Consider the following 57,671-nt stretch of genomic DNA (forward strand, 5'->3'; position numbering starts at 1 on the left):
AAAAGGATCAACAATGCAAGAAAGTCGTAGAGATTTTTTAAAAGCCAGTGCAGCGACTGCTGCAGCTACTGCCGTAGGTATGGTTTTACCGAGTGAGGTTGAAGCTGCGTCCAAAGCAGGTGAATCAGGATGGCGCTGGGACAAAGCGGTATGCCGTTTCTGCGGAACAGGTTGTGGTGTTATGGTCGCAACCCAAAATGATAAAATTATCGCCGTCAAAGGGGATCCGGCAGCTCCGGTGAATAAAGGGCTAAATTGTATCAAAGGATATTTCCTCGCGAAAATCATGTACGGAGCAGACCGTTTGACTCAGCCATTGTTACGTGTTGGAGCCAATGGAGAGTTTAGCAAACAAGGGAAATTTCAACCGGTGAGTTGGGAAAGAGCCTTTGATGTCATGGCGGATAAGTTCAAAGAAACGTATGCTAAAAACGGTCCTACATCAGTAGGGGTATTCGGTTCGGGTCAATATACGATTCATGAAGGTTACGCTGCACTCAAACTGATGAAAGCAGGTTTTCGATCTAATAATATTGACCCTAATGCTCGTCACTGTATGGCCTCTGCGGTTACAGGATTTATGCAAACGTTCGGTATCGATGAACCGGCAGGCTGTTACGATGATATCGAGCTAACCGATACGATTATTACGTGGGGTGCGAATATGGCAGAGATGCACCCGATCCTTTGGTCACGCGTATCCGATCGTAAACTCACCAACAAAGCAAAAGTAAAAGTAGTTAATCTCTCTACCTATACACAACGTACTTCGGATTTGGCTGATATCGAGATTATTTTCAGACCAAGTACCGATTTGGCGATTTGGAACTACATTGCACGTGAGTTAGTTTACAATGCTCCTGAATCCATCGACTGGAAATACGTCAAAGAAAACTGTGTATTTGCCACAAGCTGGGTGGATACCGGATATGGAATGCGTAACAACGCTAACCATCCAAAATTCCGTGAATCGGAAAAAGATACGGTAGCTAAAGAGGTTGCGAAAAAAGTGGGCGCGTTAGAGGGTCCTGCACTCAAACCGTTCGGGTATGAGACAGGTGAGACCATGAAAATGACTCACAATGCAACTGCTGCTGAAAACTGGGTTATTACGTTTGAAGAATTTAAACGTGGTTTAGCACCGTATACTCTCGATTATGTTGCGAGTGTTGCTAAAGGAAATCCGGATGAGGATATCGAAGCGTTCAAGAAAAAACTCAAAGCGCTTGCCGATCTCTATATCGAAAAAGGGCGTAAAGTCGTCAGTTTCTGGACAATGGGCTTCAATCAGCATACACGTGGTACATGGGTAAATTCTCAATCGTACATGGTGCATATGTTACTCGGAAAACAAGCTAAACCGGGTTCAGGTGCATTCTCTCTTACCGGTCAGCCATCGGCGTGTGGAACAGCGCGTGAAGTAGGAACATTTAGCCACCGTCTCCCTGCGGATATGGTCGTTATGAATCCTAAACACCGTGAACACTCTGAACACATCTGGAAAGTACCGGCAGGAACAATTAACCCGGTTCCAGGCAGTCACTATGTACAGATTATGCGTGATTTAGAAGATGGTAAAGTGAAATGGGCATGGGTTCAGGTTAATAACCCATGGCAAGATACCGCCAATGCCAACCACTGGATTAAAGCAGCACGTGAGATGGATAACTTCATCGTCTGTTCGGATGCTTATCCGGGTATTTCAGCAAAAGTAGCCGATTTGATCCTCCCATCGGCGATGATTTATGAGAAATGGGGTGGATACGGTAACGCCGAACGCCGTACACAACAATGGAAACAGCAAGTTACTCCAGTCGGTCAAGCGATGGGTGATTTGTGGCAAACGGCAGAATTTGCCAAACGGTTCACCCTTGCCGAAGTGTGGAAAGAATGGAAAATCAACGATAAAGTGACGATCCCAAGTGTACTAGGTGAAGCTCAAAAAATGGGATACAAACCGAGCGATACATTGTTCGATGTCTTGTTTGCGAATAAAGAGGCGAAAAGCTATAAATGGCCTGATCCGATCGGGAAAGGGTTTGATAACACCGAAGCTGGCGGTGATAAACGTAATGTCCTCGGAAGCGATGGTAAGCCATTTAAAGGATACGGTTTCTTTATCCATAAATATATTTGGGAAGAGTATCGTAAATTCGGTCTTGGTCATGGACATGACTTGGCTGATTTCGATACCTACCACCGTGTGCGCGGATTGAAATGGCCGGTTGTTAATGGCAAAGAGACACAATGGCGTTTTAACGCGAAATACGATCCGTATGCGAAGAAAACAGGACGTGAATTTGCCTTCTACGGTGAATTTAGCAAAGTGATCCAACAAGGAACTCTTGCCGGACCGGATGCATCCAAACCAAAAGTGGATTTGAGCAATAAAGCGAAAATTTTCATGCACCCTTATATGGAACCGCCTGAAACTCCGAGTAAAGAGTATCCATTGTGGCTCTGTACGGGACGTGTACTCGAACATTGGCACTCTGGAACGATGACCATGCGTGTACCTGAACTCTATCGAGCAGTTCCTGAGGCTCTTTGTTATATGCATCCTCAAACGGCTAAAGATATGGGGGCAAAAGACGGTGAACTGGTATGGGTTGAATCACGTCGCGGTAAAGTAAAAGCCCGTGTTGAAACACGAGGACGTAATCGACCTCCTAAATCATTGGTATTTGTTCCATGGTTCGATGAAAAAGTGTATATCAACAAAGTATGTTTAGATGCAACCTGTCCAATCTCTAAACAAACCGACTACAAAAAATGTGCGGTCAAGGTCTATAAGGCTTAACCATGGCAACGGAAAAACAGCCCCCGATGAGTGAACGTCGCCGATTTTTATTGCAAGCATTGCAAGGGATTGGATTAGCGACACTTGGGGCATTGACATGGAGTGCATACATCGATGAAGCGAGTGCCGCTTCTCTCGTACTGCGACCTCCGGGAGCACTGAGCGAAGAAGACTTTTTATCGCATTGTATTCGCTGCGGGTTGTGTGTCGAAGCGTGTCCATATGATACGCTCAAACTTGCCCGTGCCGGAGATAATGTGCCGGTAGGGACACCGTATTTTATCGCGCGGGAAATTCCGTGTTATATGTGTAAAGACATTCCCTGTGTCCCACCGTGTCCTACGGGTGCGTTGGAGGAGTCATTGGTCATGAAAATGGCGAAAGACGGTCATAAAGTTTTCGATATCGGCATGGCGAAAATGGGGATAGCGGTGATCGATTCGGATCAATGCGTCGCCTTTTGGGGTGTTCAGTGTGACGCTTGTTATCGAGCTTGTCCATTGATCAATCAGGCGATTGTCATCGATCAGAGTCGAAATGAGCGTACAGGGAAACATGCCCTAATGGTTCCTCGTGTTATCGGTGATGTGTGTACCGGATGTGGAATGTGCGAAAAAGCGTGTGTGACTGAGAAAGCCTCTATTTTTGTCTTGCCTCTGGAAGTTGCTAAAGGGAAAGCCGGAAGCAATTACATCAAAGGATGGGATGAAAAAGATGAAAAACGTTTGGAAACCCAAACAGGGGGCGGTGAAACGACTGTAACCCCGACCAGTTCTCAAAAGCCGGTCGATTATTTAAATGATGAGGAGTTTTAAATGGAGTGGCTTAAAAAACACCGATTTTTAATTCTTCGCCGTTTGATACAAATTTCCATGATTGTGCTCTACTTTGCGGCACACGCATGGGGATGGAAAGTTCTTGAAGGTAATCTGGGGAGCTCATTGGTTGTGGGAACGATCCCTTTAGCTGATCCGTTTGCAGTGATTCAAATGTCTGCAGCGGGTGCGTTGCTGGGGCTGGATGTACTCATCGGAGCTGCCATCATAACGCTGTTCTACGCCATCATCGGCGGAAGAGCTTTTTGCAGCTGGGTGTGTCCGATCAATATGGTGAGTGATGCAGCCAATGGATTGCGCCGTATATTACGGATTAACGAAGTAGAGCGTAGAGTCGTTATAAGTCGACATCTTCGTTATTGGGTATTAGCACTCTCTATCGCCCTTTCAGCGATTTTTGGAGTAGCGGCATTTGAATTTATCAGTCCTATCGGGATGCTGAATCGTGGCCTTATTTTTGGTATAGGATTTGGTGGAGCTGTAGTGGCAGGTGTTTTTCTCTTCGATTTGTTTGGAGTGAAAAACGGGTTTTGCGGTCATCTGTGTCCGTTGGGCGGATTTTATTCGCTCATTGGCCGATTCAGTCTGATCCGCGTAAAACACAATCAGGAAAAATGTACATTGTGTATGAAATGTACCGCGATTTGTCCTGAAAAACCGGTCTTACATATGATCGGTAAACGAAGTGAATTTGTCGCCATGGGTGAGTGTACTAACTGTGCTCGCTGTATCGAAGTGTGTGATGATGACGCTTTAAATTTTGATATTCGCTTATTTAAACAACAGGATAAGGAGTAAACACATGAAACGTAATGTGATTAGTATCGTAACCGCAGCTTTAGTATTAGGCAGTGTAGTGCTCTTGGGAGCAGGGAAAGAGGTTCAGATTGCTGACGAGTCGTTAGGACTTTCAAAAGTAAGTGTTGATGCAGATAGCGGTTTGGTTGAAAAACCTTTTGTCTATAAAGGAACGGCTCCGGGTGCAGGAAACAAACGTATTCCTCGTACATATGATAATCAACCGCCTATGATTCCGCATGATATCAGCGAATTGCCGATCATCACACAGGAAGAAAACGCATGTACTTCATGTCATATGCCGGATGTTGCTCCAAGTGTCGGAGCAATTCCTATCCCAAAATCGCATTTGACAAATTTGCGTAAAATGGAAGATCTAAAAGGAGAATTGTATCAAGGCCGCTGGAATTGTACACAATGTCATGCACCTCAGGCTGTACTCGATCCTGCAGTGATGAACAAATTCAAAGGGGCATACCATAAAAAAATCGGTGGAGAGTACAAAACAAATCTGATGAAAACGCTTCGAGAAGGGGTGTTGGAAGATCCATCCGGCTCATTTGATCTCAATAAAGATTTGGTAGCAGATTAATATGGACTCACGTCGCGGATTTTTTACCTCATTGGTTGCACTTGCTACAGGTGGAGGAAAAGAAAAGAAACCTTTTCATCCTCTTCTGCCCGGTTTTATCACAGAAAAACGCGATAACTGCCTGAGCTGTACTACTTCTGCATGTAAAAATATTTGTGAAGAAGGGATTGTGATTCATACAGAGTCTACAGTTCCCTATCTTGATTTTTCACGTCGAGGGTGCACATTCTGCGGAGAGTGTATCACTGCCTGTGAAAGCGATTGTTTTATTGCAGAGCCAATAACCAAGATTAAAGCGGAAGTACGGATCGGTATTTTGGGCTGTTTGGCATGGAATAAAACAATCTGTCGCAGTTGTGCTGATGTTTGTAACGATAAAGCGATACAATTTAACGGACTCTTTAATCCTGAAATTGATACACAGAAATGTACAGCCTGCGGTTTTTGTGTCGGGGTATGCCCAGCTTATACTATAAGTATCTATTCGCCAAAGGTGAGCACATGAACTTTTTATTTTTCGTACTATTTTCCTCATTGACACTCTATGCTGGAGTTATCTCTCCAAAAGTCAGTGTTAAAACCTCTTCACCGGTTTTGGATTTTGTGGTGAGAGGGAATGATGTTTGGGCAGGAACCGCGAACGGGGAAGCTTTGCAAATCACCGTAAAAGGTAAAATCATTTCCAAAACAGTGCTTCCGGCTATCGAAGATTCATGGGGTGAAAAAATAAAGCAGAAAATCATGAGTATTGATCTCTCATCGGATGCTAAAACGTTGATCGTAGCAGGAGAAGATGGTTGTTTATATACGATTCGTGAGGGGAAAATTACTAAAACTGCTTATTCTACAAAAACTGTCGTGAAAAAAATTGCCTTTATTTCGGATACGAAAGTGATGTTGGCATTGTTGAGTAATGAGGTGGTGTTTTTTGATCTTAAAAGCAATCGGATAGTGAAAACTCTCAGCGGCGGAACCTCGCCGCTCAGTGATATGGCGTTATCTACAGATAAAAAAATAGCGGTTATTGCCGGAGAGGCAGGAGTTGTTTCGGTTATCGATACGGCTGCTATGAAAATCACGCGTCGTATTCAAGGTGGAAATGTCGATAATGTTTATAAAGTGGATATTCAAAACAATCATGTTCTCACCGCAGGCCAAGATCGCAGAGCGATACTCTATACCCTCGATGGAAAAAGTTATGTTCGCTTTGAGGGTTCTTTTTTAATCTATACTGCAGCTCTTTCACCGAGTGCAGGAGTGATGGCAGCCGCGATGGATGAAGAGAACCTGATCAGTGTTTTCGACACCCACAAACGTAAAAAAGTTGCTACGGCAAAAGGGCACAGTGCGACGCTGAATCGTATATCGTTTATCAATGAAAAACGGTTCGTATCGTGTGCCGATGAAAATAAAATTCTATTTTGGGAGTTACCATGAATATATCAAGTGTTGTCGTTAAATGTGCGCCGGAGTATATAGCATTTGTGCTAGAACAATTACAAGCAAGTAATCAGTGTGAGGTTTACGCTCACGATGAGTTAGGTCGAATCATAATCATTTTAGAGGGTGAAACGACAGAAGAAGAGTCTGAAAAACTTCGTATTATTCAAGAAATCCCCCATATTCTCTCCGCAGAAATGGCAATGGCCTACAGCGAAAGTGAATTCTCTGATGAAGAGGGGAAATTAGAGCGTGTTGATGAGCAGCTTATGGAACGTTTAAACGCAGATGATGTGGATGCCAAAGACATCGTTTATCATGGACACCTAAAGGATAAATGATGAAAACCCTCTGTATCGAAACAGAAGTTCCGAGCGATGAACTGATTGTATCGCATACGAATCTTTACGGGATTATTACCTATGCCAATGAAACCTTCGCCGATATTAGTGGATATGAGATGGATGAACTGATCGGACAGCCGCATAATATCGTTCGTCATCCCGATATGCCCTCATCGTTGTTTGCTAATCTATGGGAAACACTGGGTGAGGGTAAAATGTGGTCTGGTTATGTGAAAAACCTTCGTAAAGACGGAGGATTTTACTGGGTATACGCACAAGTCTCAGGATTATTGGATAAAAATGGAAATTTGATCGGGTACAAATCGCTTCGCGCACCGGTAGAGAGTGCCAAGCGCCATGAGCTGGAAGCCAATTATGCCAGACTCAAAGAGATGGAAGAGAATGTGGTGAAACTTAGCGAGTGGATTGATCACGAAACGTTCAATCAACTTGAAACTCTTTCTAATCAGAAAAATTGTTCTATTCGTGAAATTCTTAAAGAGATAATAGGTCAATAATAGAATGGATTTTAACCAAGCGGCTAAAAAACTCTCTTTGTTTCAAGGACTCTCTTCACGTGATCTGGAATTGATTGCAGCGCAATCATCTATACGATCATTTGAGAAAGGAGAGCTCCTTTTTTATGAGGGAGATGATCTGCCGTATTGGTATTTTGTGGTCGATGGAATCTTACGCTCCTATAAACTTTCTCATGATGAACATGAAATTTCAATCTGTTATAACGAATCCTCGATGGCACTGAGTGACATCCGTTTCGAGAACAATCGCTACATTACTAGAACCTTCGGTACCATCGAAGCGCAAAGCAAAGGGACATTGATCGGGATAAAAACCTCGGCTTTATCACTATTATTTACGCAAAGCCCTGAATTTGCTCTACGTTGTTTTCACAGTGTTTTGGTGAGTGTGGAGAACTATCAGCGGACGTTTTTTAACAATATGGTACTCGATGCAATGGGAAAAGTAGCCTTTATGCTTGCCCATGAACTGGATAAATTTAACCGGCTCAAAAAACAGGAAATTGCAACATTGCTTAACATACAGCCGGAAACTCTGTCGCGTTTACTGGGAAAACTCGTTCGTAAAGAGATCATTGCTATTGATGGATCAGTGAGTATCTTAGATGCTAATGCACTTAAATCACTGTATAATTAGAGGAAAAAAATCATGAAAAAAATAACCTCTCGAATAAAAATTATCAGTTTTATTCTTTCATTATTACTTGTCAGTTTGATCGCCATTACCGTTTACATGAACGAGCAAAGCAAACATGATGGCTACGTCATCCACATTGTCGGTAAAGAGCGGATGTTAACCCAAAAAATGGCAAAAGAGCTTTTTTTAAATCTTCACCGTACGTCGGCTGAATTTTTAGCTTTTGATGAAGCAAAAAACGAGTTTATGCTTAACCTCAGATCATTGCTTAGCGGCACACAAGATGGAAAAATTACCCGACCTCCAACTGATGAGATTGCACTACGTCTTGAAAAAATAGGCAGCCTAAGCGATCGATTTTTTATATTAGCTGAAACGATCAAAGTCAAAATAGAATTGAATTCAATCCCGAGCGAGGCAGAGATATCGGAGCTCTATGAAGTGAACAATCTTCTTTTAAATGAGATTGATACTACCGTACATGCCTATACGGCTGCTTCTGAAGAGAAAATAGAGCGACTCCAGTGGATTCAGTACATCGGAGCGTTTGCAACACTCATCGCAGTTATCGGCAGTATCCTGCTGAGTAAAAAGATTGACGAGGAGTTCGACCGCTTTTTGAGCAATGCCAAAGAGGTTTCACAAATTCGTTGTGATGATCTTCATACAGAGCCTCGCATCTCTACAGAGTCACAAAGCGAGCTGATGCAAGCCGAATCGGATATGAAAACCTTTTTATTGCATGTTGAAAAAGTGGTCCATCGAGCGCAAAGTGCGTTGATTGAATCACAAAACACATTGGTACAAATCGAAGACGCGGCAAGAACGATGGAACAGCAGCTTTCACAAACATCACTCAGTGATCCATCTAAAGCAGAAATCGAAGACTATATCGATATAAGTGAAAATCTAACGATCAACTCTCTCGAAAAAATAGCGAACACACAGCAAATGCTCGATAAATTCCAAGGGATGTTAGATAAAATCGTGGTCAAAATGGAGCAGAACGATTCACATTCTTGACCTAAGTCAAGAAAACTTTTTATATTTTCAGCGATACTCTTGTTATTAAAAACAAGGGTTGAGTATGTTGGTTGATCGATTCAAACGTCATGTGACCTATCTTCGGGTTTCAGTTACCGAGCGGTGCAATTTTCGCTGCCGCTACTGTATGGCAGAAAAACCCTTTAGTTGGGTGCCTAAAGAAAATTTACTAAGTTATGAAGAACTTTTTGCATTTATTAAAATTGGCATCGACAACGGAATACAGAAAATTCGTCTTACCGGAGGAGAACCGACGACACGTGAGAATCTCGATGAGCTGATCGCAATGATCCACTCATATGCACCCGATGTAGATATCGGGTTAACCACCAACGGGTATTTGCTACCATCTCTCGCCCATAAACTTAAAAAAGCCGGATTACGCCGAGTCAATATTTCTCTCGATTCATTGGATCGTAACACTCTCCATTATATCGCCCAAAAAGATGTTCTTCCCGAAATTCTTCAGGGAATAGAAGCCGCGGTAGAGGCGGGTTTATCCGTGAAAATCAACAGTGTCATTTTACGAAACATCAATGAAAATGAAGTCGTATCCTTGTTTAACTACGCGCAATCCATCCATGCACAGATTCGTTATATCGAATACATGGAAAATTCACATGCCACCAATACACTTCAAGGATTAAGAAGTGATGAAATTATCGATATTTTAGGGAAGAGCATCCCTTTTATACCCATCGAAAAAGAACTTGGCGGACCGGCGAATCTATACGAAACCGCAGATGGTTACCGTTTTGGAACGATTGAGCCGCATCGTCACGATTTTTGCAGTACATGTGATCGTCTACGCCTGAGTGCTGAGGGAGATTTGATTGGATGTCTCTATTTTGAAGGTGCAAAAAGTATCAAAGAAGCCATTCGAGAGGGCAATGATGCAGAAACCAAAGCTATTTTGAACGACGTCGTCTACAACAAACCTGAAAAAAATATGTGGGGAGTTGAGAACTTCGAAGTCTCATCTCGTGCATTCTATCGAACTGGCGGATAATTCGAGTGTCATATCATATAGAGGAAAAACCATGTTAACCCCCCATTTTTTAAATCTGTCGCAGAGATAACGCTCTATGATCCTCTTGCTGAAGTACTCGGTGCTGCAAATGAGGGGATTTTAACGTATAGCTATGAAGAAACCGTAAAGTTGGCAGGACATTCATGCCCTACCGTTGCAGGAGCGTATCTGATGGCTCGAAAAGGATTGAGCCTTTTGTACCCAGATACAATGCCGATACGAGGAAATATACGCGTATTGATGCAGGGACGTTTAGGTGATGGTGTGGTTGGAGTTATGGCTAACATAGCCTCATTTATTACCGGTGCTACGGACACAGGTGGCTTTCATGGATTGGGCGGAAAATATGACCGTCGAGGATTACTGAAATTTGAAGCGGATATCCAAGGCGAGATGGCAATAGAACGACTCGATACGGGTGATCGGGTGACTCTTTCTTATAATCCTAAAATTGTCGCAGGTGATCCGAGAATGCAAGAGTGGCGGGGGATAATATTGGCCGAAAAAGCAAATTTTGAGATCGAAAAATTGTTTCAAAACAGTTGGCAAGATCGTGTTAAATCGATACTTATAGATTATGCTGAACATCCCGGATTAGTGATGTACACCTTTGAGGAGAAGAAATGAAAACTAATAGCATTTGGCACCATAGCACTTGCAGCTGATGGATACAGTGTTTATCAAAAGCATTGTATGCAATGCCATGTTGAAATGATGGAAAAAAAAGTGGTGTTAAAAGTACTGCATACATTAAAAGCTCCCCCTATGATTGAGGTATGGCTATTTCTCAACAAACAGGGTAAAAGTCCCATGGTTCTTAGAAATAGCTTAATTAGTGATTTCTAGCACTCTCTTGGCAAAATCTCTTAGCTCCCCATTCGGTCCAATATATTTATAAAGAGTAGGCCTTGTAATCCCCAACTCAGCACAAAGTTCTTTTACACTGGTATCTCTATTTTTCATACTTGCTTCCGCTAATCTTACTTGTGACTTGGTAAGGTTAAACTTTCTTCCACCTTTTCTTCCTCTTGCTCTTGCAGCTTGAAGTCCGGCTATTGTTCTTTCTCTGATTAAGTCTCTCTCAAATTCTGCAAAAGCACCAAAAATTGAGAACATCATTTTTCCGGCAGAAGTGGTTGTATCAATATTAACACCTTGTCCGCTTAAAACTTTAAATCCTATATTTCTTTTGTTTAAATCATCAATAGTATTGATAAGATGCTTGAGATTTCTGCCAAGACGGTCAAGCTTCCAGACAACTAAAATATCTTCTTCTCGTAAAGCTTTCAAGCAATTTTCCAAGCCGGGTCTTTCGTCTTTGATCCCTGAAATTTTATCGGTGTAAATACTTTCTTGATTTACACCCGCTTGGAGAAGTGCATCGATTTGTAAATCTAAAACTTGAGAGTCATCAGATTTTGAAACTCTTGCATAACCGATAAGCATTCCACTCCCTTTGTGATGTAAATTAAACCTTCGTTTGCATTACACTCTGAAATTTATCCATAAACTATCTGATAAGTGTAAACTTAAGTATAAATCAAACAAAGTATAGCAAACAGTATATATAATCAGAATAAATTACACAAAAAAGGAAAAAAGTGACAACTTTACAAATTTTATCAAAAGAGGAAGAAAAAGCATTCAATCAAAAACCAATATTTAATTTTAACCAGCAAAAATTTTATTTTTCAATCCCAAAGAATTTACTCGAAAAAATAGAAATCGATTTTAATCAAATTTATTTTGTGCTGCTGTATGGCTATTTCAAAGCAACAAATAAATTCTTCACAGATTTAAATGATGATAAAAATTTAGATTATATTGCCTCCGATATTTTAAAAATATCAATCGATACAGATGCTGTAAGTTTAACAAAAAGTACACTTTATAGATATCAGCAGATCATTAAGCAGCACCTGCGAATTAACGAATACACCTATGAGATAAAAGATATCCTTGTAAAAGAAGCTATCACGTTGGCGAATAATTTTACCCATCGTAAAAAAATCTTTTATGCTCTTGTTGAGTTTTCTAAAAAGCTATCAATCGAAGTGCCGAGTTACACGGAGTTATATCGCATTATCACAGTCGCCATCAATTCTCAAAAAAGAGATATTCTAGAGAGATTAACGCCATTCATTAAAGATCAAAAACTGAATATACTAGATGAATTTTTACAAAAAGATGGAGACTATAAAAACAGATGGAGTCTCACGCACTATAAGATACTGGAGCACTCTACTAAAAAAGCTGCCATGATGGTAAGTCTTCAAAAATTTAAAACGATACAATCAAAATTCAATATCTTGGAGAGTATCTTTATATCGGGAGGAATCACCCCTAAAATAGCCCAGTATCATGCTAAATGGATTGAAAAAAGCCAAGTTTTTCAAGTAAAGCGAAAGAAAGATGTAGAATCTAACTTCTTACTTCTATCATTTGTATATTATCAGTACTTGATCCGTAACGATAATCTCATAGATAGATTTATATCAACGGTGCAGACGGCTAAAAACTCCTCACTTCGTTCCCAAAAAGAGTATAGTTTTGAACAAGAACCTCATAAAAATCGGGTCATACAGTCACTTGAGAATGCAAATCTTTCAACACTAAATGATATTGAAGCTATTGTCAAAGACAGCGATTTAAGTGCTGTTCAAAAAGTAGCTACAATAGAGAAACTTCTTCAGCAAAAGACACTGGCACTCAATGAGATTCTTACAGAGAAAAAAGTTTTCGACACTGTTGTTGAATGCAAGTATGATTTTATAGAGAGCAAGTCAGTATCGCTGCAAGGCAAGCTTTCGGGGATTTTAAAAGCGATTGAGTTTGATGAAAAAGCATCGAATAAAAATCTTATTGAAGCCATTAACTATTTCAAAAACAATCCCACTCTCACCAATAAAGTACCTAAAGCATTTTTAGATGAAGAAGAGCGTATCGCTGTATTTGATGGCGATAAATTTAAAGTCTCACTCTATAAAATATTACTCTTCTTTCATGTAAGCGATGCCATTAAAAATGGAACTCTTAATTTGAAATACTCTTACAGATACAAAAACTTTGATGACTATATGATTGATAAAGATGATTGGATTAAAAATAAAGATCTACTTCTAACGAAGCATGAAATGGAGTATTTAAAACCGTTTGATACCTTTATGAACACCGTCAAAGACAAAGTTGAAGCAAGCTACAAAGAAACAAATCATAATATTTTAAATGGTACAAACACCTATTTTACGGCATCAGACGACTCTTACATCCTCAAAACTCCTAAGCTGGAAAAGGATGAAGATGAAGAAAAAAATCCTCTCGCAAAATATTCCCAACGGAAGAGTACCTATCCGTGATTGATGTTCTCAATTCAATTGATAAGGAAACAGATTTTTTATCATCATTTCAACACTACTCTCAAAGTCGCATTAAAAGCAATCACAATCTATTACTTGCATCCATACTTGGATATGGATGCAACCTAAGCCTTTCACGGATGGGGAAAATATCAAAAGGCATCAACGAAAACCAGCTTGATAATACCAAAATATGGTACTTTTCAGAGGATAATACGACCGAAGCAAATGACAAAATTGTGGCATATATGGAGAAATTGGAGCTTGTAAAAATAGTAAGACATCACACCGATATCAATCATACTTCAAGTGATGGGCAAAAATACTCCATTGCTTCAAATATCGATTCTACTAATGCAGGACACTCAAACAAATACTTTGGTGCCGACAAAGGAGTTGTCACCTATACTTTTATTGACGAATCAAATCGCCTGTTTCATTCCACTGTTATCAATGTCAGTGAAAGAGAATCGGGGTATGTTATTGATGGACTGTTGCACAATGAGACAGTCAAGAGCGATTTACATTCCGGGGATAGCCACAGCTATACAGAGCTAATATTTGGTTTAACAAATATTCTTGGATTCAATTTTGGTCCAAGAATTAAAAATTTCAAAGATCAACAGCTTTACGGCTTTTTTACACCAAAACACTATCATAATTTAGGTTATAAATTGGCACCTAAAAGAAAAATCAATACTCAAATAATCAAAGAGAGTTGGGATGATATTTTACGGTTTGCCGTAACAATTAAAGAGAGAAAAACAACGGCTACACAGCTCTTAAAAAGGCTCACTTCCTATTCACGACAGCACAAACTATACACTGCGTTGAAAGAATTTGGAAAGATTATAAAATCCGATTTTTTGCTCAATTATATCGATGATGTAAAGCTTCGCCAACGGATAGAAAAGCAGCTCAATAAGATAGAAGCCTCTAATCGATTTTCAAAAGCGGTATTTTTTGGAAACAATCAAGAGTTTACGGTTGCAACTACCGAAGAGCAAAACGTTGCAAATAACTCAAAACGACTTATTCAAAATGCTATAATCCTTTGGAATTATCTTTATCTTACCAAAAAATTACAACATTCTAAAAATAGCACCGAGAAAGATGAAATCCTCACAGCACTTAAAAACAGTTCAATTATTCACTGGAGTCATATTAATTTTTATGGGATTTATGATTTTACCAACTATTCAAAGAGAGTTTACAATTTAATTGCGATTGATAAAGAAAAAGAGTTTATGCAGCCTTTAGGTCTCGGAAATTAATTTCGTGGCTTGTAGAGGAGATATGAGGGCTGGTTTTTAGCGAAAAGACCATTTTTAAGCTATTTCTAAGAACCATGGGACTTTTACCCTGTTTGTTGAGAAATAGCCTATAACTTGTCTCCGCCATCTGCTCTGTGAGCTTTTTGGTTTTCAAAAAGATCAAGTAAGAAACATAGATTCCAACTGGCGAATGAACGAGGAACATGATCAACTGCTCATGAAGTATTGCATCGAATGAAGATTCTCTCAGTGATCTAAGCTCGGGATTGAAGATTGATTTAAAAAACAATCCAACAAATTTCAAATAAAAATCAACTGATAACTTTGTATCCCACAAGCCGATATGAGTCGAGATAAATTCTGCAACGAATGTCGCAATGAGCCCCGCGATAAAAATGAGACTCATCGACTTGAACATCATTTGGTATTGGTTGTTTGTATTCTCAAACCAAACATACCAGCCTAGTTTTGTTTTATGTATGTTTTGATTTTCAGCCATAGACTACCCTTTAATATGCGCTGCGATTTTTTGAAGTGCAGCACTCACGTTTGCACGAAATGAATCATGCGGCTCAAGCGAATTAGCGATGATCTCTTTCGCCTCATCAAGTTTTTGCGTAGAGATTTTTTGTTGCGCATTCAACACCGCAAGCATTCGTTCTTCTACATGATCAAGTTTCTCAGTGAACGCATTCGCAATCTCTGCGCGAATTGCTTTTTGATTTTTCAAAAGCATTTCGTCGATCTGCAAGACACGATCGTTTTCGAGTTTGCAGGCGACCGCTTCTTGCAGAAATTCATACACTGACTTACCCGATGTCTCTATCCGAGCGATCGTGGCTTCATCGAGACGAGTCTCAACTTTTCGCATTTATAAGCTCCTTGTTTTTTGACAGGAAAAGCAAAAATTGCATTTTCTCTACATATATTCAAAATTTCACCCGTGTCGGGTAATTTTGCATATAGTGTCGGGTATTGAAAAAACGGGATTATTTGGCTAAGATACCCGACGGATATACAGGGCATTTTGTTTCAAAGACCGCACGGATTGGGCGTGAGGTCTATATCTATAAAGCGCTTCCCCCTCTAGGGGGAGAATTTCAGCCTAGGGGCTGAAATGAGGGGGCAGAAATTAGCACTGAAATAATCAGCAAGGAGATTATCCGAAGCGCAATTATCAGAGATAATTTCCATGGATAGCTACAAATTTGCAACACCTTTGCAACGTTAAAAACATAGAATTAATTAAATCATTATCAGTTAAAGGTTTGAACATGTCGATGAAAAAAGTAATGAGTTATCTACTTTGTATTGCAATTACATCATCAAGCGTCCTTGCAAATCAAGATGCAGATACATGTAAATCACTAAAAGGTGATTGGGTATGGAATGGAACGTTAAATCAATGGCAATGCGAAGATCTTTCAGACGCGGATAAAGATACATATGCGAAATATATAATTGAAAAAGGCACATCCGAAGGTAATATCACAGCTGTACATGCACAACCGCATAATAATGAAACAAGCGGTATATCGGCGAAAGATGTTTTGGTCGCTGCGGCAACCCCAGTTGTTATAGCCGGTGCGATTGTCGCAGCTGTAGTAGTATCGCCTATTTGGATCATCAAAAAAATTACAGGGAATGACTAATTTTAAATCACTTCGGCAAAAATGGTGCGACGTTAAGCTGTTGCTTCTGTGAGCGACTCATGCCGGAAGATCCTGTCTGAGTCAGGGAAGCATCTCGTGAAGATGACTGCGAAGATTCGCGTGCAACTTCACGACCATCGGTGTCGGTTTCGGAAAGCGAAACACGGAATGACGAAGCAACTCCATATAAAGCACCTGCACCGGCAATTGCGGTTCCCGCATTCTTTACAGAATTATCAACAAATGAAAAAGTGAGTGTGCCACATTGCACCGAATCTCTACCCATGTTTGGCACAAAACGACACGGTTGTTTTAATGATTCGTGTGCCTGCACCAACTGCATTCGAATTGACGGATCGGTGATATCATCCACCTGTGAGAACTCGGCCAAAGAGGCTTTGGCGATTTGACGTGCGCTGAACGCGTGGGTCCCCAATTTACCTTGAAGATTTAAACTGGCTTGTGCCATTCGAGCAGATTCATTGACGATGCAAGCGATATATTTTTTCAGATCGCCTTCGCGAGCTCCGGCGATCTGTGAGACACGCATCGCGTTAGCCGATGCATTATCGATGTATGCTTTTCTGTTCAGATCAATGATCCCTTCGTCGTTATCAATGACAGCCGTCAAACCAAAATCAGCAGCAACGGCAATCGATTGAACACATTGATTTGCTTTGAGCTTATAAATCGGCATTGGATCAAATACAATATCGGCTGCGTAACTTTTTGAATCGGCGTTGGTGTCAAAATTGCGGTTGCTTGTTTTTTTCTCACTCCCCTTTTTGACACTCATCGATTTGTCTTTTTTTATCGACTGATCTCTTGACGTATCATACGATATATCCAGTGCGAAAGCTGCGTTCGCCATAATAGCGAACGCAGCTCCTATTGCAATTCGTCTTTTCATTTTTTATCTCCATAACCAATTTGTTTGACATACTCTTTGAAGCGATCAGCAGCCTCTAATCCTCTGCCTCGCCACTGAATATTAATATCAGGCGAGATAGTTCGTACGAGGGAATAAACAAAATCCTCGCTGACCACTACACCGTTTACTGTAATTCTTCCTTCCGTCCCAAAAATAATGTTTGCACCACTACCCCCTCCGCGATCGAACGATTCGCTTCTTTTTTTCGACTCGACCAAAGCTGCTTCAAGTTCGCGAACTCGACCTTGAAGATCATTAATTCTCTGAGTGTCTTCTACTTCAACGGTCTTGGTCACAACTTTTGTTTCAACCTTTGAAGCAGTTGGTGTAGCAATTATTTTTTCTACAACCTTTGGCTTTGAAGTATTTTTGAGAAGAACAATTTGACCTTTCAATGCCTCAATTGTCGCATTGAGCTTTTGGATCTCATCTTTACCGGGACCGTCAAAACGAGCGGCCACAACTAAAATGACAAACAGAACAAGCAGAACATCGACAAATGGTGCAATATTAATAGGATTAGATCTGATCTTCGGAGCCATCAAGCACCTCTTCATTTTCGACTAATTTATCTTTGCAGATCAGCCCCACTTTCGTTTGAGCAGCATGACCGTGTACTACATCCCATTTCATCCGAACTACATCAATTTCGTTTTGTAGCGCGTTAAAAAAGAAAGTTCCGATGATCGCAACGACTAGCGAGGCGGCTGTTGAGATAAGTGGCAGCGATAGCGCAGCAATAAGCCCGGATTGATTCGCCGAACCGATCTGAGAAAGAGTGACCATCACCCCAAGCACTGTGCCAAGCAAACCAATATACACTGCGTTTGAACTAATTGAATAGATCAGCGTCATTTTTCGATTGAGCTCGATTTCCAGTTCAGTCTTATTGCCAAACTTCATGAGCTGACCGACGATGAATCTGAAATTCGAAAATCTGTCGATCGAAAGATAAATGATTGCACCGAGTGACGCCAGAAGAATCGTCATTACGCCGTACTCAATGAGAGCTTTGATTTCGTTAGGATTTGCCATTTATTTTGTCCTTTTGAATTGTATGTCCGAATCGTTCTTTCGAACGAAAAACTTTTTTCTACATGTATATTCAAAAATTCAAAGAATCCCTTCCCTTTTTAACATTTCCAAAAATTTCTCTTTGCGTTTCATACCATCAAATGCACGATTTGTATGTTGAATATCGCGACCCAATCCCCCAAGCATGATATCCCTAATGATGACCGTTGTTTCCACTGCCTCCGCCGGAATCTTTACATATACAAACGCTGTCAACATGTCATTCGCACCGAGCTTATCCATGTTATCTCCGCAATTGTCAAACATGAGACCAGACTGTGGTCGCAACGCGATTGTAGAAGTACTATTCTCTATAAAATGAAAACCATCGGACGCTGCATATGCCCTCAAAAATGCATTGCGGCGAATAACCTCTGCTTTGATTTGTACGTCAGTCATTTTTTTATCGATCAGGTCAACTCCGCTGAGGAATAGGTATGTATCAACATATGAATTGCGAATCCCTTCTTCCCTGCGTTCACGTTCATAACTTGTAAAAAAGAAATGTCCGTACTCTCTATTTTTGGATAACAAAATCTTGTTGATATAAGCAAGAGCTTTTGCCCTCGCCTCTTTTTCTTTGAGTGATTTTTGATATCCTTTTATTTTATTTTTCATGATACCGACGATCATTTGATCTACCTGTTCTAGCGGCATTGGCGCAGTCTGAAGTTGTTGTTGGAATAGTACATTGGCTACGCCTTTAGTACGATGCAGTTCTGTCACATAAACGTAGCTATACAAATCAAATACCATCCGCTGCCAATCCTTAGACACGGGCCATTTACCCGGTTGCAGCTGATCAAGTGGTATCTCTTGACATAAATCTTGATCCTTCATTGAGGAATGATTATATTGTGCATTTGGATTTTTTTGAGCAATAATCGAATCAATCAAATTATTGAGTTGAGTATCTGCCATCAAACCGGTAGAAAGGATTGCCGCTGCGATTGTTGTTGAGATAATCTTTTTCATGTGCGTCCTTTTTTTGTCAAATTGGCGGCATACGGCTGTAGGGAATTGTGCCTATCGGTGCATCATATTCGCTTGCTTTTTTAACAACGTGAGGATTACCATTTTTCATGTAAATAGCCGATCTACCTAAAAACTGTGGCAGAACACTGGCCTCAGCCGCTTCATCTATCATCAATACCACGTTTTCCGCACCATCTCTTCCTCTACAGCGCCCTGCAAATTGAGAAACAATCTGAGCCCTTGATCCAAGTGGAGCAAGGAGATAGTTTATATCTTGATCGGCTGTCGCAGATGAACCTATCTTTTTCGCAAGGCTAATAACAAACGATGTCCAGTTGACATTCATTGAACTTGTTCCGGCTTCAGTTCCAACGTTGACAGGAATTGATTGAAGCATCCCATACACAGACTCCAATCGCTGAATATTTGGTTTCAGAGTACCATTAAAAAACATTGCGGCAGTCAATGCAGACCCTCCGGCATTCGCTGCCAACGAAGTGTCAGACGAAACAAACGATGTCATGACAGTTCCACATCCTCCGGCATAAGCCGAAGAAGCAAGACCAAGACTGATTGCCAAAACAGCTATTCCGCGCATCATCGGACAATCTGCTTAAAGAAGTTTTTAACATTCTGTACCATACCCCGCTCATAATCACGGAATGTGTCTGGCGCATATTGTTTTAGTGTGGACAACAGACATTTATCGTCATCTGGAAATAGAATTGCCGGACGATTTATTTCATTAGGATATTGCTGTTTAAATTTGCGGTATGGCGAATCAAACTGTGCTACATCTTTGACATCTCCAGATGGGATCAATTTTGCTTTTTGAAATTCAGCGACTTTTTTGAGGTATTCGAAGCCGTCCGGAATAATTCTTCCATCATATTTAACATATGTAACATCCTCTCGCACGAGGGGATCCATAGTTGTGATCCCACCCATTTTTTGAACCAACGTCGCTTTTAAAAGGTATGGCTTCTGCGCATCGAGTACACCATAACATTCTCCGAGTGGATGATCTGTCCCAGATGTATTTGTGTGAGACTTATTGAACGCCACAACCGCATCTTCAATCTCTGCATCTGACATCTTTGCAAGAGATTCAAGACGGTCGATAATCTTCATCTCAACATTAAATTTCCGAGCCGCTTGAAAAATAGTAAGGAGCTCGGATGAGAAACTATCCATCTGCACGCCAACAATTGGAATATTGACCGATTCCTTTGCTACTGCCCCCATATTCTCTCTGGACTGATACTCAGCCGCGGATATGTCACCGTATCGAACCGGTAAACTAAGTTTGTCCTTTCCGCCCGCCCAAATTTTCCCTTTTGCAGCATCAATCGCATTTTTGCGCAATAACGTAGAATACGTGTTCAATGTAGCGCCTGAAGCGTTTAAATCTGCCTCAACAATCGGTATCACCATATAGTCAATTGAGTTTGATATCCGTGTGTAGAATATCTTTGCTTTTCCCGGCTGAACCATTCGACGATGGAATCCCTGTATTGCCTTGAAAATTCGATCTGTAAGTACATGTCGTTGTTCCTTGTCTGTATCCATCTCACGATCGAATGCATCTGCAATCCCCATCATAAAAGTCTTATTTTCATATGTTTGCATATATACGTTCTCTGGAACCCGCCAAACCGAGTTTTCAAGTTCATACCCATAAGTATTAAATGAGAGCGCGACTAGAGCGGCCATTACTATTGTTTTTTTCATGTGTATTGTCCTAAAAAGAATAAATAAGAAGATTGACAATGTGGCGAACCATATATTCAGGACTTGTTGTCATCGTCTCAATAAATGATTTGACTGAATCTATTGATAAACCATTCGTATTGATTAAATAACCAATCATTGCCATCATAATAATGCTTCTATACATTGCTTTCTCTCCTTATCTGTATTTTCTGAATCGCTCTATCGAGCGAAAAACTTTTTTCCTACATATATTCAAAATTTCATTCATCGCCGTCGTCGCAAAAGTCGTATCCGCTATCGCTACTCCAACACTCATTTGAAAAGTCATCATTGTCATAATCATGAAGACAATCATGTGGCCCACATCCGCCTGTCGGTGGTGTGTTCCCGGAACTGCTTGACCGGCCAAAAAATAGCCAGCTAAAAAACATTATTGAAAGGATTATTTCCCAGTTCATTTATTTACCCGAAGATTACGTCTGCTGATCCCATCGCTGCCTCCTTTAAGATTTGTATTGACTTTGAAAAAAAACTTTCTCTTGAGGATTCTCGCCTGATTCCCCTTCCCAAAACCTCTTTGTAGCTTTTGAGAAGAAGGATCTGCACCCTTTAAAGTCTTTCTCCCGAGTCATCCTGCGCCTTGACTGTGCTATGTCATCACCCTATTAGAGAAGTGTGTCAAGGGTTGAGACGCGAAGAGTCGAAAAGGGGAATACCGGAGCCATAGCGAGGATAAGAGCCCCGTCCCTTGATACGCGAGCGGGGTGTGGCATAGTGTTAAGGAGAGAGCAGGTTTGACACGGGTTAAGACTTTAAAGTTTCAGAGGGATCTATCTTCTCAAAAAATAGCGGAAAAGAGGTTTTGGGAAATGATTAAATGATTTTAAATGCGGACTCGTAGAGGATCGCCCCCTGCTCTGTTACGACCATAGGAGCGAACAGAGCCACGTGCCCGGAGGGGACGCTAGTAGGTATTTTTACTCTTATTAATGTTAAATAACTTATTTATCTTTTTTAACTCTTTCAAATTCGTCAACAAAAATCTTTTTAGCGTATGCCGTCACATCTTTGCAGCCGTTAGAGAAAGCAATCGGTGTCAGAGTGTCGATCATCTCTTGTGAGATATAGAACTGGCAGCGCTTGTCTTGCTTTTTGTATTCATCAACAACGGGGCGACCGAATGTACCGGGTCCAGTTTTTTCGGCCGTTTTTGCAACTTCCTCAAAATGATTAACCTGTGCAGCTTCATCTGACTTCTTAAAGCCCTTAAATTTACCCATGATTCATTTCCTCACTTATATGACTTAATTAACTCTATTAACTTATTAAAGTCATCGTTAATCTTACGATAATTAAAGCCATTTAATCCACCCTCTGCTTGCATTGCTGAGATCGTCTTGTGATCAATAAAGATATTCTGCAATGCCGTTGACGTGCGAAGAGGACTAATTGGTAATTTGTCAAATCCAAATTCTTGCAATGTCTCAAGCATGACTGCATAATCCTTATCATCTTCTTTGATCTTATTAGGCACTAGGATTATATTATCGTTTAGGGCAACAACACTATTGATCGCTTCAATAGTTACTTCGACATTTGCCTGTTCTACAATAAACGGAATAATGACAACTTTTGAACGTTTTAGAACTGTAGCCATATGAGGTGTAATCCCACCTCCAAAATCATAAATTACATCATCAAACTCATCGGTAATTTGTCCGGTTGCAATCAGTAGATGATCTTCATCCAAATGATTTTTAAGCACTGTATAGCTTTCATTCGCCACGACACCATAATCAAGTGTGTACGCGAGATTTAAAGCGATAGTAGTTTTACCCTGCCCGCCTTTGAAATTCATAATTGAGATTTCCATATCTGCCCCTAAGCATTAATAAGTTAGATATGTTATTATAGTTAAATAAGTTATTTAAGTCAATAAAATCAAATAACTTATTTTAGTTAAATCCTCATTTTGAATGAGGTAAAATAAACTGCAAGGAGTTCCCATGTTTGACATCTTCAATAAATGGTTTGGAATCGCTGGAGTTGATTGCGCCGACACAGTGAAGCGCGAAATATATTGTTCCAGTGCCACGGAGTCTTCAACGAGTATGTTTTCGAACGATCCGGTAGGATGCGGGATTGATCTCAACGGAAATGGAATTTGTGATTTTTTGGAAAGTGATTCGTTTTCCTCTTCGGATAGCTTCAGCACGTTTGATAGTGGTGGATGAAATACGAGGCAAATATTGTGAGAGCGAAGTGAGATAATGGATTGTGTGGTGCGTCAAGCAGGACTTGAGCCTGCAACAATGCCGTTATGAGCGGCGGGCTCTAACCATTGAACTAATGTTTATTTCGCATCAGCGATAGTAGCAACACTAATAAACATCGGGAGAATATTTGTTACTGCGTCAGGTTCTTGAATCCCCACAAATCCCCTATTCCGATAAAAATCATGCTTACCATCCTCGGCATCCAAATAAAGACCCGCAATACCTGTTTCAGCTGCAAGTCTATGAGTCAATTCAAGACTATGCTTTAAAAGCTTGCTTCCTAGCCCCTCTCCGGCGTAAGCAGCATCCACGCCAAGCATTACTAATCTCAAAACTGGTATCTGGGGTCGTTTCAGGAAACGGAATATATAGCACGTTAAGAGAATTTTACCACTCATAAATCATTTTCTACAGAATTCGGAAAAAATAGCACGCTAAGAAGATTTACAATAACTCTATCGAAGCATTTTGCAATAACTCTATCGAAGCATTTTGCAATAATATTGCTGCTTAGGATCCTCTCTGTTGCCAATCCAGAACTCCATCCCTTTTAGGTAAAGCACTATATTGTTAAAGGCTATCATCCCATCTATTTCAGCTACCATTTTATTTTTCAAATCTACAATGGTTCCGCTTGGGAGATCTATTTTAAACACGGTTTGTTTGAATATCAGCGAATCATCCTGTTCTTTTGTGATGTGTAGACATTCAATAAAACTTTCATTCCCTTGATTTTCCTTCATCCAATTCAAATAACGATCAAATAGTACGGCATTCATATGCAAAAGTACCTGTTCGTCAATATCCCATACTTTTACGATGCTGATTTTGATATTGATTAGATCATCACCGTACTCGTATATATTGATATCTGCACATGAATCGTTCATATGTGTATTATCTGTCATAATAATTATTCAATTGTTATTTTTAATTGTCTGCCAAGAGCAGATACAGCTTTCTCAAGCGTTATCAAGGTCACAGATGTGTTATCTAAATCCAGTAGCCGATTGATTACCATACGACTAGTTCCCATCCGTTTGGCCAACTCGGTTCTGGTCATGTTTTGTTCTTTAATTGCCATCTCTAGTTGTTCGGCAATGACCTGCTTGCAAGGGCTAGAAGAATCATGCATCTTTCTTGCCTCGTAAAAATCCGATTGATTCGACTTCTTTGGCAGTTCCGATATCAGATACCACTTCTTGTAGTTCATCGAATGACTCTTCAATCATAATGATCGCATCCGCAACGGCTGAGAGGCGTTCTTTGCTCCATTGTTTATGATCTTGTAAATCTTGTCTAAGTGCATGAATTTCTTTGGCTAAATCAGCATGCTCAAGAGCATAACGACGTATACGTGCAAAGGTACGCATGATCGAGATGGTCACTTCCGCTGCACGTTGGCTTTTGAGAACAGTCGCGAGCATATAGACACCTTGCTCACTGAAGGCTTTAGGGGCTTGTCGTCGCCCTCCCCAACTTGAGGTCACATTTTGTGATCTCAAGATTGCAAATTCTTCTTCACTTAATTGGAAGAAAAAATCATCTGGAAATCGATCACTGTTTCTTGAGACAGCCTGATTAATCTGACGGGTTTCAACCCCATAGAGTTCAGCTAGATCTGAATCGAGCATTACTTCGCTATTGCGGATGGCGTGTATTTTATCTTTGATGGGTGCAGAGGGTAAAACTTCCAAAAAATCTCCAAATAGTATAATAATACTATTGTATCTTTTTAGATACGATATGTAAATCTATTTTTACATTTTTATAGAAGGAATTGATATGCCGCGTCGATCGATCTTATCCGCTTCCGAAAAAGAGAGCCTAATCGCCATTCTTGCATCTGAAGAAGAATTGATCCGGCATTACACCCTGAGCGAAACTGATCTATCCATTATTCGTCAGCATAGAGGTGCGGCCAATCGGCTTGGCTTCGCTGTACAGCTTTGTTATCTTCGCTATCCCGGAATTCTATTAGGCCCTAAGGAGGCTCCAAACAATGCGGTTGTAGAGATCGTGTCCCAACAGCTGAAAGTATCTGCTGGTCTATGGGATCAATTTGGAATAAGGGAGCAGACAAGGCGTGAATACCTGCTGGAGCTGCAAAATATTTTTGGATATGAGCTCTTCACAATGAGCCATTATCAATCGGAAGTTCAAGCACTAGGCACTATTGCGCTTCAAACTGACAAAGGGATTGTGCTAGCAACAGAGTTAGTAGAACATTTACGCCGTAAGTTAATAATCCTACCCTCAATCAACGTGATCGAAAGAATGTGTGCGGAAGCACTTACTGTTGCAACCAGACACATTTATTCCACACTCTGCGATCCGTTGAGTAAACAGCAGTATCAACAATTAGACGCATTACTTTTACGAAAGCCCGAAGGAAAAATGACATGGCTTGGCTGGCTACGTCTTTCCCCTGCAAAACAAGACTCCAAATATATGCTTGAACATATTGAACGTCTAAAAATGCTTCAAGAGATCAAATTAGTTGCAGGGATAGAGCGAACCCTTCATCAAAACCGTTTATTGAAAATGGCACGAGAAGGTTCTCAGATGACTCCGGCAGACCTTTCGCGGCTTGAAACAAGCCGAAAATACGCTACTTTAGTGACTATTGTCATCGAGTTAACAGCAACTATAACCGATGAAATCATCGATCTTCATGACAAAATAATCGGTATTCTCTTTAACAATGCCAAAAATAAACATCAAAATCAGTTTCAATCTTCCAGTAAAGCAATAAACGATAAAGTTCGTCTCTACACAAAAATCGGGCAGGCACTCCTTGATGCGAAGCAAAGCGGGAAGGACCCTTATGCAGCAATTGAAAAATAATCTCGTGGGATGAGTTTGCAAGTAGCATCGATGAAGCCAACAAACTGGCGATGAATGAAGATTTTGATTTTTTGCCTCGTATCGGTGAAAATTATCCGACTCTGCGACGCTATGTTCCCCAATTTTTAAATATTCTTCAACTGCGTGCTGCACCCGCTGCCGTTGATCTTCTTAGTGGCATTGATATCATTCGAAAACTCTATGCCGACAATAGCCGCAAACTCCCTGCCGAAGTCCCCACTACATTTATCAAGCGTCGATGGGGGAAGCTCGTTTTTACAAAAGAAGGTGTTCATCGTATTTACTATGAAATATGTGTTCTGTCTGAACTTAAAAATGCTTTACGTTCAGGAGACATTTGGGTACAGGGATCTCGGCAATATAAAGATTTCGATGAGTATTTGATCCCCTCTGAAACGTTTGAACGTTCCATGAAGGAAGGGACTCTTGCTTTAAAATACGATACCAACTGTGAAATCTATCTTGAAGATCGACTCTCAACGCTTAATGCACGATTTTTAACTGTGAATGAGATGGCAAAAAACAACACACTGCCTGATGCAATCATCGGTCAATCGGGGTTGAAAATAACACCACTGGAAACTATTGTACCTGAGAATGCACAGACATTGATTAATCGTACATCGGCGATGCTGCCGCATATCAAAATAACCGAACTACTGCTGGAGGTAGAAGAGTGGACAGGATTCTCAAACCATTTTACCCATCTCAAAACTGCCGAAAAGGTCAAAGACAAGCTGATGCTATTGAGTGCCATCTTAGCAGATGCCATAAACCTTGGTTTGGTAAAAATGGCTGAATCATCACAGGGAAATACCTACGCAAAACTCTCATGGCTGCAAGCTTGGCATATTCGTGATGAAACCTATTCCAGAGCTTTGGCGGAACTGGTTAACTCACAGTTGAAACAGCCTTTTGCTGCTCATTGGGGCGATGGAACAACCTCTTCATCAGACGGACAACGATTTCGCGCCGGAAGCAAAGCACAAAGCACTGGACATATCAACCCAAAATATGGGAGCGAACCGGGGCGTCTTTTCTATACCCACATATCCGATCAATATTCACCTTTCAGTTCTAAACTCGTAAATGTCGGCATACGAGATTCAACCTACGTGCTTGACGGACTGTTATATCACGAATCTGATCTTCAAATCGAAGAACACTACACCGATACTGCGGGATTTACCGACCATGTATTTGCCATGATGCATCTACTTGGATTTCGATTTGCACCAAGAATCAGAGATTTGGCGGATACTAAAATTTATATCCCGTATGCTTCCATTGACTATGATTCTCTTAAGCTACTGATTGGCGGAACCATCGGAATTAAAAATATTCAAACACATTGGAATGAAATTCTCCGATTAAGTGCATCCATCAAACAAGGAACGGTTACAGCTTCACTGATGCTTCGCAAGCTTGCGAGCTATCCTAGACAAAACGGGTTAGCACTCGCCTTAAGAGAATTAGGACGAATCGAGCGATCTCTCTTTATTCTCGATTGGCTCCAAAGTGTTGAACTGCGCCGCCGAGTAAATGCCGGATTAAATAAGGGTGAAGCCCGAAATGCATTGGCTCGTGCCGTCTTTTTTAATCGTTTAGGTGAAATCCGTGATCGAAATTATGAGCAGCAACGGTTTCGTGCCAGCGGTTTGACATTAGTGACTGCCGCGATTGTTCTATGGAATACGGTTTATTTGGAAAGGGCAATTGCTTCTATGCGTACAAGAGATGACATCGTCGTAGATGATGAATTGTTAAAATATTTGTCGCCACTAGGCTGGGAACATATCAATTTAACAGGCGATTACGTCTGGAAAAAGAGTTCGAAGATCAAAGATGGCAAATTTAGGCCTTTAAGGGCGGTAAAATTCTCTTAACGTGCTATATATTCCGTTTCCTGAAGCGACCCCATCCTTTCCAAATGAATAGGACTCATCTTGATAACATTTTGAATAATGCAACAAATTTTTCTAACAATAGTGACGCATGGAAAATAATATTGCCTATGATTTTAATTGATAAGTTTATTTTGGATAAAACAGATATATCACTTTATAATTTTGGATTGCTTCGTTCTGATAGTGATGTTTTAGTAACATTATTTTTTAATAACAAAGTTCTTTCTCCAACCGAGTTATACGAGGCAATGTTGTTTTCTTCTGGAGGGATGACCAAGGTACTTAAAAGACTTGAAGAAAAAGGACTTATTTCCCGTATTCCTTCGTCAATAGACAAAAGAAGTTTGTTGGTACAGCTTGAAGAGAAAGGGGAAGTTTTAATCAAACAAGCTCTTTTGTCCATTGCAGAATATCAATCACAATTTCTAAGTATTCTAGAGGATACAGAAAAAGTAGTAATTGAAAATGCCTTTAAAAAATTAGCGTACGCATTATTAATAGATGATAACTAGCAATTCCTTACAATTTACAGAAACGTTATTATAGATAAAGATTCAAAGAACTGCAGAGTGCGAGCAGTATGATGTATCTAAATTCAAAAAATAAAATTATTATGTACTTTGGAGACTATCATCATGATTTTTTTCATAGCAATCGGCATAATCTGGATACATTTTTTTTAGGGGGCGAAAAATTAGAATCGGCACCACAAAAAGGGAAACCATATAAGCTATTAGGGTGCCGCCTATGAGTGCAGCTCCCAAACCACTAAATACAGGATCTAATACCAGTAGTGAACTTGCGAATACAATAGCAAGGACTGTGAGTAAAATAGGTTTGGCTCTTGTTTGAATCGAAACGGCTATCGCTTTATCTACACTAAAATGTTTTTCTTCAATTAGTTGTTTCGCAAAATCTATTATCAATAGAGAATTTCTAGAGTTTATTCCTATCAGACCGATAAATCCTATTAAAGAAGTACCAGTTATAAAAAATGTGGTAGGTGAAAATATATCAATAATAAAATGCATATAAATAACACCTGCGATAGAAATAAAACTAGCAAGAATAATCCCTGTTGCAAGTGAAAAACTATGGTAATAAATCACCATCAAGAGAAAAATCATGATGATCGAAACTAAAAGAGCAAAACCCAAATCTCTAAACGTTTCAAAAGTAAGTTTTTGTTCTCCGTCCCAGTGTAGAAAAAACTCTTCTCCAGTCTTTTTATTGGTTAGTTTTAGGTCCAAAAATTTTGTTTTTTCTATCGAATATTTATTCCCTAACTTTTCAATAATAGCTTTTCGTGCATCCAGTAATGGGTATATTTGACTTTCCATATCTGCTTCCGCAATGATGCTAATAAGAGGAGTTAAATTTTTAGATACTATTTTTTTCGTGTTTGTTGTATCTTTGATATCTACTAATTCACTCATGGGTACCATCATGCCTTGCGAATTCAATAGTTTTAATTCATTTAATTTGAATAGCAGTGTCTCGCTCCTGTTGTCTGAGAGTTTTTTTGTTTCATTGCTGAGTACTAGATGAATCGGAATTTGATTATTCGCGTACGGATCGTTTACATAAGCGATGTCCATTCCTTCAAAGGCAGCATAGAGCACATTTTTGACATGATCCATGCTCAGCCCTGCTCTGAAAATTTTTTCCTCATTTAAGATAACGTCATATTTTTTATATGTCTGGTCTCTTTCAATATCTATATCAACGAGCGTTTTTGTATTTTTAAATATTGCGTAGATTTCATCGGCCAAAGTATTCAAATTATTTTGATAATAGTTTGGGCTGGTGATTTCTGCGACTAGTGAAGCGAGCACTGGAGGACCTGCGGGGTCTTCGATAAACTTGATATTTGCTCCCTCGGCACTGCAGGCTTTTTGAACGATGGGTCTTAATCGGCTTACAATGACGAGAGAGTTTTCGTCTCTTTCTTCTTTTTTGGTTAGGTTAACTAAAATATTCGCAGTATTTTCATTTGATTTTAAAACTCGCCATTTAATAATAGCCGAAAAGTCTACAGGCAGACTTTCACCCAAAAAAGTTGACATATTTTCTATCTCTTTTTCACTTGTCAGAGTGTTAGTAATACATTCCGTAACTTGCTTTGTTTCCTCAATCGATTTTCCAGATGGCAGATCTACATATATGGTGAAATAGTCGGCCGTAGGTTTTGGCAATAGTTTAGCCTTGACCAACATCGTTGGAAACATCAGTAAAGATATTCCCAAAATCAATAAGGTGGCTATAATAACCCCTACCTGTCTGCGCTTGTCTTGCAGAATTTTCAAAACGGTATTTTCAATAATTTTAGGTTTATGATGATGCATGTCAGTCTCGCTTGGTCATAATTTTATTAACAAAATACGGAGTAAAGATATATGCAACTAGCAATGAAGCAAAAAGAGCTATTGGGGTGAAAATGGCAAGCGGTCTGATGTACTGGCCGATCGTTCCCCCCACTAAAAAAATACTCAAAAACGTGATCATGATTGCTACTGTAGCAAGATTGGTAGGATTGCCTACCTCATTAGTGGCGGCAATAGCGATTTCGGCTACACTTTTATCTTTTGAATCGTGATCGTGGAAATGTCGATGAATATTTTCAATAACGATAATCGCGGCATCGACTAATATCCCAAGGCTCAATAAAAGTGCAAAAAGAGAAATTTTATTGATTGATAACCCCAAGGCGTAACCACTCAATAAGGTAAGGGATATAATCATCGGAACGGTCAGCGTTACGATAAAGGCTTCTTTATATCCTAGTTGGAGAATTAAGAGAATACCTATAATGATGACAGAAATAATAATATGCAGCACTAGTTCATTGACGGAGTGATTGGCCGTATAGCCGTCGTCGCGAGTAATAATATAACCTATGCCCTCTTTTTCAAATTGTGGTTTCATCGTTTCGAGGAGGTCGTTTATTTGGTTGTTTATTTCAACAACATTGGCACCTTTCCTTTTTGAAACCGTTAAAGTAATTTGCTCTTGTTCATTCGCCATACCCATCTCTTTTGAACGTATCAACGCAGACTTGTAGTTTTGAATATCAATGTCTTTCTCAACTTTGGCGACATCCCTGATATAAACAGAATTGGCGATTTGAATGTTTTCAATATCTTTTACGTTTTCAATTTCTTTTTTGACACCAAACAATATGATTTTGTTATTGTCATAATGGCCTTTCATATCGGGTACTCTTAGGGTGACCCCCTCGACAGCTTTGATGAAATGTGCTAATGAGAGGTTATAGGCACTAAGCTTGTGCAGATCTACCAATACATTGAATTGCTCTTTGCGTTCACCAATAAAATCTGTCAAAGCAACATCTTTGATTCTATTAATCTGGTGCTGGACAGGAATGACTTTACGATGCAGTTCCACAATATCCATATTTTTATTTTTGGAATAGAAAGCTACCGATGCGACAGCGATATCGGAGTCTATGCTAAAGGTTTTGACGATGGGCTGTAAAATCCCTTTTGGTAGGGCATCGAGATTGCGCATTACGCTGTTATATAAGTCAAAATCGGCTTTTGAAGAATCGGTTCCCAGATAGAACTGTATATTAAAAATAGCCATATTGTCTTGAGCTATACCGTAGATATTTTCAACGTTTGGTATTTCTTGCAATCTTCTCTCAAGCGGTTTGATGACTAAATTTTGGATCTCATCTGCTTTGACTCCAGGGTAGGGAACCAGTACCGTCCCGCCTGCAACTACTATTTGCGGGTTGGCTTCTCTGGAAGATGATTGTAAAGAGACGTAACCCATCGCCAAAATAAAAACACTCAACATCAGGGTAAGAGGGTGTCTGATAAATTTTTTTGCCAAAACTCCGGCAATATTTTCATTCATTATTTTATTATCCATGTGTATTGACTTTCATAGTGGATATAAAGGTGTTGCAAACTTCATCTACACTATCGAATAAATCGATTTCTTTAGTTGCTATCCAAAAACTGATATATCCGTCACTGTATCCACTGAATGCATAGGCTTTTTTCATCGCTTCGTGGTCATTCAAATTGTGATCAAACTGTTTCAGTGTTTTGGCAAGAAACTCATAAACTTCCAAAAAAGGGTTGTCGAAATCGCTGTATAAGGTGCTAAAAAAAAGTGGATTGTTTTTAAGAGTATGTTGTAGAGCCGTTTCTTTCTGTATATAGTATGAAAATTTCAATTTCGTGAAGACTGCGATCTTGTCGTAATTTGTACTATCCGGAGGTATTAAGGTATCAAGTTCTTCCATAAAGCCACGTATATGGTAGCGTATATACTCCATATATAGACCTTCTTTATTACTAAAAATCGTATAAATAGTGCTTTGTGATACACCCGCATTTTTTGCCAAATCAGCTATTTTCATATTTTCAAATCCTACAGATTCAAAGAGTTTTGAAGCTTCTTCAAGGAGCAGGTCCTTTTTAATATCTTTCATTTTTTCGTTAATGGATTTGGTCATATCATCGCCTTTTAACTAAACTCAGTGCGCTAATTCTAACTACAAATGTTTAAAGAGTAATTAAATTACTAATAAAATATTTTATTACTATCATTCGGGCTTGTAGTTATCTAGAAAACTTTACAAAGTTTTGATCCTCGTTAAGACAAAATAGAATGGTGGAGAGGGGAAGTGATGGAAGTGGAAGAGTTAAGTTCGTTCGATTAATTTGGTTATATCTTTAATAAATAAATGCCCATCTATGTAGACAATAGAGCCCTCTTTTTTCAAGGTTTGCAAATTTTGGTTCACCACTTTACGCGCAGAACCAATCATTTGTGCCAAAACTTCATGCGGTAAATCGTGAATGAGACGAATGGAGATAAGTGTATTTTCTTTCTCTTTTGCGTCAAGGTCAGCGTATTTTAGTATTAGCTTAACCAGGCGAGTCATCGTATCATGCAGAGCCAGCTCCTCGGTTGCTGTATTCATTGTGCGAATGACTTTGGCAAGGTAGGGAAAAAAGTTTTTGTTGAATTCCGGGTGTTTATTTAACCAATCTAGCGCAGTTGATATCGAACCACAAAGCAATTGAAGATTATCTATTGCTTCAAATACCATATTTTCTTCATCGGTTTGAGCATTTTCAAGCAGTGATGTCATATTGAAAGCGTCACCCGCTTCAAGTAATGTGATAATGTACTCTCTCCCTGTTTTGGGATGGATACTAGATACTTTGACTCTTCCCGACAGAATGATAAAGACTGTGTTACGTACTTCTGACGATAAGATAATACTTTTTTTTGATACGGTAATCATATCGGTATGACTTAGCATATCTTCAAATAATTCATCATCTATATCGTTAAACAGAGGCGTATTTCGTAAGATTGCCACGGTACCGGCATAGTAAAGCGAATGTTTATCCATCTAATACTTCCATGCTAGTTTTTTAATCAAAGGAGAATTATACCAACAAGGCCAAAATTACTTTTTTTAGGATGATTATTGTTGAAATGTATGCCCGCTAGGTAACAGCGAAATTTTTTTTATTTTACTAAACTGCTATTGCGATTGATGTTAAAAAGAAGGAGAAAATCATGTTTGAACATATGCAAGAGACGATATCTAAGGATATTAAAGAACTTCACGTGGTCGGAAAAGCGGACGTACAATCAATTAAAGGGACAGTTGAAAAAGCTGTTGCTGAATCAATGCAAAAGCTTCAAGACGATAACAGGCATGTGCGTGAACTTGCTAAAGAAGCCGTTACAAGCGCTATTTTGACACTTAAAGAAATAGGCATAGAAACTAGAAACAATGTTGCGGCGGCAGTAGATGGAGCGATTGAAGGAATCAATCGGCCGAATCGTGAAATGATGCAGATTCTTGATAAGGAATTGCTCAAAACAAAATACCTTTTTCAGGAAAAAAAAGGAGAACTTGCCGAATCTTTACAAGAGGCACTCCACGGAGCCAAAGAAGCTGCTGATACTTTCACGCAAGAGACGAAAGATGCAATCGATACTTCTGTTAAAGAACTTAAGCTCAAAAGTGCCGAGTTGCTTGGTTTAATGGAAGAAACGCTTCGTCAAAGCATCCAGACGACCCTTTCTGAAGGTGAAAACGTCAAAGAGCGTATAGCTGAGATAACGCAAAAAGTACTTGAAAATGCTTTAGACTTAGAGCGGCTTAGTGCACAGAGAGTGAAAACGCTTTCCGAAGTGATTTTGTTAACGACAATCAAAACAGCAGAAGCAGCCGGTAAAAACATCACAGAAGCAACTCAGGGAGCAATACTAGGCACGCGTCAGGGTATTGTCACAAGTATTGAAACTATGAGATTGAAAATGACCGAGACCGAAGATAAAATCAAAAAATATGCAAAAGATGATTTAAGCCAGACTCTGGAAGACCTTGAAAAAATTGAAGAGATTTACATCGAGGCAATCAGCAATACGGCAAACAAGGTTGATGATCTGGCGCAAGAAGCACTTTTAATAAGTCTTGACGAAATGAAACGTAGTACTTCACAAATCAAAGCAAGCCTTGATGAATTAGCATCTTGCATGAGAGAAGAAGGGGTGGAAGCTACTGCAAATGCCAGAAACAAGGTTCTGGATACAATCGAGACCGTAAAAGAGGTCAAGGAAGAAGCATCTGAACTGGTGGACACAATGATCAAGATTGCAAAAGGTGCTTTTTCGGGAATGCTTGATGGAGCAAAAAAAGCCATGGAAGATAAAAAGGAGACAGAAAAATGATTAAGGTTATGAAAACTTTATTGGTTGCAACAGGTGTACTAGGCACACTTGGATCATCAGTATTGATGGCAAGCGAACGTGATGCTGAAGCAATTGATCGCAAAGCAAACGCAATCATCGTAGAAGCACAGAACAAAGCCGATAAGCTTGCAGATGACGCAAAAATGCGTGGGCAAGCTTTAGTGGAGCAGGCAAAGGCTGATGCCGTAGCATTGAAACGTGAGTCCAAGAAAAATCTTGCTGAAACAACAAGCGAAAGCAAGAAGTTAGGGATGGAAGCTCTTGAGAAAGCAAATCAACACAAGAATGCATTTGTTGAGGATACAAAACAAAAAGCCGAAAACTTTAAAAGTGATGTAGAGGACAAGTATCTTTACCATAAAGAAATCATTAACGACTCAATTGAGACGAATAAAGTAATGGTGAATGACGCTTTGATACACGGTGCGATTCGCTATGCTTTTCTGAATAGCCCGGAGATTCATTCAATGAATATAAAAGTTGATGTGAGTGATGGGGAAGTAGAACTTTTCGGAAAAGTTAATAATACAGTAGAAGCACAATCGGCAATACGAATCGCACTTTCAACCAAAGGTGTTCGAAGCGTGAAAGCATTGTTCATGATCCAACCATAACTTCATTTCTCGGATGAAAAAGCAACCAAAATAAGATAGGTTTTGCATAGCGATGTCTGCATGTAGCAGTTTTGCCGCTGTCGCTTTAACTGCATTTACGCATGGATATTATTGATCAAAATGGTGGCTTTCTTCAAAAATACCCTTTAATGTATGAAAACGAGTGGTATAAATTGTTCTCAACACAGATGCGCAAGATTTTTTTTCGAAACAAAATTTCAATATTTAACAAAGGAATCTCTTGATATTAATTCTCTTACGAGTATTGAGTGTAATGATCTTTTTTGTGGCATGTCAATCGGAAGCTTCTGGGCTGAGTATGAATGCCGCTCTCGAAATCCTCGATAATCAAAATCTCGAAATCAAAAGTGCTGATTACGATGTTAGGAGTGCACATACTGATATCGACATTGCCAAGGGATATAATTTTGGTTCACTAGATTTTACCCAGAATGCCATGCGTTCGAATGATGCGGGAAACGCATTCGGATTTAAACTCAGCGCGCGCGAAGCGGCATTTGGAGATTTTGGATTTAGAGATTTTTCTATGTCAAATCCAAATATTTTAACCATTCAACCAAAAGATCTTAATTACCCAGGTTATCAAAACTATTTCCAGAGTAAACTCAGTTACACACTTCCCCTCTATACTGGCGGAAAACTGAGCGGATACGGCGCAATTGCCGAAAAAATGGAGAGCATCAAACGCCTCGATGCCGACCAGATGAAAACCGAAAAACGGTACGAACTGCGCAAAAGCTATTACGACATGGCTCTGCTACAGCATTCGATCGAACATATGAACGTTATCCTCGGAAACATTGAAACGCTCGAGAAAACGACTCAGATGATGGTCCAGGAAGGGTACGCCAAAAAAGTCGATCTGCTCGAAGTACAATCCAAAAAAGTGAATGTTGAACGAGCGCTCACCGAGCTGGATGCCAATCAAAAACTGCTTTATCACTACATCAGCTTCCTTCTGAACCAGCTGGTCAGTGAAATCGAACTGCCGACCACGGATTACCCGATATCGGCACTCAGTGAGTCCGAAGTGTTCGAAGACAACATCGACCTCAAAAAAGCTTCTGCTGGGCTTGAGATCCGCGACCGCATGGTCGATGTCGCCTATGCGGCGTTCCTCCCGCAGATCGGGGCATTTGCCGAAGCCAGCAGTGCAGACAACACGTTCCTAGGCGATTTTACTGACCACAAAGCCTATGCAGTAGGCGCACGCCTCTCATGGAACATTTTTAACGGCGGTGTCGACGGAGCGGCACTCGAAAAAGCACGGATCGAAAAACTCAAGACCGCAACAAAGGTCGAACTTGCCAAAAAAGGGATCGCCTTGCAATACGACAAAATCCGTACCGAAATCGAAAGCCTGAACGCACAGGTAAAAAGCCTCGAAAAAGAACTCGAACTCGCCTACCAAATCTACAAAAATTACGAAGGGCGCTACCACGAGCATCTCGTCTCTATGAGTGATGTCATCATCAAGCAATCCCAGCAGATTGAAAAAGTCCTCAACCTTCAAATGGCTAAAAACCAACGCAACGAACGCATCTTCGCACTTGAAAAACTTAGTAACGGAGTCAAATAATGAAATATCTGATCACAACACTTGCCCTGGGAGCGACACTCAGCGCTGCGAGCCTCAGCCTCTCGGGAAGCGTCATAAGCGATAACCAGAAAATGATCACCAGCCGCAATATGGGATTTGTCACGAACGTCACCGTATCGGAAGGTTCACTCGTTCGCAAAGGTGATTTGCTCTATACCATCGATTCCAAAGAGATTGATTCGGCCAAAACACAAGTGGAGCTGGGGATTGCACAGGCCGAGCTCTCTCTACAAATGTATCAGAACCAGTATGCCAACATGGAACTGAATTTGGAACGTAACAAACGGCTTCTGGCACAAGACATGGTGAGTAAATTCGAAGTCGAAAATCTCGAACTCTCCAAAAAGAATCTTAAGAATATGATCGATATCGCCCAGCAGCAGGTTAACCAAGCTAAAGCACGTCTTAAAGAGGTAGAAAACCAATATAACTATCTGCGTATTACCGCACCTAACAACGGTGTAGTTATTCAAAAAAACATTAAAGTCGGAGAAATGGCAATGCCTGGAACACCTGCTATCGTATTGGCCGACATGAATGCACTCAAAGTCGAAGCCGAGATTGCCGAAGACAATCTTCAGCTCGTTCATGTTGGAAAACAAGTCAAAATTTCAATCCCATCCGTTGGTTATAACAGTATCGGCAAGATTAGTGCAATTGTTCCAAGTTCCAACTCGACGACCCATACATTTCGTATTAAAGCGTCATTTCCATCCAAACAAACCGTCTATCCCGGTATGTATGCCACTATCGGTATTGAATAGGATTGTTCATATATACAAAAGGGCTGTAATTTGAAATGTCTTAATATTCTCAAAAGTGGGGTACCACATGTTAGATAATTTACGCCAAATTGAGCGAGTCAAAAATATTGTTACTATTTTAATACGCAATGGATTTTACGATATCGTAAAATCATCGGGGCTGGATAAATATTCAGAAACTGTCAATCTCAAGGTTAATAGTATAGATCCGATAGATAATCGCAGTAAGCGCATCCGTATTACTGTCGAGGAACTAGGAAGTACATTTATAAAAATGGCTCAAATTCTTTCTACTCGACCCGATCTTATTCCAGTAGAACTTGCTGAGGAATTTTCTAAATTGCAAGATCAAGTAACACCATTGCCATTTGATCAGATAAAGGTTAGATTTTTTGAAGAGTTTGGCAAAGAAGTGGATGAGATATTTGATGGAGAATTAACGCTAATCGCTTCAGCGTCGTTGGGTCAAGTATACACAGGATGTTTATATACGGGAGAAAAAGTAGCTGTAAAAGTACTAAAACCAAATATAGAAGAAAGCATTCGCCTTGATCTAAACGTCTTGCGTTACTTTGCGAATGTTCTTCAGAATCGACTTCAATCCTATGGCATTCAATCACCAGAAAAAATTGTTGATGAATTTGAAAAAGCTATTTTAAAAGAATTGAATTATGAAATCGAAGCACTTAATCTAAATAGATTTTCTGGAAACTTTCAGGGTAATGAACATATTGCTGTTCCGAAATTGTACAAAGAGTACTCAAGCAAACATGTTTTAACAATGGAATTTATAGAAGGTGCCAAAGTAACGGATTTGGAAACACTTCGTTCCACTGGGAACGACCCTAAAGACGTAGCGAAAAAAGGATTTTATCTTTATTGTGAACAAATATTCAATCATTTATTTTTTCATGCCGATCCGCATCCAGGAAATATTTTTGTACTTTCAAATGGCAAAATAGTGTTTGTTGATTTTGGAATGATGGGGAATATTTCTAAAAACGATCGTAAAAATTTTATGGAAATGATTTACTATATTGTCAACAAGCAAGAAGAAAAAGCTGCACACTATATTCTGAAATTGTCTAGGATAGAGAATGACCATCTCGATGAAAAAGCTTTTACGAGAGATATGAGCGAAGTGATCCGCACCCATTTTTATGCTTCGCTTCAAGATTTAAAGCTAAAAACCTTTATAAACGAAACACTTGCTTTAATGCGTAAATATAGTGTCTATTTTCATGAAAACAACTATTTATTGGTTAAAGGTTTAATAACGATTGAAGGGATTGGCAAAACATTAGATCCAGATTTTAACGCGGCTGAAACGATTCGGCCTTTCATTACGCGTTATTATAAAGAGAATATGTCATTATCATTTTTACTGACTAAAGTTTCTGAACTGCCAAAAGAAATCGTGAACTTTCTGACAGATTTCCCGCAAGATATCAGAACAATAATGGATAGAATAAAAGAAGGCAAGATAACTATTGAACTTGAGCATAGCGGACTCGCCGCAATGGAAGAAAGTTTGGAAAAATCTGCTAATCGTTTATCAATCGCAATAATTATTGCCTCTATTTTAATTGGATCTGCATTATTACTGCTAGCGCATACGCCCCCACTTTTATTTGGCATTCCAATATTTGGATTAGCAGGATTCCTAGTTGCAATCATTATGAGTTTTATACTTATCTTTTCGATTTATCAGAAAGGCAGACTTTAAAGAATGTTTTTGCGTATTGACTATGTCATCACAGTTTTTATAGTAATTTTACCTTGATGATTAAGAACGCAGGCCAATTGAATTATTACGCTGATAAGAAATGGAATGACCACCAAATAGTAGACACTTTTTAATTCGTTAATTTCGTCGATAATAATCGGCATGGAATACGAGCAGGAGAAGTGAATACCACGATATACAGATGAGTTTAGACAAGAAGCAGTTAAACAGATTATCAACAACAATTATGAGGTTAAAGATGTTGGCAAGATAACAGCCAGCTTTGGTGTCACAACATTTTGTAAAAATGAGAATACAGATTCATTTTTAAAAAGAGTGGATGATGCACTTTATTCTGCTAAAATAAGTGGTAAGAATAAAGTAGTAACTATATAGTATACAGAGCTTAAAGTGATATTTTATCTTACGAAGAATCCGAGTTTTTTGACAGAAGCTGGAGAAAAGCGTCAGATTGTACATAATAGAGTGAACAATCTGTTGGCTATTTTCTTGACGTTGTTATTGAAGCTCTACTTCAAGTAATATTTTTTTCTCTAATTCTGTAATTTTTACATGGTAAATAAAATTGTTATCTACTTTTTGTTTGCCAAATAAAAGCATCCACATCATTCATCTTATCGATTATAAATTAACCCCTCGTTTCAATACCACATCTAAGTAAAAAAGAGCTCGGAATCATTCTGATTTCCAGCCGCCGCCTAGAGCTTTATATAGGGTAATTTGATTCGCAAGCTGCTGCACCTGTAAACCGACAAGATTCACCTGAGCATCCAATTCTCCTCGTTTGGCGTCTAAAACATTCAAATAATCGACATATCCCGCGTCATAACGCATTTGAGACAAGCTCAGCAGTTTGACGTATGCATCTTTCCCCTCCTCCTGTGCCGTGATTTTAGCGTTGGAAGATTCGATCTTTTTTAAAGAATCGTACACCTCTTTGAAAGCGTTTTTGACACTTTTGGCATATTGGATTTGCGCCGTTTCTTTTTTAGATTCGGTACTCTCGACCTGATTTTTAATCCGTCCGAAATCGAGTAAGGGGACATTTAAAGAAGGGCCTATCCCCCATACACCCGCAGAGTTTTGCATGAGGCGGTTTAGTTCCGAACTCTCCAAACCGATATTCCCGCTCAACGAGATTGATGGAAAATAGGCAGCTTTGGCAACACCGATATTGGCATTCGCCGCACGAAGCATCTCTTCTGCCGAGCGGATATCCGGGCGTCTTTGCAGAAGATCGGAGGGGATGCCGGCAGGAATCGAGAGAGGTTTCGGAAGTTCAGTAACCGTCGTGAATCCCATTTCGCCAATCTCTTTCGGGGTCCGCCCGACTAATAATGCCAATGCGTTTTCATTCAACGATTTTGACTCTTTGAGCCCTTCCAGCGAGAGCTTGGCATTGGCGTATAAGGTATGGGCCTGTTCCGCCGTCATCGGATCGATCTCTCCGAAACGGTGTTGACGCAGGCGATATTCATATCCCTCTTTAAATGCTTCGACACTTTGTTCTGTTATCTCAATTTGACGCTTGATCGCGACTAGATTGAAATAAGCTTCTGCGACACTGCTTACCAACGTAATACGAACCGTATCCCGTTCGGCCTGTGTTGCCGTAAACTCGGACAAGGCGGCATTTTCCTGATTTTTTAGTTTTCCCCAAAAATCGATTTCATATCCCAGTGTCGCCGACAGACCATAGGTATTGTAAATCATCCCTCCCATAGGAGAGAGCGATTCTTCGCTCGTTTTCTGGCGGGTGGCCGACGCGGAAGCATTCAAGGTCGGATAGCGTTGTGCTTCACTCAGACCCAACAGCGCTTTTGCCGTATTGACGTTGCTGATAGAGAGCTTCAAATCGTCGCTGTTACGGAGCGCTTCGTCGATCAGAGCATCGAGAAAGGGGTCTTGGTAGCGTTTCCACCACTCGGCCGTCACGATCCGTTCGGTTGCATTGGTGTCACCTTTCGCCGCTGGAAGTTCCGGCGTCTGGATCTGCAGATTCGGTGCCAGCGAACAACCGCCGATGCTCAAGGCTATTGCCAATAATAAAGATATATTACGCTTCATGTTGAGCCTCTTTGCGTTTAAACTTATTGGTCAGTTTTATAATCAAATAATAAAAAAGCGGAATAAAAAAGATCGCCACTACCGTCAACAGCGTCATACCGCTCACCACTGTCGTACCGATGATATGGCGGCTATTGGCACCTGCTCCCGTGCTGATCACGAGAGGGAGGGTACCGCCGATAAATGCCAACGAGGTCATGACGATCGGACGGAACCGGATCGTCGCACCCGCGATCGTCGCATCGTACAGGCTCATCCCCTCTTTGAGTTTTTGCTGTGCGAATTCGACAATCAAAATAGCGTTTTTAGCCGCCAATCCGACCAGTGTCACCAGTCCGACTTGGAAATAGATATCGTTTTCCAAGCCCCGCCAATAGACCCCCAGCGACGCCCCGAGCAGAGCAAAAGGGACGGTCATCAAAACGGCAAACGGAATACTCCAGCTCTCGTACAATGCCGCGAGGATCAGGAAGATAAAGACGATCGCGTACACAAAGGTATTGTTCCCTTCTGCAGCCAGTTTTTTCTCCTGATACGCCGTACCCGTCCACGCGATGGAGTACCCTTCCGGCAATATTTTGCTCGAAATCTCTTCGATAATACGCATCGCCTCTCCCGAGCTGTATCCCGGTGCCGGTTCGGCAGAGATCTGTCCCGCCGTAAACATATTAAAGCGCTGTATTACGCTCGGTCCGACGACACGTTCGGCATGCACCAGGGAGCTGATCGGGATAAGCGCACCGCTTGCGGAACGGACGAATACGTCGCTATAGTCCTCTACGTCGTCGCGGTAATTCGATTCGACTTGCAGATTGACGTGGTAGACGCGTCCGAACATATTGAAATCATTCGCGTATCCCGAACCGAACGTCGTCCCCAATGTGTCGTAAATATCGGAAATTTCAACGTTCATTGCCTTGGCTTTGTCTTTATCGATTGTGATATGATATTGCGGAACCTCCGTATTCATCGTCGTCCGTACTGCTCTGAGTTCGGGCCGTTTGTTCGCTTCCGCGACGATTTGACCGACGTAGTTGCTGAGATCTTGAATATCTCCCCCTTTTCGATCCTGAACGTACATATCAAAACCGCCGGTCGAACTCATACCTATAATGGCGGGAAGATTGACTGCAATGACCATCGCTTCTTTATTTTGCGAAAACTGCCCCATCAAAGAGCCGACCAGAGCCGTCGATTCCTGTTCCGGCGATTTTCGCAGCGACCAGTCCTTCAGCCCGGCGAAAGCGACCCCGGCATCGGATTTAAACGCGAACGTCGCGAAATCGATACCGCTCATCGCTCCGACATAATCGATATTCGGATTGGACGATGCGGCTTCGATCACCTCTTTTTGAGCATTGACCGTCCGCTCCAACGATGCCCCCGGCATCAGGTACGAAAGGATCAATACTACCCCTTTGTCTTCTCCCGGGACAAGCCCTGTCGGAAGCTTTTGGGTCATCCAAACCGCCGATGCGATCATTACCCCGAATATTAGAACGTTTAACGCCGCATATCGGATCATCTTTTTAACACTGGCACTGAACCACAGCGTCAAGCGCTCGAAGAATCGGTTGAAGAGACGAATAATGAAAATCGGCTCGGATTCGTGCTTTTTCAAAAAGACGGCGCACAACGCCGGGGTCAGCGTCAATGCCACCAAGCCCGAAATGGCGACGGAGATGACGATCGTCATCGCAAACTGCTGATACATGACCCCGCTGAACCCTCCGCTGAGCCCCGCGGGGATAAAGACGGCAGAGAGGACCAATACGATCGCGATAACCGGTCCGGCGATCTCTTTCATCGCGATGACCGTCGCTTCTTTAACCGTTATTTTTTCATCCGTCCTTAAAACCCTCTCGACATTTTCGATAACGACAATGGCGTCATCGACGACCAGCCCGATCGCCAGAATGAGGGCGAACAGAGTCAAAAGATTGATCGAGAATCCCGCCATGTACAAACCTGCAAACGTCCCGATGATCGATACGGGAATCGCTAATACCGGAATTATCGTCGCCCGCCAGTTCCCCAAAAAGAGGTAAATGATGATAACGACCATGATAAACGCTTCCAAGAGGGTGTGCTTAACCTCATTGATCGACGTTTGGACGAATTTAGTCGTATCGTACAAAGAGGTATATTGCACATCTTTCGGAAACTCTTTGGACGCTTCGGCGAGTACTTTATCCAGTTCCGCCGATACTTCCAGCGCATTTGCCCCCGGTGCCAGAAAGACTCCGGCCACCGCCATATCCTGTTTATTCAACATCCCTTTGAGCATATAGCGCTCGGCACCGAGTTCGACACGGGCAACATCTTTGAGATGAAGCGACGATCCGTCTTCGTTGGAACGAACCAGAATGTTACCGAACTCCTCGGCCGTTTTGAGTCTCCCCTCTGTAGTGACAGTATAATCAAACGCCTGATTGGAGGCAACCGGTTCTTCTCCGATATGTCCGGCGGACATCTGGACGTTTTGCCCTTCGATTACCCCTAAAACATCCTTCGGGGTTAAGTTATATGCAGCCATTTTATCGGGACGGAGCCAAATCCGAACGGCATACTCTTTACTTCCAAATAGGAAAGCGTCACCTACACCTTTGATTCGTTTGATGTCATCCATAACATTAATTAACGCATAGTTATTCAACCACAGCGCGTCATGAACTTCGCCTTTAGAGGTGAACCCCACGACCCGTAAAATATCAGGAGAACGTTCACGTACGCTTATCCCTTGACGCCTTACCTCTTCAGGTAGTTTAGTCAATGCCACCTGCACACGGTTGTTGATATCGACATTCGCCGCGGCCGGATCGGTTCCCGTCGCAAACGTCACACTGATACTGAGCGTTCCGCTCGGTGACGCGGTCGAACTCATGTAAATCATGTTTTTCGCACCGTTGATCGCATCTTCCAACGGTGACGCAACCGTTTTCGCCAACGTTTCGGCATCGGCACCGGGGTACGTCGCCTGAACCATGATTTGCGGTGGAACGACGGCAGGATACTCTTGGATTGGGAGTTTGTTAAGACCGATCAAGCCCGCCAAAATGATAATAACCGACAATACCGTTGAAAAGATAGGCCGGTCGATAAAATATTTGGAAAACATACTTATTTCCCTTCGGAATTGACAACTTTGTCAATCGCAACAGGCGCACCCGGCTGAATGCGGAAAAAATTATTGACGATGACGGTATCCCCCGCTTTCAAACCCTGCTCGATGATAAAACCATCGCCGCTCTTTTTGCCGAGTTTGATCGGACGTATTCCGACGACTCCTTTGTCCACAACCATAACGATTGTCCCCATTTTGTTTTGCAGTACCGCTTTTTGGGGAACGGTGATCGCCCCTTCTGCATGGACACCGACGATATTGATCCGACCGAACGCTCCGGGGATCAATGCATTATTCGGATTTTTCAGCCGCGCCCGTACTTTGATACTTCCGGTATTGGTATTGATCTGGGGAGCGACATAATCGACGATACCCGAATAGAGCGTACCGTTATAATTGAAAGAAACTTGGAGTTTTCCCCCTTTTGCGAGGTTTTGAAGCGAACCGCCCGCTTTGCGGACATCGACATCGGGGATCGAAAACTCCGCATAAATCGGATCGACCTGCGTGATGCTCACCAGAGGTGTCCCTGCTGTGACGACGTTTCCGACATCAATTTGTTTCATTTCGACGATTCCGCTGATCGGTGCTTTAACCGCCGTATAATTCAGATCGATTTTAGCCGACTGAAGCCGTGCTTTGGCAGATGAGACATCCGCTTTAGCCATTTCGTACGCCGAGAGGCTGGCATCGTATTCTTTCTTGCTGATCGCATTGTTTTTAAAAAGATTCTCGACCCGTTCCCAATCCCGCTGCGCGTTGGTAAAAGCCGCTTTTTTAACTTCCAGATCGGCGCTGCGTTCATTGACTAAAGCCGCATAGCTGTCCGGCTCGATCCGATAGAGCAAATCCCCTTTTTTGACAAAACTCCCTTCCGTATAGAGTTTTTGGATCAATACCCCGGTGATTCGCGAGGTAACCGTTGCATTTGCCAATGCGTTTAAACGTGCCGGATACGCAAACGTAACCGGAATCGGCTGAGCCGAACCGACTTTGTAAACATCCACCTTTGGAACCTGCTGCGATTGTTCGGCAGGCGTTTTTTGAGCTCCTTGTAATGACAACGGTATCACTCCGACAAGGATAGCCGCACTTACCGATAGTATCGGGTTCGTTATTCGTTTCATTCTTTCTCCTAATGAATTATGTCGAGTAATATCAATAAATCTTTCTAGAAAGATATCTTTATTCGCCTTATATTCGCCTTATATTCCCCTTTTTCTTTATATGAATTTCTTTTACTATTACAATACTAAGATTTCAAGGAAAGCATGAAAGGCTGTAAATCATATTTTTAAAATAGAAAATGTATTCCTAGCAGCTATTTTTCCTGCTTCAATTGTTTGATTCGCTTTGTGAAAGTCAAATGTCCCGCATATATCCATAGGAATATTAATTAATATATCGGGGGGGGTAGCCTCCCAAATGATAACTAATTAATGTACGCTGGATTGAATCCAGCGTCTTTTCCAAAACATTTAGTATTGGAAGCGGCACATTTTCTTCTTTTACGATTGACTTCTGTGTTTTTAGTACTACACCTCTAATAACTGATTGATTTTCTATTACATTATCGGGTAGATGAATATCAGATTTTAGAAGATCAGCATACAAATTTACGGCAATCGTGAGATCGGAATGATCTGATATTGTTGGTGCAACGGGGATAGGATTCAATACGCCGCCATCAATAAGCATCATTCCATCAATTTGTATCGGAGTTAAAAGAAATGGTATTGAGATTGATGCCCGTACTGCATCTATAAGGTCACCATGTTGAAACCATACTTCTTTGTTTCGATTTAGATCTGTAGCAACTGCGGTGTATTTGATCGGTAATTCTTCAATATTTATACGACCAATCATTTCTGATAATTTATCCATTAGTTTTATTCCAAGAAAAATTCCACGTCTATTATTCCAAGAAATATCAAGCCATTTTGTTAAATCTATGCTCTTTAGTTCAATAACCCATTCTTTGTATTCTTCTATTTTTCCACAGGCGTATAGTGCACCGATCAAAGCCCCCATTGATGATCCACTGATTGAAACTATCTGATATCCTAACCGTTCAATTTCCTCAATAACACCGATGTGTGCATAACCGCGTGCTCCCCCACTTCCTAAAACTAACGATACTGTTTTCATTTTATTAGTATTCTTTTACTATCGTGATGTATTTTAGTCCACTCCACAATTTTTAGACAGTATGTTGTATAAATTTTTTCACCACTCTCATCCGTTTCGGCTTGTATATAAATATTAAGATGATCGCTGTATTGATCCGGAATCATTAAAATCCAATCGTTTTGATCTAGCCAAATCTTGACACCATCGAGCATCGATGATTTTTTACCTTTAGCATCTTGGAGGAACATCCTCATCATTTTTCCTTTGAGCGCTTGAGAACACGGAATCTTAAAACTACTATAAAAAAACTTAGGTAGGAGATTAATGATATCGGAAAGCTTAACACTATGGGTGACCATCAACTGCAATATTTTTAATGTGGCATACATCGAATCTCTATGTGTCGCAAACTCGGTAAATGTGAAATTTCCTTCGCCAGATGCAACCAAATCATATGTTTTCATTTTCGATGCTTTGAAATTCGAGTACTGCCCGCGTTCAATCTCGAGGTGATCGAAATAGACAATATCTGCCGCCCATGTCGGCAGATATACCCTCTTTTTCTCTCCGGAAGCTATTGCATCCATATTGAGCAGACTTAACACTACATATAAAGAAGTCTGTTTGGTAAGCAATATTCCCTCATCGCTGATGATATCAAGACGCTGCCCGTGAGGGAAAAGAACAAAGCCGGCATCCAAATGAAGAGCACGTATTACAGCTCCCATATCCTCATATGAGCGCTTCGCCGTATTATTGATGTTTGCAAGACGATGTTCGTCTTCATACGCGTTAAACATGATGTGTTCGACATTCAAGTCGTTCAATATTGTCGGAAAGACTTCAGATGCCAATCCGTGCATTACATCCACTGCAATACGGCACTCTAGACATTTAAACCGATGCGACTGCAATATGGTTTCCATCCCTTTTTTGTACTCATAGTATTCTCGTGTATGATCGAGAGGGAAAATTTGACCTATTTGAGTGTAATCGACACGGCGGAATGTCTCTTTAAAAAACGCTTTTTCGATTTTTTTAGCTACATCATTATTAATTCGCAGTGCTTCATTGTTGTAAAACGTAATTACCGTACTTGTCGGATCATCAAGTTTTTGATTAAAATGGACTCCGGCAGTATAGTTTTCATGAAACGAAAGACTGCATCGCATGACAGCGGAAGGGATTGCATTGTAATCGACCACATCGACTCCTGAAGAGAGCAAGCCCCCTAAAAAAGCCCTTTTCAGCATTCGTGAACTTTTATCGTAATGGCGTGAAACAAGTACGGTTGAACCGATAGGAAGCTGTGCGCCAAAGGATTCAGCCAGTTTGGTGGCCATTTCGCAGGAGAGTTCTACGTTGGATTTTCCGATGACCATCCCATCTTCAAAAATAGAATTTTTATATTTGTTCCCTAAAATAATACTTCGGCTGACAATCGCGGCATCTTCGATCATTTTGTTCGGCCAGATAGTGACATCTTTTTCAATCGTGACCAATACTCCTATTTCACACCCCTCGGCCAAGATCAATCCTGATTTTGCGGTAACATTTTTTCCGATCTTATTATGATTACAAATGACACATCCATCTAAATGAGCATTTTTACCAATCTCTACATCTTCCCATATAACACTGTTTCGAATTTTACATCCGGAACCGATCGTGACATTATTTCCAATGACAACATTGTTCAATTTCGCACCGTGCTTAACCGCTACATCGTTCCCAATCACAACAATTCCGACAATCTCGACACTCTCATCGATATCGAAATCTCCTTCATGAATCAATACTCCATCGGGGTATTTAATCGCTTCACCACCCAGTTCAAATTTAATTTTTCCGCTTAGAATATCTTCGTACACATCGCGGTAACTTTCCGGATTTCCGACATCGCGCCAATACCCTTGGGCATGACCGGCCATCAAATCGATTCCCTTACGCATGAGCAACGGAAACAGATCTTTCGCAAAATCAAAATTTTTATTTTTAGGGATATAATCTAAGATTTCAGGCTCGATGACATAAATTCCGGTGTTGATCGTGTCGCTAAACACTTCACCCCAGCTCGGCTTTTCGAGAAATTTTTCTATTTCCCCCTCTTCATTCGCGATAACGACACCAAACTCCAATGGATTTTCAACCGATGTGAGTGTAATGGTCAGTTTTGACTTTTTCTCTTTATGATAATCAAAGATTTTCTGAAAATCAAAATCGGTTACCAAATCGCCGCTGATAATAATAAAGTTTTCGTCTCCGATGTATTCTTGAGCTTTTTTAACAGCACCGGCCGTTCCGTAATCGTCATCCGGAATAACATACGTAATGTTGATTCCCCATTTGCTTCCGTCTTGAAAATAGTCTTTTATAACCTCTGGCTTGAAATAAAGAAGAATAATAAATTCTTTTATACCCAAGTTTCGTAAACTTACAATCGTATGCTCCATCATCGGACGATTCATAATTGGTAACATAGGTTTAGGGATTGAGTTTGTAAGAGGCTGTATACGTGTACCGAATCCTCCTGCCATCACCACAGCTTTCATCACTTCACCTTTCGAATTACACAGAGTACATGTCTTATTAGTTATTTTTTTGATTTATTGTTTCATAAGTATAACTAAAATACATATAAAAAAGAACTTAATTCATTTAATGAATATCATTACTATCTTATATTATTGTTTAAAATTTTGACCTTATTCAGAAGGTCAGTTGCCTCTTGATAGCTCATCTTATCGATGTCTTCAAAAATATCAAGTTGAATTTGTATCAATTCGATTTTGCTTTCGATAAAACTTGTTTGCCCGATTCTTTTTTCAATCGATTCCAGAGAATCTAGGAATTGAAGATAATTGACCGATTTTATACTATGTATGACGGTAGTCATCGTGAAAACAGAAATCCAAAACCGAAACGGTTTTGGGGATGATTATAATCCATCAGACTTGCTCCATAACCGCTATAGGCTTTAATATACCAGAAATTATTTTTCGATTGACCGATAGGATAAGACCATTCTCCTTCTATTGATCCACGATTATCACCGTTGAAATGGAGGTTATTGCGCCACGTCAGATCAAACTGGTGCTTTCCGATAATATAGTTAAGATTTAAGTGTCCATACCCAAGGTAATCGGTGATATCTTTATTATTGTTTCCTTCATCCGGATACCAGATTCTGAGGGTTGTAATCAAATTGCCGTAATAAAAGATGGAATCGAGATAAATCTGATTCCATTCTCTCGATAAAGGTTCCCCTAAACCATTGGATTCATGCCAGAAAGCGACTTTAAATGCTTTTAGTCCGATATTTTGAAATATTTCGTTTTCCACTGGTATCACCATCCATATTTCAGGACGATAATTTGTTTCACGAAACGGTGCTGAATCAGAATAAAACTGCCACCACACTTCTTGTGTGTATCCAAAACCGATAATTTCGTTCAGTTTTAGCAAATCATATGTTAGATTTTTTTTCAAACTGATCTGAAATTCTGTTTCAATATTATTGTTAAACTCACTATATCCAGGATAAATAATAGAATCACGTTTTTCGTAATTTTGTGTCGTATAGGCTATGGGTATGAGAAAAGTTTTTTCATACGGAAGCATTCCGAAGTTACCAAAAAATTTAGACAGCATTGTTTCACGTTCATCGGCATCTTTTGGAATGTCGATATATTGGTTCACAAAACGATGAAGCGCTGCATCACTTTGCGGGTCAATCTGATACAACTGTGTTTGTTGCATCGGTTTATCGTTGGATACTACTGCTGTCGGAAATTGATAAGATGAGGCTGATTGTTTGTACCAATACTTGGCTTGTGAGATATTAACATCTACGCCTAAGCCTTCTTCGTACATTTTTCCAAGAGCATATTGAGCATATTGGTTCCCGTCATTTGCCGCCTTTGTCAGATGTGTAACCGCTGAGGGGTAATTTCCGTCATGGTAGAGTGTCAACCCTTCTTCATATTCTCCTGCAAAGAGACGGACAGTAACCATCGATATAATCAGTTTTTTCATCCGATTCCTTTCGTTATAATAGATTCACCGTAGGGAATATAGGGTTCTCCTGATTGTAATAGCAGTGCTTCGAATGAGAGGATATCAAGATTGTGGACATCATCGTAGATTGAACGGGCAATATCACAAAATACATCTACGATGTTAGGATCGAAGTGTGTACCGGACTCTTCTCTCAATATTGCCAGACTTTCATCAAGGCTTATTGCGAATTTATACGGACGTTTGGACGTGAGGGCGTCAAATACGTCTACGACGGCAAATATACGTGCACTGTATGGGATCTCTTCTCCGGCTAAATGATGGGGATAGCCTTTTCCGTCATAGCGTTCGTGATGACATCCGATTATGGTTTTGGCATCATCCAGCCAATCGATCGAATCAATCATTTTAAGGCCGAATACGACATGTTTTTGTATCGATGTGAATTCATCGGCATTTAGCTTAGAAGGTTTTAAAAGGAGCGTATCGGATATACCGATTTTTCCGATATCGTGTAAGAACGCCCCTTTGATCAGGGAAGGAATATGTTCCGAAGGAACATTTAACGCTTGTGCAAGCTTTATGGTGTAATACGTGACTCTATAGTTATGTTCGTATGTGTCGCTGTCACGAAGCGCAACGGCGTTTCCGAGTGTCTTGAGGGTTTCAAAGTTGCTCTGCACCAATTTCATTTTTTCTTTATTTATTTGGGCATATTGCTGATAGATAATAGGAAAGATTCCGATGACTACTAATAGCAGGATGAGAGATACGGCGATAATTATTTTTCTCATCGTATCGCGCATAACGGATATTGTATCGGAGGGGAGCATAACGATCATCTTAACAGTATAGTAGTTGTCTAAACTCGCTATTTTTTTGATATAGACAAGAGCGAAATGATTGTCTCCGTATGGAATCATGACATAATCCAGAGATTTGGATGGAGGGAGGAGTATTGTCTGAAAAACATATTGAGCGTGTTCGGGAACTGCTTTTTTTTCATATTCGATAATTACGGTTTGATTTTGGTCTCTCATCTCCAGTTTCAGGATATTGCTTGCAACAATTTGATTCCGTGAGTGTTCAAAATACCCTTTCAATTTTTCGTTTGCGTTTAAATTGCTGTAGGTTAACGCGCCGGCTAACTCTTTTTGTGACAATTCGATTTGATGCGAAATATATTTGCCGTTTTGTTGTTCGAGATAATAATATACAGCAGAGAATCCTATTATCAAAACCAGAACGAGAATAAAAAAAATCCGCGCAAAAAATTTGAGAATAGGGCGGTTTTCGACTGCACTATTGAAGATCATGGTAGGATGTAAACGGACTTTTTTCTATGGTAACAGGTAAAAAACCATTAAGCCCATTTTCGTTTGCAAGAGGGAGCGTATCCGAAGGGTGAATAATAATTTTTTGAATTTGAGTAAGAGGAATCATTTGAATAAGGTTATGATCAATAATGAGTTGAGCATATTGTTTTCGATCAGTTGCTTGAAATGCAACATGTACAGACTTGGGTCTAACACATTGTGTTGCAAAATATTATATATTTCTTCATATCCATTAACATAAACTATTGTTAGACGATCCATGAACATAACCTCACTTTAATTTATTTTTATAATTATAAGCATTTATTCTATAAAAAAGAACTTAATTCATAAAAAGAGTTAAATTTATATTTAAGTTAATATTATGCATAATATTTCAATTAAGATGAGAAGGAGTGGTAGCCATGTCGTTTAAACGGAAAGTGCAGGAAATAAAGCGCGAAATGTTGCTTGAAGAAGCAACAAATCTCTTCATTCGTGACGGATATGAAAATATGAAGATCGCTGATCTTGCAAAAAATACAGGTGTATCGGTCGGGGCAATATATGCTATGTTCGGTTCAAAAGAGGGGATATACCATAATTATATTCTCGGACAGATAGAGTATTACATCGGTATTATGGAAGAGCAGATCAATACCTGTTCCGATCCAAAAGAGATGTTGACAACTATTACAAAAATCAAATTTTCAGCTATCATTAAAAACAAAAATGCGATTAAAGAGAATTTTGCTGATCCGACGTTTTATTTAACCCTCTCAATAGACGAGGATGATCCTCTGATGTGCATGCACCGATACATCGAACAGACTATAATGGAACCGTTGTCAAAAATAGTTCAGACGGACAAAGATCCGTGGGAAATGTTTTTTTTGTTTGATGGTCTTTCGTTCGGAGTGATTAAACATTGCTTTATTACAGGTGGCGATCTTATGTCTCGTGTAGAGGAAACTGTTGAAAGTTTTTTACGTGCAATACGGACGAATTAAACCGATGAATAACGTCGCACTTGTTTTTTTGCTAGGGTTTGTATCACTTTTGTCCGCACAAACCCCCATACGGATCGGAACAGTTACGGACGGGGTAAATCCGGAATGGAAAGTACAACGTGATATGTTTGTCTCTGAACTCACCAAAGTGGCGGAAGGGGAGTTTACCCTACGATTTCCTGAAAACAAGCAACTCAGCGGAAATTTTTCGATCGATGCGACTAACAAACAAATTGATAGGTTGGAAAACGATCCGGATGTGGATATGGTATTGCTCATTGGAAGGATATCGAGTCAACTTGTACTCAAAAAAAATGTTTTAAATAAACCTACCTTTGCTCCCTTTATTTACAATGTAACATTGTCGGGTCTGACACGCAGTGGAAATTCAAGCCATATCACTAATCTAAATTATTTAACTGATGAATCTACCCTGGAGGATGAAATACAAACGTTTCAGCGTTTTGTCCCTTTTCATCGCCTTGTTATACTGGCGGACGAATCGCAATACCGTTTATTTTCAAAAACAACCGAACAAGCGATACAAAAAGCACAAAAGCAAGGAATTGATTTACAGTTTGTAACCGTTTCACAAACAGATGAGGCGGTAATCTCTAAAATACCTTCGAAAACGGAAGCCGTCATGATTGCACCGCTCCCTCGGCTGAGCATACAAGCTGCAAAAGACCTTTATGTTGGATTGATTGAGCGGAAGCTGCCGACGTATGCATTAAGTGATAGCAGCAGGGTAAAAGAGGGGGTTCTGCTCTCACGGATAGCGAGTTCTAATACGGTACGAAGAGCACGTAGTACGGCATTAAATATGTTGGCCGTAATGCGTGGCGGTAAAGCAGAAAAACAAGCGGTATTGTTTGAGGAGAAAGATTTTCCATATATCAATATGGCGACAGCACGCTCTATCGGTATCTATCCTAGGTACAATGTACTGGGGAATGCTATTGTCATCAATGAGACGGATGAAAAAGAGCCTAAGCTCACTTTTACCTCCATAGCGAAAGAGGCAATACACGCTAATCTCGGCCTTATTTCCGGTCAGCTCGGGGTTGAATCAAACCAAGAAAACGTTGCAGAAGTGCGCTCCGTCCTTTTTCCCCATATTACCGGAGAGTTAGGTTACACTCAGCTTAATAGCGACAACGTATATGTCGAAAGTGGATTCTATGCTGAAAAAAGTACCGCAGGGGCTCTAAAAGTACAACAAATTCTGTTTTCGGAAAAAGCACTCGCTAATCTGGAAATCCAAAAACAGCTTCATGTCGCCGTCGAGGAGCAGCAACGAGCTTTGGAGCTAGAAGTGATCAAGCAGTCATCGACCATGTTTTTAAATATGCTCGTAGCCCAAACTCAGTATCGAATTCAAACGGATAATCTCGCTTTGACCCGAAGTAATCTCGAACTGGCAAAAGGGAGAGTAGAAGCCGGAACAACCGATATGTCGGATGTCTATTATTGGGAGAGTGCGATCGCCGGTGCACGTCAAAGTGTTTTGCAGGCCAAAGCTGAAGTGGAAAAAGCCAAGGATGCTCTGAACCGAATTTTGAACCGAAAGATAGGCGATCGTTTTGTGATCGAAACCGTTTCGTTGGAAGATCCGGCAATCAGAAAAAATCTGAATAGTGTTTTAGAGATGCTTAGTGATGAGAATCGCTATAACGCCATTGAAAAATTTTTGGTTGATGAGGGGATATCGCATTCCGCTGAATTGCATCAGTTGGATGCACAATTATCGGCACAAAAACGGCAGTTGCTCTCGGAGGAAAGGTCTTATTACTCTCCGGACGTCGTGTTGGCAGGAGAAGTATCGCATGTATTTGACGAAACACGAAATATATCTGCGGGAATCTCTCTTGAAGATAAAACAGATTGGCAGGCGGGAATCAAGCTGACATTGCCGCTGTACGAGGGGGGAGGACGAAGTGCCAGAAATTCGCGTGCTCGACTAAATCTTCAGCAGACACAGGTTCGCTATACCGACACTAAACAATCAATTGAACAGCGTATACGGAGCGATTTGCATACGATCAGTGCTAGTTATCCTTCCATCGCACTGGCTGCTGAAGCGGCGGCTGCAGCCCGTAAAAGTTTTAATATTGTCAAAGAAAATTATGCGCAGGGTACACGTTCGGTTAGTGACCTGTTAACAGCACAAAACAATACTCTCGTCGCCGAGCAGTCAGCGACGAATACACGTTACCGTTTTTTAATCGATGCTCTTCAGCTGCAAAGAGATATCAATAATTTTGATTTGCTGCTGGAAGATTCACAGCAGACAAGTTTGCTGAACCGAATGAAAGCGTTTGCACTCGAGCCGGATAACGCTGAGACAAAACATTACAATCGAGAAGGAAAAGAATAATGAACCGTAAAATTTTAAAATGGGTCGGCTATACGCTCGCCGTTCTCTTTTTGATCGTTATCGGAAAATATGTGACTGATTATTTTTCAAAACCGGATATACCCGATCCGTTTGCTCTTGGTAACGGCAGAGTCGAAGCAACCGAGGTGGATGTTGCGAGCAAACTCCCGGGGCGTATCGTATATATCGGTGTCGAGGAAGGCGAATATGTCCGAAGCGGCGAAGTCGTAGCCCGCTTGGACACCGGCGAACTCGATGCACGCATGGCGCAAGCACACGCACAGATAGAGCAAGCGATTCAAAATAAAAAATATGCACTTGATTTGGTACGCCAGCATGAAAGCGAGTTGTCGTTTTCGCAAAAAAATCTGGTCCGTTCTAAAAATCTTTATATCAATAATAATATCTCTTTGGTGCAGTTACAGCAAAACGAGACGGCGGTCGAGTCGATGAGAGCGGCATTAAACGCCGCCAAAACTCAGGTTTACGCCGCAGATGCCGCTATCAACGCCGCTGAAGCACAAAGCCGTACCATTCAAAGCAATCTCAACGACTGCATCCTCCGTTCACCTATCAACGCCCAGGTACTCTATAAACTGATAGAGCAGGGTGAGGTGATCGGTTCCGGCGGAAAAGTGGCAACGCTTTTAGATTTGAACGATATCTATATGACGATTTTTGTCCCGACATCGTATGCCGGACGTATTAAAGTCGGAAGCGATGCGAGAATATTGCTAGATGCCCTTCCGAATTCGGCGATTGCCGCTAAAGTCTCTTTTGTCTCTCCGGATGCCCAGTTTACGCCAAAAGAGATCGAAACAAAAAGCGAACGCGAAAAGCTAATGTTCCGAATTAAAGTTAAAATCGATCAAAATCTGCTGCGTTCCGGAAAGCTTCATATTAACAGCGGAGTGCCTGGAATCGCCTATATACGCCTTGATCCGAATGCACCGTGGCCTAAAGCCGTAGCTTCGGCTACACTTCTTAATAAAGCACCATGAATACGGTCGCTTCGCTAAAAGAGATTACGCACCGTTACGGAGATACCGTAGCCGTCGATAATGCGTCGGTTAATATTCCTGCAGGGTGTATGGTCGGATTTATCGGGCCTGACGGTGTCGGTAAATCAACTCTTTTGGCATTGATATCGGGGGTCCGGATCATTCAGCAGGGATATATCGAGGTATTCGGCGGAAATATAGCGGAACGCGCATATCGGGAAAAGGTATGTCCTAGGATCGCTTATATGCCCCAAGGGCTCGGCAAGAATCTTTATATGTCTCTCTCCGTATATGAAAACGTCGATTTTTTCGGACGGCTCTTCGGACAGGCTGAAAAAGAACGTAGAGAAAGAATTATGGAATTGCTCGAAAGCACCGGGCTCGCTCCCTTTAAAGACCGTCCGGCCGGACAATTATCAGGGGGAATGAAGCAAAAACTGGGATTGTGCTGTGCCCTGATCCATGATCCCGATTTGTTGATCTTAGATGAGCCGACGACCGGAGTAGACCCGCTTTCACGGCGTCAATTTTGGGAGCTAATCGACCGACTCCGAAAGCGCGGAGATGGGATGAGCGTAATGGTTGCTACGGCATATATGGAGGAGGCGGAGCGTTTCGATTGGCTGATCGCGATGGACGATGGCAAAATTCTCTCGGAAGGATCTCCTAGAGACATTATGACCCAAACAGGTTCTGATGACCTTGATACCGCCTTTATCCGTCTGCTTCCTCCCGAAAAGCAGCGTGGGCACCATCGGTTGATCGTTCCGCCGCGTGCAGCCGATGCTGATGAACGCCCTGCAATCATTGCGCAAGAGCTGACAATGAAATTTGGCGACTTTACCGCCGTCGACCATGTCAGTTTTTCGATTCAAAAAGGAGAGATATTCGGATTTTTAGGTTCAAACGGCTGCGGAAAAACAACAACGATGAAGATGTTGACGGGATTGCTCTCTCCGAGCGAAGGGAAGGCATGGCTTTTTGGAGAAGAGACAAAAGCCAACGATATAGAAACACGCAAACGCGTGGGCTACATGACGCAGGCAT

General features: G+C 40.9%; 51 protein-coding genes and 2 pseudogenes (1 of these 53 running past the window's edge). 27 read left to right on the forward strand and 26 right to left on the reverse strand.

Features of this window, described 5'->3' with window-relative positions; all coding sequences use genetic code 11:
• Window positions 1-13: 13 nt before the first annotated feature.
• From napA to SULKU_RS13215, 12 genes are all read left to right on the forward strand, one after another.
• Window positions 14-2,800, forward strand: coding sequence for a nitrate reductase catalytic subunit NapA (gene napA / locus SULKU_RS13160; RefSeq protein ID WP_013449877.1), 2,787 nt, complete (start codon window positions 14-16; stop codon window positions 2,798-2,800).
• A 2-nt stretch (window positions 2,801-2,802) separates the two neighbouring features.
• Entirely contained in the window at window positions 2,803-3,615 is an 813-nt protein-coding gene (gene napG, locus SULKU_RS13165) for a ferredoxin-type protein NapG (RefSeq protein ID WP_013449878.1), read from the forward strand.
• The gene (napH, locus tag SULKU_RS13170; RefSeq protein ID WP_013449879.1) at window positions 3,616-4,434 is read left to right on the forward strand and encodes a quinol dehydrogenase ferredoxin subunit NapH; all 819 of its coding nucleotides are present in this window, start codon (window positions 3,616-3,618) and stop codon (window positions 4,432-4,434) included. It begins immediately after the preceding gene.
• A 4-nt stretch (window positions 4,435-4,438) separates the two neighbouring features.
• Window positions 4,439-5,026 (forward strand): nitrate reductase cytochrome c-type subunit, encoded by a 588-nt coding sequence (locus SULKU_RS13175; RefSeq protein ID WP_013449880.1) that lies wholly within the window; start codon window positions 4,439-4,441, stop codon window positions 5,024-5,026.
• A gap of 1 nt (window position 5,027) precedes the next feature.
• Entirely contained in the window at window positions 5,028-5,531 is a 504-nt protein-coding gene (locus tag SULKU_RS13180) for a 4Fe-4S dicluster domain-containing protein (protein WP_013449881.1), read from the forward strand.
• Window positions 5,528-6,463: a WD40 repeat domain-containing protein gene (locus tag SULKU_RS13185; RefSeq protein WP_013449882.1), complete on the forward strand. Its 936-nt coding sequence runs from the start codon at window positions 5,528-5,530 to the stop codon at window positions 6,461-6,463. Before SULKU_RS13180 ends, SULKU_RS13185 begins: the two co-directional genes overlap by 4 nt.
• Entirely contained in the window at window positions 6,460-6,807 is a 348-nt protein-coding gene (locus tag SULKU_RS13190) for a chaperone NapD (RefSeq protein WP_013449883.1), read from the forward strand. The genes SULKU_RS13185 and SULKU_RS13190 overlap by 4 nt, the downstream gene beginning before the upstream one ends.
• Entirely contained in the window at window positions 6,804-7,328 is a 525-nt protein-coding gene (locus tag SULKU_RS13195; protein ID WP_342613694.1) for a PAS domain-containing protein, read from the forward strand. The genes SULKU_RS13190 and SULKU_RS13195 overlap by 4 nt, the downstream gene beginning before the upstream one ends.
• Before the next feature lie 4 nt (window positions 7,329-7,332).
• Window positions 7,333-7,986, forward strand: a complete 654-nt coding sequence (locus SULKU_RS14650) for a Crp/Fnr family transcriptional regulator (protein WP_013449885.1) — start codon at window positions 7,333-7,335, stop codon at window positions 7,984-7,986.
• Between the two features lie 12 nt (window positions 7,987-7,998).
• The gene (locus SULKU_RS13205) at window positions 7,999-9,009 is read left to right on the forward strand and encodes a type IV pili methyl-accepting chemotaxis transducer N-terminal domain-containing protein (RefSeq protein WP_013449886.1); all 1,011 of its coding nucleotides are present in this window, start codon (window positions 7,999-8,001) and stop codon (window positions 9,007-9,009) included.
• Window positions 9,010-9,073: 64 nt separating this feature from the next.
• A complete protein-coding gene (gene moaA / locus SULKU_RS13210; protein ID WP_013449887.1) occupies window positions 9,074-10,039 on the forward strand; it encodes a GTP 3',8-cyclase MoaA in 966 nt (321 codons plus the stop codon).
• Between the two features lie 150 nt (window positions 10,040-10,189).
• Complete coding sequence (locus SULKU_RS13215) at window positions 10,190-10,687, forward strand: hypothetical protein (protein ID WP_245535183.1); 498 nt, start codon at window positions 10,190-10,192, stop codon at window positions 10,685-10,687.
• Between the two features lie 201 nt (window positions 10,688-10,888).
• Here the strand turns inward: SULKU_RS13215 and SULKU_RS13220 are convergent, their stop codons facing one another.
• Window positions 10,889-11,506 carry a recombinase family protein gene (locus SULKU_RS13220; protein WP_013449888.1) on the reverse strand — a complete coding sequence of 206 codons (618 nt, stop codon included), beginning with the start codon at window positions 11,504-11,506 and terminating at the stop codon, window positions 10,889-10,891.
• 155 nt (window positions 11,507-11,661) lie between these two features.
• Here SULKU_RS13220 and SULKU_RS15400 point away from each other — a divergent pair.
• Window positions 11,662-14,690, forward strand: a pseudogene (locus tag SULKU_RS15400) (Tn3 family transposase).
• Here SULKU_RS15400 and SULKU_RS13235 read toward each other — a convergent pair.
• Window positions 14,662-15,189, reverse strand: coding sequence for a hypothetical protein (locus SULKU_RS13235; protein ID WP_013449889.1), 528 nt, complete (start codon window positions 15,187-15,189; stop codon window positions 14,662-14,664). The pseudogene SULKU_RS15400 and the gene SULKU_RS13235 overlap by 29 nt on opposite strands.
• 3 nt (window positions 15,190-15,192) lie before the next feature.
• A complete protein-coding gene (locus tag SULKU_RS13240) occupies window positions 15,193-15,561 on the reverse strand; it encodes a hypothetical protein (RefSeq protein WP_013449890.1) in 369 nt (122 codons plus the stop codon).
• Window positions 15,562-15,964: 403 nt separating this feature from the next.
• On the opposite strand from SULKU_RS13240, the gene SULKU_RS13245 reads away from it, so the two are divergent.
• Complete coding sequence (locus SULKU_RS13245) at window positions 15,965-16,342, forward strand: hypothetical protein (protein WP_013449891.1); 378 nt, start codon at window positions 15,965-15,967, stop codon at window positions 16,340-16,342.
• 7 nt (window positions 16,343-16,349) lie between these two features.
• Here the strand turns inward: SULKU_RS13245 and SULKU_RS13250 are convergent, their stop codons facing one another.
• From SULKU_RS13250 to SULKU_RS13285, 8 genes are all read right to left on the reverse strand, one after another.
• Window positions 16,350-17,252 carry a hypothetical protein gene (locus tag SULKU_RS13250; RefSeq protein WP_013449892.1) on the reverse strand — a complete coding sequence of 301 codons (903 nt, stop codon included), beginning with the start codon at window positions 17,250-17,252 and terminating at the stop codon, window positions 16,350-16,352.
• Complete coding sequence (locus tag SULKU_RS13255; protein WP_013449893.1) at window positions 17,249-17,815, reverse strand: hypothetical protein; 567 nt, start codon at window positions 17,813-17,815, stop codon at window positions 17,249-17,251. Before SULKU_RS13255 ends, SULKU_RS13250 begins: the two co-directional genes overlap by 4 nt.
• A complete protein-coding gene (locus tag SULKU_RS13260) occupies window positions 17,793-18,308 on the reverse strand; it encodes a MotA/TolQ/ExbB proton channel family protein (RefSeq protein WP_013449894.1) in 516 nt (171 codons plus the stop codon). Before SULKU_RS13260 ends, SULKU_RS13255 begins: the two co-directional genes overlap by 23 nt.
• Before the next feature lie 78 nt (window positions 18,309-18,386).
• Window positions 18,387-19,322: a hypothetical protein gene (locus tag SULKU_RS13265; protein ID WP_013449895.1), complete on the reverse strand. Its 936-nt coding sequence runs from the start codon at window positions 19,320-19,322 to the stop codon at window positions 18,387-18,389.
• A 16-nt stretch (window positions 19,323-19,338) separates the two neighbouring features.
• Entirely contained in the window at window positions 19,339-19,923 is a 585-nt protein-coding gene (locus tag SULKU_RS13270; RefSeq protein ID WP_013449896.1) for a hypothetical protein, read from the reverse strand.
• On the reverse strand, window positions 19,920-21,053 hold the full coding sequence (locus SULKU_RS13275) for a hypothetical protein (protein ID WP_013449897.1): 1,134 nt from the start codon (window positions 21,051-21,053) through the stop codon (window positions 19,920-19,922). The genes SULKU_RS13270 and SULKU_RS13275 overlap by 4 nt, the downstream gene beginning before the upstream one ends.
• 983 nt (window positions 21,054-22,036) lie before the next feature.
• Window positions 22,037-22,315, reverse strand: coding sequence for a hypothetical protein (locus tag SULKU_RS13280; RefSeq protein WP_013449899.1), 279 nt, complete (start codon window positions 22,313-22,315; stop codon window positions 22,037-22,039).
• Between the two features lie 11 nt (window positions 22,316-22,326).
• Entirely contained in the window at window positions 22,327-22,908 is a 582-nt protein-coding gene (locus SULKU_RS13285) for a ParA family protein (RefSeq protein WP_013449900.1), read from the reverse strand.
• 133 nt (window positions 22,909-23,041) lie between these two features.
• On the opposite strand from SULKU_RS13285, the gene SULKU_RS13290 reads away from it, so the two are divergent.
• Window positions 23,042-23,269, forward strand: a complete 228-nt coding sequence (locus SULKU_RS13290) for a hypothetical protein (protein WP_013449901.1) — start codon at window positions 23,042-23,044, stop codon at window positions 23,267-23,269.
• 119 nt (window positions 23,270-23,388) lie between these two features.
• On the opposite strand, the gene SULKU_RS13295 is transcribed toward SULKU_RS13290, so the two are convergent.
• The 4 genes from SULKU_RS13295 to SULKU_RS13310 form a co-directional block, all read right to left on the reverse strand.
• A complete protein-coding gene (locus SULKU_RS13295) occupies window positions 23,389-23,709 on the reverse strand; it encodes a GNAT family N-acetyltransferase (RefSeq protein WP_049767021.1) in 321 nt (106 codons plus the stop codon).
• A gap of 81 nt (window positions 23,710-23,790) precedes the next feature.
• Window positions 23,791-24,201, reverse strand: a complete 411-nt coding sequence (locus SULKU_RS13300; protein ID WP_041667224.1) for a hypothetical protein — start codon at window positions 24,199-24,201, stop codon at window positions 23,791-23,793.
• Window positions 24,202-24,224: 23 nt separating this feature from the next.
• Window positions 24,225-24,446, reverse strand: a complete 222-nt coding sequence (locus SULKU_RS13305) for a helix-turn-helix domain-containing protein (protein ID WP_013449903.1) — start codon at window positions 24,444-24,446, stop codon at window positions 24,225-24,227.
• Window positions 24,439-25,008, reverse strand: coding sequence for an ORF6N domain-containing protein (locus SULKU_RS13310; RefSeq protein WP_013449904.1), 570 nt, complete (start codon window positions 25,006-25,008; stop codon window positions 24,439-24,441). The genes SULKU_RS13305 and SULKU_RS13310 overlap by 8 nt, the downstream gene beginning before the upstream one ends.
• Window positions 25,009-25,096: 88 nt before the next feature.
• Between SULKU_RS13310 and SULKU_RS13315 the strand changes: the two are divergent.
• A pseudogene (locus SULKU_RS13315) lies at window positions 25,097-28,065 on the forward strand (Tn3 family transposase).
• Between the two features lie 44 nt (window positions 28,066-28,109).
• Window positions 28,110-28,598 (forward strand): MarR family winged helix-turn-helix transcriptional regulator, encoded by a 489-nt coding sequence (locus SULKU_RS13320; RefSeq protein ID WP_013449905.1) that lies wholly within the window; start codon window positions 28,110-28,112, stop codon window positions 28,596-28,598.
• Between the two features lie 99 nt (window positions 28,599-28,697).
• Here the strand turns inward: SULKU_RS13320 and SULKU_RS15360 are convergent, their stop codons facing one another.
• The 4 genes from SULKU_RS15360 to SULKU_RS13340 all read right to left on the reverse strand — a co-directional run bounded on the left by SULKU_RS15360 (window position 28,698) and on the right by SULKU_RS13340 (window position 33,481).
• The gene (locus SULKU_RS15360; protein ID WP_013449906.1) at window positions 28,698-30,431 is read right to left on the reverse strand and encodes an efflux RND transporter permease subunit; all 1,734 of its coding nucleotides are present in this window, start codon (window positions 30,429-30,431) and stop codon (window positions 28,698-28,700) included.
• A gap of 1 nt (window position 30,432) precedes the next feature.
• Window positions 30,433-31,965, reverse strand: coding sequence for an efflux RND transporter permease subunit (locus SULKU_RS15365; RefSeq protein ID WP_013449907.1), 1,533 nt, complete (start codon window positions 31,963-31,965; stop codon window positions 30,433-30,435).
• 7 nt (window positions 31,966-31,972) lie between these two features.
• Entirely contained in the window at window positions 31,973-32,572 is a 600-nt protein-coding gene (locus SULKU_RS13335; RefSeq protein ID WP_013449908.1) for a TetR/AcrR family transcriptional regulator, read from the reverse strand.
• 189 nt (window positions 32,573-32,761) lie between these two features.
• The gene (locus tag SULKU_RS13340; RefSeq protein ID WP_013449909.1) at window positions 32,762-33,481 is read right to left on the reverse strand and encodes a Crp/Fnr family transcriptional regulator; all 720 of its coding nucleotides are present in this window, start codon (window positions 33,479-33,481) and stop codon (window positions 32,762-32,764) included.
• Window positions 33,482-33,651: 170 nt separating this feature from the next.
• On the opposite strand from SULKU_RS13340, the gene SULKU_RS13345 reads away from it, so the two are divergent.
• From SULKU_RS13345 to SULKU_RS15240, 6 genes are all read left to right on the forward strand, one after another.
• Window positions 33,652-34,815: a DUF6781 family protein gene (locus tag SULKU_RS13345; protein ID WP_013449910.1), complete on the forward strand. Its 1,164-nt coding sequence runs from the start codon at window positions 33,652-33,654 to the stop codon at window positions 34,813-34,815.
• Window positions 34,812-35,450, forward strand: coding sequence for a BON domain-containing protein (locus SULKU_RS13350; protein ID WP_013449911.1), 639 nt, complete (start codon window positions 34,812-34,814; stop codon window positions 35,448-35,450). The genes SULKU_RS13345 and SULKU_RS13350 overlap by 4 nt, the downstream gene beginning before the upstream one ends.
• Window positions 35,451-35,691: 241 nt before the next feature.
• Window positions 35,692-37,050 carry a TolC family protein gene (locus tag SULKU_RS13355; protein WP_013449912.1) on the forward strand — a complete coding sequence of 453 codons (1,359 nt, stop codon included), beginning with the start codon at window positions 35,692-35,694 and terminating at the stop codon, window positions 37,048-37,050.
• A complete protein-coding gene (locus SULKU_RS13360) occupies window positions 37,050-37,835 on the forward strand; it encodes an efflux RND transporter periplasmic adaptor subunit (protein ID WP_013449913.1) in 786 nt (261 codons plus the stop codon). The genes SULKU_RS13355 and SULKU_RS13360 overlap by 1 nt, the downstream gene beginning before the upstream one ends.
• A 67-nt stretch (window positions 37,836-37,902) precedes the next feature.
• Entirely contained in the window at window positions 37,903-39,561 is a 1,659-nt protein-coding gene (locus SULKU_RS13365; protein WP_013449914.1) for an ABC1 kinase family protein, read from the forward strand.
• 186 nt (window positions 39,562-39,747) lie between these two features.
• Window positions 39,748-39,957: a diguanylate cyclase domain-containing protein gene (locus SULKU_RS15240; RefSeq protein ID WP_151174362.1), complete on the forward strand. Its 210-nt coding sequence runs from the start codon at window positions 39,748-39,750 to the stop codon at window positions 39,955-39,957.
• 300 nt (window positions 39,958-40,257) lie between these two features.
• On the opposite strand, the gene SULKU_RS13370 is transcribed toward SULKU_RS15240, so the two are convergent.
• From SULKU_RS13370 to SULKU_RS14660, 7 genes are all read right to left on the reverse strand, one after another.
• Window positions 40,258-41,649: an efflux transporter outer membrane subunit gene (locus tag SULKU_RS13370; protein ID WP_013449915.1), complete on the reverse strand. Its 1,392-nt coding sequence runs from the start codon at window positions 41,647-41,649 to the stop codon at window positions 40,258-40,260.
• A complete protein-coding gene (locus SULKU_RS13375) occupies window positions 41,639-44,767 on the reverse strand; it encodes an efflux RND transporter permease subunit (RefSeq protein ID WP_013449916.1) in 3,129 nt (1,042 codons plus the stop codon). The genes SULKU_RS13370 and SULKU_RS13375 overlap by 11 nt, the downstream gene beginning before the upstream one ends.
• 2 nt (window positions 44,768-44,769) lie before the next feature.
• The gene (locus SULKU_RS13380; RefSeq protein WP_013449917.1) at window positions 44,770-45,900 is read right to left on the reverse strand and encodes an efflux RND transporter periplasmic adaptor subunit; all 1,131 of its coding nucleotides are present in this window, start codon (window positions 45,898-45,900) and stop codon (window positions 44,770-44,772) included.
• Window positions 45,901-46,165: 265 nt separating this feature from the next.
• Window positions 46,166-46,921, reverse strand: a complete 756-nt coding sequence (locus tag SULKU_RS13385; protein ID WP_013449918.1) for a patatin-like phospholipase family protein — start codon at window positions 46,919-46,921, stop codon at window positions 46,166-46,168.
• Window positions 46,918-49,455, reverse strand: a complete 2,538-nt coding sequence (locus tag SULKU_RS13390) for a sugar phosphate nucleotidyltransferase (RefSeq protein ID WP_013449919.1) — start codon at window positions 49,453-49,455, stop codon at window positions 46,918-46,920. Before SULKU_RS13390 ends, SULKU_RS13385 begins: the two co-directional genes overlap by 4 nt.
• A gap of 340 nt (window positions 49,456-49,795) precedes the next feature.
• Window positions 49,796-50,938 (reverse strand): phospholipase A, encoded by a 1,143-nt coding sequence (locus SULKU_RS14655; RefSeq protein WP_013449921.1) that lies wholly within the window; start codon window positions 50,936-50,938, stop codon window positions 49,796-49,798.
• Entirely contained in the window at window positions 50,935-52,236 is a 1,302-nt protein-coding gene (locus tag SULKU_RS14660) for an HD-GYP domain-containing protein (protein WP_013449922.1), read from the reverse strand. The genes SULKU_RS14655 and SULKU_RS14660 overlap by 4 nt, the downstream gene beginning before the upstream one ends.
• A gap of 425 nt (window positions 52,237-52,661) precedes the next feature.
• Here SULKU_RS14660 and SULKU_RS13410 point away from each other — a divergent pair, with 425 nt between their 5' ends.
• The 4 genes in view from SULKU_RS13410 to rbbA are tightly spaced (each overlapping or abutting the next) and all read left to right on the forward strand, a layout consistent with a single transcriptional unit that may run on beyond the window.
• Entirely contained in the window at window positions 52,662-53,246 is a 585-nt protein-coding gene (locus tag SULKU_RS13410) for a TetR/AcrR family transcriptional regulator (protein ID WP_013449925.1), read from the forward strand.
• Window positions 53,212-55,623, forward strand: a complete 2,412-nt coding sequence (locus SULKU_RS13415) for an ABC transporter substrate binding protein (protein WP_041667226.1) — start codon at window positions 53,212-53,214, stop codon at window positions 55,621-55,623. Before SULKU_RS13410 ends, SULKU_RS13415 begins: the two co-directional genes overlap by 35 nt.
• Window positions 55,623-56,624, forward strand: a complete 1,002-nt coding sequence (locus tag SULKU_RS13420; RefSeq protein WP_013449927.1) for an HlyD family secretion protein — start codon at window positions 55,623-55,625, stop codon at window positions 56,622-56,624. The genes SULKU_RS13415 and SULKU_RS13420 overlap by 1 nt, the downstream gene beginning before the upstream one ends.
• Window positions 56,621-57,671 carry the beginning of a ribosome-associated ATPase/putative transporter RbbA gene (gene rbbA, locus SULKU_RS13425; protein ID WP_013449928.1) on the forward strand. The gene runs 1,673 nt beyond the window's last position, so only the first 1,051 of its 2,724 coding nucleotides appear in the window; it begins with the start codon at window positions 56,621-56,623; the stop codon falls past the right edge of the window. The genes SULKU_RS13420 and rbbA overlap by 4 nt, the downstream gene beginning before the upstream one ends.

Source organism: Sulfuricurvum kujiense DSM 16994 (assembly GCF_000183725.1).
GTDB classification, from domain to species: Bacteria; Campylobacterota; Campylobacteria; order Campylobacterales; family Sulfurimonadaceae; genus Sulfuricurvum; species Sulfuricurvum kujiense.

Coding starts and splice junctions, on each gene's coding strand:
- napA (WP_013449877.1), top strand. CDS start 14: ATGCAAGAAAGTCGTAGAGATTTTTTAAAAGCCAGTGCAGCGACTGCT.
- napG (WP_013449878.1), top strand. CDS start 2,803: ATGGCAACGGAAAAACAGCCCCCGATGAGTGAACGTCGCCGATTTTTA.
- napH (WP_013449879.1), top strand. CDS start 3,616: ATGGAGTGGCTTAAAAAACACCGATTTTTAATTCTTCGCCGTTTGATA.
- SULKU_RS13175 (WP_013449880.1), top strand. CDS start 4,439: ATGAAACGTAATGTGATTAGTATCGTAACCGCAGCTTTAGTATTAGGC.
- SULKU_RS13180 (WP_013449881.1), top strand. CDS start 5,028: ATGGACTCACGTCGCGGATTTTTTACCTCATTGGTTGCACTTGCTACA.
- SULKU_RS13185 (WP_013449882.1), top strand. CDS start 5,528: ATGAACTTTTTATTTTTCGTACTATTTTCCTCATTGACACTCTATGCT.
- SULKU_RS13190 (WP_013449883.1), top strand. CDS start 6,460: ATGAATATATCAAGTGTTGTCGTTAAATGTGCGCCGGAGTATATAGCA.
- SULKU_RS13195 (WP_342613694.1), top strand. CDS start 6,804: ATGATGAAAACCCTCTGTATCGAAACAGAAGTTCCGAGCGATGAACTG.
- SULKU_RS14650 (WP_013449885.1), top strand. CDS start 7,333: ATGGATTTTAACCAAGCGGCTAAAAAACTCTCTTTGTTTCAAGGACTC.
- SULKU_RS13205 (WP_013449886.1), top strand. CDS start 7,999: ATGAAAAAAATAACCTCTCGAATAAAAATTATCAGTTTTATTCTTTCA.
- moaA (WP_013449887.1), top strand. CDS start 9,074: ATGTTGGTTGATCGATTCAAACGTCATGTGACCTATCTTCGGGTTTCA.
- SULKU_RS13220 (WP_013449888.1), bottom strand. CDS start 11,506: ATGCTTATCGGTTATGCAAGAGTTTCAAAATCTGATGACTCTCAAGTT.
- SULKU_RS13235 (WP_013449889.1), bottom strand. CDS start 15,189: ATGGCTGAAAATCAAAACATACATAAAACAAAACTAGGCTGGTATGTT.
- SULKU_RS13240 (WP_013449890.1), bottom strand. CDS start 15,561: ATGCGAAAAGTTGAGACTCGTCTCGATGAAGCCACGATCGCTCGGATA.
- SULKU_RS13245 (WP_013449891.1), top strand. CDS start 15,965: ATGTCGATGAAAAAAGTAATGAGTTATCTACTTTGTATTGCAATTACA.
- SULKU_RS13250 (WP_013449892.1), bottom strand. CDS start 17,252: ATGAAAAGACGAATTGCAATAGGAGCTGCGTTCGCTATTATGGCGAAC.
- SULKU_RS13255 (WP_013449893.1), bottom strand. CDS start 17,815: ATGGCTCCGAAGATCAGATCTAATCCTATTAATATTGCACCATTTGTC.
- SULKU_RS13260 (WP_013449894.1), bottom strand. CDS start 18,308: ATGGCAAATCCTAACGAAATCAAAGCTCTCATTGAGTACGGCGTAATG.
- SULKU_RS13265 (WP_013449895.1), bottom strand. CDS start 19,322: ATGAAAAAGATTATCTCAACAACAATCGCAGCGGCAATCCTTTCTACC.
- SULKU_RS13270 (WP_013449896.1), bottom strand. CDS start 19,923: ATGATGCGCGGAATAGCTGTTTTGGCAATCAGTCTTGGTCTTGCTTCT.
- SULKU_RS13275 (WP_013449897.1), bottom strand. CDS start 21,053: ATGAAAAAAACAATAGTAATGGCCGCTCTAGTCGCGCTCTCATTTAAT.
- SULKU_RS13280 (WP_013449899.1), bottom strand. CDS start 22,315: ATGGGTAAATTTAAGGGCTTTAAGAAGTCAGATGAAGCTGCACAGGTT.
- SULKU_RS13285 (WP_013449900.1), bottom strand. CDS start 22,908: ATGGAAATCTCAATTATGAATTTCAAAGGCGGGCAGGGTAAAACTACT.
- SULKU_RS13290 (WP_013449901.1), top strand. CDS start 23,042: ATGTTTGACATCTTCAATAAATGGTTTGGAATCGCTGGAGTTGATTGC.
- SULKU_RS13295 (WP_049767021.1), bottom strand. CDS start 23,709: ATGAGTGGTAAAATTCTCTTAACGTGCTATATATTCCGTTTCCTGAAA.
- SULKU_RS13300 (WP_041667224.1), bottom strand. CDS start 24,201: ATGAACGATTCATGTGCAGATATCAATATATACGAGTACGGTGATGAT.
- SULKU_RS13305 (WP_013449903.1), bottom strand. CDS start 24,446: ATGCATGATTCTTCTAGCCCTTGCAAGCAGGTCATTGCCGAACAACTA.
- SULKU_RS13320 (WP_013449905.1), top strand. CDS start 28,110: ATGAATAGGACTCATCTTGATAACATTTTGAATAATGCAACAAATTTT.
- SULKU_RS15360 (WP_013449906.1), bottom strand. CDS start 30,431: ATGCATCATCATAAACCTAAAATTATTGAAAATACCGTTTTGAAAATT.
- SULKU_RS15365 (WP_013449907.1), bottom strand. CDS start 31,965: ATGAATGAAAATATTGCCGGAGTTTTGGCAAAAAAATTTATCAGACAC.
- SULKU_RS13335 (WP_013449908.1), bottom strand. CDS start 32,572: ATGACCAAATCCATTAACGAAAAAATGAAAGATATTAAAAAGGACCTG.
- SULKU_RS13340 (WP_013449909.1), bottom strand. CDS start 33,481: ATGGATAAACATTCGCTTTACTATGCCGGTACCGTGGCAATCTTACGA.
- SULKU_RS13345 (WP_013449910.1), top strand. CDS start 33,652: ATGTTTGAACATATGCAAGAGACGATATCTAAGGATATTAAAGAACTT.
- SULKU_RS13350 (WP_013449911.1), top strand. CDS start 34,812: ATGATTAAGGTTATGAAAACTTTATTGGTTGCAACAGGTGTACTAGGC.
- SULKU_RS13360 (WP_013449913.1), top strand. CDS start 37,050: ATGAAATATCTGATCACAACACTTGCCCTGGGAGCGACACTCAGCGCT.
- SULKU_RS13365 (WP_013449914.1), top strand. CDS start 37,903: ATGTTAGATAATTTACGCCAAATTGAGCGAGTCAAAAATATTGTTACT.
- SULKU_RS13370 (WP_013449915.1), bottom strand. CDS start 41,649: ATGAAGCGTAATATATCTTTATTATTGGCAATAGCCTTGAGCATCGGC.
- SULKU_RS13375 (WP_013449916.1), bottom strand. CDS start 44,767: ATGTTTTCCAAATATTTTATCGACCGGCCTATCTTTTCAACGGTATTG.
- SULKU_RS13380 (WP_013449917.1), bottom strand. CDS start 45,900: ATGAAACGAATAACGAACCCGATACTATCGGTAAGTGCGGCTATCCTT.
- SULKU_RS13385 (WP_013449918.1), bottom strand. CDS start 46,921: ATGAAAACAGTATCGTTAGTTTTAGGAAGTGGGGGAGCACGCGGTTAT.
- SULKU_RS13390 (WP_013449919.1), bottom strand. CDS start 49,455: ATGAAAGCTGTGGTGATGGCAGGAGGATTCGGTACACGTATACAGCCT.
- SULKU_RS14655 (WP_013449921.1), bottom strand. CDS start 50,938: ATGAAAAAACTGATTATATCGATGGTTACTGTCCGTCTCTTTGCAGGA.
- SULKU_RS14660 (WP_013449922.1), bottom strand. CDS start 52,236: ATGATCTTCAATAGTGCAGTCGAAAACCGCCCTATTCTCAAATTTTTT.
- SULKU_RS13410 (WP_013449925.1), top strand. CDS start 52,662: ATGTCGTTTAAACGGAAAGTGCAGGAAATAAAGCGCGAAATGTTGCTT.
- SULKU_RS13420 (WP_013449927.1), top strand. CDS start 55,623: ATGAACCGTAAAATTTTAAAATGGGTCGGCTATACGCTCGCCGTTCTC.